This is a genomic window from Brotomerdimonas butyrica (assembly GCF_025567305.1).
Lineage (GTDB): Bacteria > Bacillota > Clostridia > Peptostreptococcales > Anaerovoracaceae > Lentihominibacter > Lentihominibacter butyricus.
The window spans coordinates 1-57,671 of the sequence record NZ_JAOQJP010000014.1 but is presented as its reverse complement, the minus strand read 5'-3'; the positions used below and the strand labels follow the sequence as shown (position 1 = coordinate 57,671).

Here is a 57,671-nt window from a genome sequence, read left to right as displayed (position 1 = left end):
CTGATCTCCAGCAATCTCGAAAGACTGCTCTATCACCTGGCAGGAAATGACGGCGCTGAGATCAGATCACTGATGGAAGCTCTCGATACGAAGAAAAAGTACGAAGTCAGCGAGACTATCAGAAACGGCATGAAGGACTTCTACGGCGGATGTGCGAATGTCGAGGAGACGAACGAGGCTGTAGGCAGGATGTATAGAGAAAACGGATATCTGATGGATACTCACACGGCTGTAGCATACAAGGTTTATGAGGATTATGTAAAGGAAACGGGCGACAGGACGCCTGCACTCATAGCTTCGACAGCCAGCGCGTACAAGTTCGCGGACAGTGTGGCACATTCCATCGGACTCGGCGACGAAGAAAACGGATTCGAATATGTCAGAGCTCTGGCAGAAAAGACGGGTGTCAGAGTGCCGGCAGGACTCAAGGATCTCGACAAGAAAGAGATCAGACACAGAGGTGTCATCAAGGTTTCAGAGATGCCTGAAGCTGTTGAGAACAGCGTGAAATAGTGAAATGGCATAAAGCAGTGTAAAGTGGCGTGCGACAAGCACACGACAGCGTTGAAATATTAAAACAGAAAACTGCAGAACGGCAGATCTGCAGGATATCAGGAGAAGAAAATCAGCTGCTGCATATCATTCATCGGTCCGCGATGGTGAGTGCAGCGGCTTTTGTTTTTCTGAAATCATCCCATCTTTTGAAGTGATCACGTCGTCGAGCTGCGCGCTGCGCCTGTATTCGAGCGGCGATACGTATTGCGATGCTTTTGCAGGCCTCATGAATGTTAAATCTGTGTAAGATAATCAGCAAAATCATGGTGTTTTACGGGCAACTGAGTATAATAAAAGTATAAAGTATAAGAAGATAAGTAACAGGAAAAGGAGGAATGTGTATGACGAAAGAAACTATGAAAAAGAAAAAGAACATCGCACTTGTGGCGCATGATCATCAGAAGGAGAGTCTTGTGACATGGTGCATACAGAACATGGAAAAGCTCAGGGAGCATACATTGTGCGGTACAGGAACGACAGCGACGCTTATCGCGAATGCTACAGGTCTGGATATAAAGGCGTACAAGAGCGGTCCGCTCGGAGGTGACCAGCAGATCGGTGCGAGAGTGGCAGAGGGTGAGATCGACATGCTGATATTTTTCTGGGATCCGCTTGAGGCGCTGCCGCATGATCCTGACGTGAGAGCACTGCTGAGGATCGCGGTCGTTTATGACATACCGGTCGCAACTAACAGAGCTACGGCAGATTTCATCATGACGTCAGAATATATAGATGCTGAATATGAGCATGATGTCCAGGAATTCACGCCGACAGTCGATGTCGAAAGCGAGACTGAGAGAATACTTGTTTCAGAAAGATAAAATGTCCGGAGTAAAATCGCAGGCAGGTGCGGTCTTATCCGGACGTTTTTATTTTTTGTTCTGTTTTCGTCTTGTCGAGACTGTTCTGATGATGCGGATGTCTTTACTGTTCGTCTGAACGGCGACGGCGCAGACGTGACTCCGCTCTCTCTGTTTTTTTGAGTTCTCGTTTTCTGATGCGCTCTTCCTTGCGGAAACGGCGACGCTTGATCGCGAACGGCCTGGCGACGGGCAGCAGCGCTTTGTGGTGCCTGAGCCTCCTGTAAGGGTAGATGATCTTTCCTATGCCTCTGTTGTATATCCTGAAACCCAGGATGCCGATCCAGTGTTCCTTTCTCTTGCCTTTTTTCGTTTCGCCGCGCTCTGTGCCGTAAGCCTTGATCGGTGTGCCGTTTTTCACAGCGGTGATCAGATCGTTGTTGCAGCGTATATCCGCGTCGATCTCAGTGCACGCCATCCCGATATATTCTGTGACATGGGCGTCCGAACCTGCGAACGTCGGCAGTCCGTATTCTTCGGCGAGGATCTCGGCTCTGCGGTTGGAGGTCCTGGATTCACATGTGTTGAAAGTTTCGATGAAGTCGAACTTCTTTATCAGCCGCATATCCATGTTCTTGAATCCCATCGCGCTCGAGCTTGCAACGCCAAACGGGTGTGCAGGACCAAGGATGCCGCCGAAAATATGAACGATCTTGATCAGCTTGCTGCAGCGCATGCCGCGTATCTTGAAAATCGGCAGGTATACGTCATCGGGCATGATGACGAGTATGTGACCTGCATCCTTTGTATCGTATTCGATCCCCCGGATAACGCAGAAGTCCCGGTAGCGGGGATCTTTCCTAATGGAATCCCAGGCTTTGCAGCCTTTATAGCTGTTGTGATCGGAGATCATGAAACCGTCGTATCCAAGCGCCATGAATTTGTAAACGAATTCACTTACGGGAACTCTCGAATCAAGAGAACCTTCTTTTGTGTGACAATGTAAATCAAATTTCATTATAGATCGCCTCGGTTCTTTTTATGAGTCAGACTGATCTGCGATCCTGAGAGAATATCGGAGGATCGCATGCAGCCTTCTGATAATATATTATTCCTAAAGATATAAAATTTCAATGACGTTAGAGTGAAAAAATCTTAAAGTTTTTTATAGCATAGAATTCCGGCGATTACCAAAATCAGAGCATGCCATCATAGTATTTGGCAAAATCATGGCAATATTGCATTATTCAAAGAGCTTGTTTACCAAGATGCTGGGTTCACCTGTGATTTTTTGGTAACTTTTTCATGAAAATCTCGGCATTTTCGCGTGAAAAATACCAAGAACAAGCATCGATTTTTTTATTCTTGGTATTCGCCATCGAAAAAACAGCCGGATAGCTGCCGTTTTTACCAATAAAAGCTAGTCGGCAAACGGATTTTGGTTTTCACATGAGTCAATGAGTACTGGCGCCTGAACTCTTGTCGTTCGAAGCTGCATGCAAAAGGCGGCAGAAGCAGGAGCGTACCGTTATACAGCCGCAAAAATCAATTTGAGGTTGACAGGCACGGGGGAATGAATCTATAATGATAGCTGTAAATAACATTTAAAAATCTGTTTCAGGGCGAGGCGAAATTCCTCACCGGCGGTGTTTGATCACAGCGATGTTTCCGAATCTATGGATTTTCGGGAGCGTGAGATCATGAGTCCGCGAACCTAGCGATAGGCCGAACAGGTGTGAATCCTGTACCGACGGTTAAAGTCCGGATGGAAGAAACGAAGATACTTTTTGTTTATATTTTAATGAGTATTTTTAGTCCTGGAATGAATGATATTCCGGGATTTTTGTTTGCAGATGAAATTACAGTCTGAGAAGAAAACCTGGCAGATCAAGTCAAATCAACACTAATTTTAAAGGAGGATTTCTGATGACTCAGAAAAATATCGAAAACAACACTTTGGGCGAGCACAAACTGACAAGCAGAGAAAAGACAGTGAGACTGGCAAAGATGGGTATGCTGGTCGCTATATCGATAGTGCTCGTATATTTCATACACTTTCCTATCTTCCCGGCTGTGCCGTTTCTGGAATATGATCCTGCAGACATTTCCATACTGATCGGAACGTTTGCGTTCGGACCGCTGGCGGGAATACTCCTGACAGTCGTGACCTCTGTGATACAGGGCGTGACAGTGAGTGCGGCGAGCGGACTTTACGGCATAATCATGCATGTGATATCCACAAGCGTGCTGGTCCTCGTTGCAGGACTCATATACAAGTACAACAAGACCAGAAAAGGTGCAGTTATCGCACTGCTGTGCGGAGTTGCGGCTATGACGCTCGTGATGATAGGTGCGAACATGATAATCACACCGCTTTTCATGGGAGTTCCAAGAAACATCGTATGGGATCTGATGCCGTTCATCGCAGGCTTCAATGCGATAAAAGCAGGGATCAACTCGGTAGTCACATTCCTGCTCTACAAGAGGATCTCAGGCTTCCTGCACAGGACAGCATAGCGCACAGCGGCATGAAAACGAGATGTGATATGTGCGTCTGCATGCGGCAGCTCCACCGTGCGCAGAGCTTTACATACTGATAACGTGAAAACGTGCATGGCACAGCGAACGATCTGTGCGCATGCGCGTTTTTGTTTGCGGAAAATTCGCGTGAACCTTTATATTATGCGGCTTGTGTGGTATACTACATAAGTTATGGAAGAGAAAAAAATCGTAATAAAAAACGAAGAAGAAACGAAAAAATTCGGTGAGAAGCTTTGCGAAAAGCTGACAGCCGGAAGCATAGTGGCGCTGACCGGAGATCTCGGGACAGGCAAGACGACGCTGACAAAAGCGATCGCCGCCGGACTCGGTGTGACTGATGTGATCACGAGTCCTACGTTCAACATCGTCAAGCAGTATGACAGCGGGAGACTGCCTCTGTACCATTTTGACGTGTACAGGATCGGAGATGTGGACGAAATGTACGAGATCGGGTACGAGGAGTACTTTTTCGGAGACGGCGTGTGCGTGATAGAATGGGCCGATCTGATAGAGGAGATCATACCTGACGATGCCGTACGGATAGAGATCGAGTACGGAGAAAAAGAAGGAGAGCGTATATACAGATGTATGTTTTAGGAATAGAAACGACAGGCGCATTCGCATCAGCGGCGCTCATAGATGATGATGCAGTGCTCGGATATGTAAAGGGCACGGACCGGTTTTCGCATCTGCAGAACCTGATGCCTCAGATCGGGAGCATAGTCCGTGAGAGCGGAGTGGCGCTGAAGGATATAGATGTGATAGCGGTTTCATGCGGACCGGGATCGTTCACGGGGATAAGGATAGGCGTATCTTCCGCGAGAGCGCTGTCACAGGTGCTGGGAACTCCGTGCGTCACAGTCTCGAGCCTTGAGGCGCTGGCGATGAACGCGGTATCTGAAGCCGGAGAGGCCGGAGAAAACGTGCTCGTGTGTCCTATGCTCGATGCGAGAAGGAGCCAGGTGTATGCCGGAGGGTACTTCCTCGAGGACGGCTGGCCCGTTGAAAAGATAAAAGCCGGGCCGTACATGCTCGACGAGTTTCTGCAGAAAGCGCAGTCGTACGACAGCATATTGCTGATGGGCGATGCGACGGATACATACGCAGAAAAGATAGCGGAGCTTCGACCGGAAGGAACAGAGACAGCCTCTGCGGACATAAAATATCAGGATGCGGTCACAGTTGCAAGACTGGGGGCGAAGATCTACGCCGAAAAAGGCGGACTAGCGTACAATCAGGTGGAACCGGACTATATGCGTATCGCTGAAGCGGAAAGAAAGCTTAGAGAAAAGCAGAGGAAAGGCTGATATTTTATGGCGGAAGTTATCATAAGACAGGCGGTGCCGGGGGATGCGGGCAGCATCTACGAGATCGAAAATCTGTGTTTTCCCGACCCGTGGAGCATGGATGCACTGACCTATGAGCTCGAAAGCAATCCCAGAGCCTTTTATATCGTGGCAGAGCTTGACGGCGAAGTCGTGGGATATGCAGGGCTCTGGATCATCGGCGACGAGGGTCATATAACGAATGTCGCGGTGAAACCGGGCTTCAGGAACAGGAAGATAGGCGAAGGCATAATCGGTGTGATGATAGATTTCACTTCGGGAGAAGGGATCGCGCATCATACGCTTGAAGTCAGAAAATCAAATGTTCCCGCGATAAATCTTTACGAAAAATTCGGTTTCCGCACAGAGGGCGTGCGAAAAAAATATTATCAGAACAATGGTGAGGATGCGCTCATCATGTGGAGACACGAGGAATAAAAATCATCGTTTCTGCGGATAATGAGTATAAGATGATTATTCGGGGAGGCGTGCCATGGACGAGTTTTCAGGCGAAAATATGAATGAGGTTTTTTATCCGTGCAGAAAGTTCTCGAGGCGACACGATTTCGATGTGTTCAGTATGAGCAGCTACATGTCATGTGAAAACTGCAGGCATCTGAACGGAGAGAACCAGTGCGAGAAAAAACTGGAAGAAGGACGAAACAATTTATGAAGAACGGAAAATTACTAACTCTTGCAATAGAATCTAGCTGTGACGAAACAGCGGCAGCTGTGATGCTGGAGGGACGTGAAGTCCTTTCAAATATCATTTCGTCGCAGATAGAGATACATAAGCAGTATGGCGGTGTCGTACCGGAGATCGCATCCAGGCACCATCTCGAAAATGTGAATACGGTTGTCGATCAGGCGCTGGAGGAAGCAGGCGTGACTATCGACGATGTGGATATGATAGGCGTGACATACGGCCCCGGTCTCGTGGGAGCGCTTCTGATAGGCCTGGCGACGGCAAAGGCATATGCGCTGGCGGCAGACAAGCCGCTGATAGGCGTTCATCACATACAGGGCCATATAAGTGCGAACTATATAGAGCACAAGGATCTTGAGCCTCCGTTCATGTCACTGATAATATCAGGCGGACATACGAATATCGTGGAGGTGACAGGATACAACCGGTGCAGGGTCCTCGGCGGAACGAGAGACGATGCTGCAGGCGAAGCGTACGACAAGGTGGCCAGGGTGCTGGGTCTGGGATATCCCGGAGGCCCTCTGATAGACAGACTGGCGAAACAGGGCGATCCGCACGCGGTGGAATTCAAGCGTGTGTTCCTGGAAAAGGGCAGCCTTGATTTCAGTTTCAGCGGCATCAAGACAGGCGTTCTGAACTACATAAATTCCGAGAAGCAGGCCGGCCGTGAGATAAATCAGGCAGATGTGGCCGCGAGCTTTCAGGCGGCTGTCCTCGACGTTATCGTGGCGAAGACGGTAAAAGCTGCAAAAGACATGGACAAGGACAAGATCGTCCTCGCAGGGGGAGTGGCCTCTAACAGCAGGCTCAGAGAGATGATGAGCGAGGAATGTGAAAAGAACGGCATAAAGCTTTATTATCCGTCACCGGTACTGTGTACGGACAATGCCGCGATGATAGGCTGCGCGGCGTATTACAAGTATATAGCCGGTGAACGCGACGAACTGACTCTGGATGCGATACCGAATCTGGAGCTGTAGACAGGCTTTTAATAAAAATATCATCAGAGCCGCCCGCCGGACGACCAATGGCGGGTCAGGCTCTGTTTTAAGGAAAGGAAAAGGTGCAGCGGTAAAAGTGCTGCAGGTTCATATATGATAGTAGTATCAGCAAAAGATCTTACAAAAGCATACGGAACGGATGTGATCCTGGACCGGGTCTCTTTCCATATAAACAAGGGAGAGCGCGTAGGCATAATCGGCGTGAACGGAGCGGGAAAGACCACACTTCTGAAGATACTCACAGGCGAGCTGCCGTGCGAGGAAGGAGACTTTTTCATTTCGTCGGATATCAACATAGGATATCTGAAGCAGGACGGGGCATTCGATTCCGAAAAGACAGTTATAGAAGAAGTTGAGAGCATATTTTCAGCCTTTCCGCAGATGGAAAAGGATATGGAAAAACTGCTGGCCCGCATAGAAGAGCTCGCGTCGGCAGGTCCTGAGGGAGAAGAGGAAAGCCACAGACTGCTCGAGCGCTACGACATGATGCAGGAAAAATTCAGAGATTCCGGCGGGTATACATATAAAAGCGAGATCACGGGCATACTTTCAAGTATGGCGTTCGGTGAGGACAGCTACGACAAGAAGATATCGTCGCTGAGCGGCGGAGAGAAGACGAGACTGTCGCTGGCGTGTCTGCTTCTGAGAAAGCCGGACATACTGTTCCTCGACGAGCCGACCAACCACCTGGATATAGGCACGCTGAAATGGCTCGAGCAGTACCTCAAGAGCTACAAGGGCACGATCGTGCTCGTCTCCCATGACAGATATTTTCTGGATGAGACAGTCACGAGGATATTCGAGGTCGAAAATCACAAGCTCAATATATATGAAGGAAACTATACGTTTTATGCCACTGAGCGCAAGAACAGGCGCGAGGCTGAGCTTAGAAAATATGAGAAGCAGCAGAAGGAGATCAGCCGTCAGGAGGATATGATCCGCAGGTTCAAGCAGCGCGGCACAGAGAAGCTTGCGAAACGTGCAGCTTCCAGAGAAAAGCGGCTCGCAGCTATGGATGTGATAGACAGACCTGAAGGAACGACAGGGAAGATGAAGCTGTCGTTCAAGGCGGACTTCCAGAGCGGAAGAGATGTGCTGTATGCCGAGGGACTTTCGAAGAGCTTCGGATACGGTTCGAGGAGAACTGAGTTGTTCCACGGAGTCGACCTCGATATAAAGCGCGGTGAGCGTGTGTGCATAGTCGGTGCGAACGGCATCGGCAAGACGACACTGCTCAAGATCCTGATGGGTGAGCTTTCCGCGAATACGGGACGCATAAAGATCGGCCATAACGTGCAGTTCGGCTACTACGACCAGGGACAGCAGCTGCTGAACGCGGCAAACACCGTGATGGGTGAAGTCAGAGACTCGTACGGCCTTTACACGGATACGGAGATAAGAAATATACTGGGAAGATTCCTGTTCAGGGGCGACGAAGTGTTCCTGACGGTTGGATCGCTGAGCGGCGGAGAAAAGGCGAGACTTTCGCTTCTCAAACTCATGCTTTCGGGGGCGAATGTGCTGATGCTTGACGAGCCGACCAACCATCTCGACATCGAGTCCAAAGAAGTGTTTGAAGAAGCACTCCTGGACTTTCCGGGAACATGTATCATAGTATCCCACGACAGATATTTCCTTAACAGGATACCGACGAGGATAATCGAGCTGACGTCCGAGGGCATAGACAACTACCTGGGAACATATGATTACTACGTCGAAAAGAAACAGCAGCAGATCAGATCCGGCAAGAAGTACCTGGAGGAGCTGTCTGCGGGAAAACGCGCAGACGCACCGGGAAACGGGGATGCTGCAGAGGGTGCTGTATCTGATGCAAAGGCGGCAGGCGGCGGTGAGCCGGAGCTGTCTTCTGCAGAACGCAGGCGCATCCAGAAGGAAAAAGAGGCCGAGGAGCGCAGGCTGAAGCGGCACAGAGAGAAGCTCGAAAAAGAGATACAGGAGCTTGAGGATTCCATAAAAGAGCTTGAAGAAGAGCTGTGCAGGGAAGATGTGGCAAAGGATCACGTAAAGCTTGCGGAGATCAGCAAGGCGCTGACAGAGAAGAAAGACGATCTCGATGAAAAATATGAGAGCTGGCTCCAGCTGCAGGAGTGACGCGCGCCGGGCATCTGATTTTTTTATCAAAACTATTGCAATAAAAGAGTGCATACTCTATAATGATTGGGAGTTGCCGCATATATTTTCAGCGGCATAATATAGTAACGAAAAATGATATTTTGATTATGGAGGTATATATCATGACATTAGACAAGATCAAGGGAATAATAGCAGAGCAGTTAGGTGTTGATGAAGAAGACGTGAAGATGGAAACACATCTCATGAAGGATCTCGAAGCTGATTCACTGGATGCAGTAGAGATCATCATGGCTATCGAAGACGAATTCGACATCGAAGTTCCTGACGAAGACGCTGAGAAATTCCAGACAGTAAGCGACATCGTAAACTACGTGGAATCAAGAGCATAAAAAACAAAAGGTTTTGAGATGAAAAGGCAAGCTAAGATTTCCAATGCTGTGATCAAGAGGCTGCCGCGTTACAGGAGATATCTGCGCGAACTTCAGAAGAAGGGCATAGACAAGATATCATCCAGCGAGTTCAGTAATCTGACCGGGTACACTGCGTCGCAGATAAGGCAGGATCTCAACAATTTCGGAGGATTCGGCCAGCAGGGATACGGTTACAGTGTGGACGGCCTTTACGATGAGATAAGCGCGATACTGGGCCTGGATAAGCAGTACAAGATGGTGATCGTCGGTGCGGGCAATCTGGGGCAGGCGCTGGCAAACCACACGTACTACTACAAGACCGGATTCATCGTCTGCGGTATCTTCGAGATAAATCCGCGGCTTATTGGAATGAAGATCAACGATATAGAGGTCATGGACTATGACAATATCGTTGAATTTGTTGAGGAAAACGATATAGATATAGGTATCATATGTACTACCAAGGACGCCGCCCAGGAAGTTGCAGACAAGCTGTGCTTCGCAGGGGTGAGGGGTCTCTGGAATTTTGCACCGATAGACATAGAAACACCTAATCATGTGGCGCTCGAGAATATGCATATAAGCGACAGCCTGCATTCTCTCGCATACCATATGAACAGAAATCAGAGTCAGGAATAGGCTCAGGGTGTATTACATAAGAATATTGGTAAATTAAATAACCGTTTCATTATGAAACGGTTATTAATTATCACATTGATATATGTTTTTTTGAACTACTCTTCAACTGGAGCATCCACAGGACATGCGCCTGCGCAAGCACCGCAATCAATGCAAGTGTCAGCATCTATAACATACATAGAATCGCCGGCTGAGATAGCATTTGTAGGACATTCGTCCATGCAAGCTCCGCAACTGATGCATGAGTCTTTGATTACATAAGCCATTGTAAGTACCTCCTTTAAAATTATCACTAAATGACAAACTGATTATAACAAACCTTAACGAGGAATTCAAGATTAAAGTTTACGTACTTACAGGGAAAAGCGGTCAGGAAAGAGCTTTAAGACCGCGGGATCCTGCAGATGGATCGATATGGATATCATATATATGAAAGAGAAAGGGACAGTGTAATGGCAAGAGAAGATAACGGAGTACTGATCGCCGAGGGGGTAAGAGATTTTGATCTCGACAATATCTTTGACTGCGGGCAGTGTTTCAGGTGGGAAAAGACAGCTGACGGGATGTATGCGGGGACCGCTCACGGCAGAGTGGCGGTCATGGAGTATGACAGTGACACCGGAGTGCTGAAGATACACGGCGCGGATGAAGACGATTACAGGAACATATGGCATCATTATCTGGATCTTGACAGAGATTACTCGGAGATAAAGAAACAGCTCTCATGCAAAGACGAGGTGATCGCAAAGGCCATCGAATACGGGCCGGGCATACGCATACTCAATCAGGACAAATGGGAGACCCTGATCTCATTTATAATATCTCAGAACAACAACATACCTCGTATAAAGAAATGCATAAACTCGCTGGCTGAGACGCTGGGCAGCAGAGCAGGGGCGCTCGCCGGAAAGGAATTCTATGATCTGCCGTCCCCGGAAGTGCTGGCGGGAGCTTCACTGGATGATCTCGCTCCATGCCGGCTCGGATACAGAGCGAAGTATCTGATCGATACGGCGAAAATGGTAGCGGAGGAAGGTATAGAGAGCCTGGAGAGGCTGGGAACGGATGAGGTGAGCTCGGACGAGGCTTTCGATCAGCTCAGGAGGTACACCGGTGTAGGACCGAAGGTGGCAAACTGCATCGCTCTGTTTTCGCTGGGAAAGATGGACCGGTTCCCGATAGACGTCTGGGTCAGGAAGGTCATGAACAGGCTGTACGGCATGGATGAGGGCGATATGAAGGCTATGGCGGACTTTGCGGCGGAACATTTCGGAGAGTACGGAGGAATAGCCCAGCAGTATCTTTTCTATTACATAACTCACAACAAAAATCTGTGATCCGCTGAGCGAAGAAAATCAAAAAAGGTGGTTGACAAATAGCGGAAATGGCTGTAAATTATAGTTAGCACTCGGAAATAATGAGTGCTAACAATCGCCGGGGCGTCGGCAGCATTGCAGAATTGCTGCATGACAGATGCAGCGACGGCCGCGGAGTGAGCTTTGCATAAAGCTCAGACAGAGGTGCATATAAAAAGGAAAGATCCTTTTTCAAATTATATAAGAAAAATGTAAAGGAGATGACATAATGAGTATTGGAATCAAACCTTTGGGTTCAAGAGTAGTTATCAAGAAAATAGAAGCGGAAGAAAAAACGGCGAGCGGTATCCTTCTTACGAGCTCGGCTAAGGAAAAACCGCAGGTTGCTGAGGTAGTTGCAGTCGGACCTGGAACAGAAGACGAGAAAATGGAGCTCAAGACAGGGGACAAGGTGATATTTGCTCAGTATGCCGGTACAGATGTCAAGTACGGCGGCGAAGAGTACTCGATCATGAACCAGAGAGACATTCTGGCGATAGTTGAATAATAAAGGGAGGTATTTTGATATGGCAAAGGAATTACATTACGGAGAAGATGCCAGAAGAAAACTTCAGGCAGGTGTAGATAAATTAGCAGATACAGTTAAGATCACGCTGGGACCTAAGGGCAGAAACGTGCTGATCGACAAGAAGTTCGGCTCACCGCTCATCACAAACGACGGTGTTACGATCGCAAGAGAGATCGAGCTCGAGGACTCAGTGGAAAACATGGGTGCGCAGGTAGTCAAGGAAGTCGCTTCAAAGACTAACGATGTGGCAGGAGACGGTACGACTACTGCTACTCTGCTGGCTCAGATCATAATCAAGGAAGGCTTCAAAAACGTTGCTGCAGGAGCTAACCCTATGGTACTCAAGAGAGGTATCCAGGGCGCTGTAGACGTTGCTGTAGATGAGATCAAGAGACTGGCTCAGACAGTGGACAACAAGGACAGCATCGCTCAGGTAGCAGCAGTATCAGCTGCAGACGAGAACATCGGACAGCTGATCGCGGAAGCTATGGAAAAAGTGGGAAAAGACGGAGTCATCACTGTCGAGGAATCAAAGACTATGGGAACTACTCTCGATGTAGTTGAAGGTATGCAGTTCGACAGAGGATACTTCTCACCATATATGGTAACAGATACAGAGAAGATGGAAGCGGTTCTCGAAAACCCTTACATCCTGATCACTGACAAGAAGATATCGAACATCCAGGAGATCCTGCCTGTACTCGAACAGGTAGTTCAGCAGGGAAGAAAGCTCCTCATCATCTGTGATGATCTGGAAGGCGAAGCTCTGGCAACTATCATCGTCAACAAGCTCAAGGGAACATTCGACTGCGTTGCAGTAAAAGCACCTGGATTCGGTGACAGAAGAAAGGCTATGCTCGAAGATATCGCTATCCTGACAGGCGGTACAGTTATTTCATCAGATCTCGGATATGAGCTCAAGGAAACTACTGCAGATATGCTGGGAAGCGCAGGCACTGTAAAGGTAGACAAGGAAAACACTGTTATCGTGAACGGTGCGGGAGATGCTGAGGAGATCAAGGCAAGAGTTGCTCAGATCAAGACTCAGATCGAGAACACTACTTCGGATTTCGACAGAGAAAAGACTCAGGAAAGACTTGCCAAGCTGGCTGGCGGCGTAGCTGTCATCAAGGTCGGCGCAGCAACAGAAACTGAGCTGAAGGAAAGAAAGCTGAGGATAGAAGACGCTCTGAACGCTACAAAGGCAGCAGTTCAGGAAGGTATCGTTTCAGGCGGCGGAGTGGCACTGGTAAATGCTATCCCTGCAGTTGCGAAGTATGTTGAAGGTCTTGACGGCGATGCTAAGACAGGCGGTACTATCATCGTGAGAGCTCTGGAAGAGCCGGTAAGGCAGATCGCAGAAAACGCAGGCTTCGAAGGCAGCGTAGTAGTTGCTCAGGTAAAGGGCAGCAAGGAAGGAACAGGCTTCAACGCAGCTACAGAAGAGTATGTCGACATGATCGGCGCAGGTATCGTAGACCCTGCAAAGGTTACGAGATCAGCACTCCAGAATGCTGCATCAGCTTCAGCAATGCTGCTGACAACTGAAGCGGGAATCACAGACGCACCGTCAGATGAACCTGCAATGCCAATGGGCGGCGGCATGGGAGGCGGAATGCCTGGAATGATGTAGTGCGGCAGTAACTGCATCACATCAGAAACCGTTCCGGTAAATAAACCTTAAAAGTGTGAGAAAAAGCTGTGCGGATGGATGAACCATTTGCACAGCTTTTATTGTATAAGGAAAACCCTGCGTTTAACGCAGGGATCATTTTTATGCGGTAAAAAGAAAAGACTGTTGGGCAGATGTTCTGAAAACATCGCCGGACAGTCTTTTACAGCATTTTGGTTTGACCGCGTACGGTCGTGTCTGATCGCCGTCCCGCGTGAAGGGCAGCAGAGACTTATCTGAACCTGAAGCACTTGCCGCATACTTCAGGCGACGGTATGTATTTGTCTATAGTCCTGCAGTGTTCCTGGCACTTTGCTCTGTCGATGCCGTTTGCGGAGATCGCATGTCCGGGACAGGCGTCGATCATTTCCTGTGAGCATGAAACTCCCGGAGCGCCCTCGTAGCGGCACTTTGCATGAAGCATATCGTAGACTTCATCGAGCTGCTGCTGCGTCATAGGTTCTGAAGGGTCCGCGTAATTTCCGTCGGTAGATACAGCACCGAGACGTCCGCCGTATTTTCCGTTTATGAGGAACGAACCGCCTGTGCCGAACTCACCCATTCCTGCGGCGTACGCTGCCATTTTGAAAGAGAACTCCTCGTGATGCAGATCATCCACCCAGTCTGTAGGAGTCGTGAGCGCCGAAGAAAGTCTGCCGATCATGTCGAGCGTACCTCTGATGACCCTGTTGAGTTCCATCGAGAGCCACAGCGATTCGACGAATGCTCTTTCCCACTGTGCTGACGGAGCATCGCCGCCCTCATTGCCTGCAGCGACTTCGTCTGCAAACGGAACATAGTGAAGGATCACTGTATTCCCGGGCTGGAAGATCGCCTTCGGGTGCTTGCAGAGCTCTCTCTCCCAGAACATGTCGAAGAGCGGATCTTTCGCATATACATATGCGAGAACCGGTTCTCCGAATTTTGTTGTGATGTCGTCTCTTTCCTGAAAATCGGCAACAGCCTTTTTTACATTATGTTCTATTTTTTCTTTGATATCAAATCCGGCCATAATTAACACACCTTTCTTGTTTTTATGGAAATATCCTGCGGGATATTTCGGGGTCTCAGTAGTTATCATATCTATATTATACCATATTGCAGGCTGAGCAATGTTGCGGCTGCAACGCTCGGTGGTCGGTGAGCGCCACATATCACATATAGAGTTTCATAGTGACGGCGCATATGGCTTTTGCACATGTACCTGTGCAGTATCCGTATGCGGCCGTCAGGCTAGTCGACTCTGTTGAGTCTGCCGCCGTGCAGCCAGTCCTGCAGATTGTCTGCCAGCACATCGATGATGATCTGGCGCATTTCCTGCGGCGACCATGCCATGTGCGGCGTGATGATGCAGTTGTCGAGTGTCGTCAGCGGGCTGTCGTGAGCCGGCGGTTCAGTTGCCAGCACGTCGAGTGCAGCGGCTCCGAGAAATCCGGACTTGAGTGCGTCGTAAAGCGAACGTTCGTCGACGAGTCCTCCGCGCGCCGTATTGATCAGGACAGCTCCCGGCTTCATGTTCACGATGAACTCAGTGTTCACCATGCCTTTGTTTTCTTCTGTGAGCGGGCAGTGGAGCGAGACGAAGTCAGATTTCATCGCACCCTCAGGATCTTCTCTGTAGATGTTGATCTTCATGCCGAGAGCCGAGGCGATGGCAGCCACTCTTTTTCCTATCGCACCGTAACCGATGATGCCGAGCGATTTTCCGGCGAGGAGCGTGACCGGCTTTTTCCAGTAGCAGAAATATTTGCAGTCGGCCCATTCGCCCTGGTGTACGGACTGGTTGTGCAGCCCCACGTTGTTAGCAAGCTCCATGATGAGCGCGATCGTGTGCTGAGCAACGGCATCCGTCGAGTATTTAGGCACGTTGGTCACCGCTATGCCGAAGTCTGCGGCTGCGGCGACGTCGACGTTGTTATATCCTGTCGCGGTGACGCCTATGTATTTGAGGTTCGGACACTGCTCCATGAATTCTCGCGTGATGAAGCACTTGCTGGTCATCAGGACCTCGGCGCTGCCTGCTCGCTCCAGTGCCATGTCCATCGGTGTCGAATCGTAGACAGTGAGCCTGTCACATAAATTTTCAAGCGGTTCCCAGCTCAAATCTCCGGGATTGATGGTATATCCATCGAGAATCACAATATCCATATACTGACCTCCAGAATCGTCAACGTTATTACTATACATAAAGAAATGATTTGTCCGTGAAGAAAACATGAACAAATCGACACTGCTATTTTACACTATAAGCGTTGGAAAGTCCAGGTCATGTGTGTTATAATCGTGTGTATGCTGTAGTGCTGTGATTCCCCATGTATTCGCATAGGCGGGTTTTCGCAGCGATGCGGATGAAAGGGGAAATGAATGGATCTTGCAGATATACTGCTGATCGGTGCAGGTCTTTCGATGGACGCCGCGGCAGTTTCCATGACTAACGGAATGGTTTATAAAAATCTGACCGGAGTCAGGTATGCGGCGATGCCCGCTTTTTTCGGAGCGTTCCAGATGCTGATGCCGATACTGGGATATTATGCCGGAGGACTGTTCGCGGACATAATGGCGAAATACTCGGGAATAGTAGTATTCGTTATTCTGGGCATCATAGGTGGTAAAATGATAAAAGAGGGTTTCGATGACATGAAGAAGCATGAAACCGCGCCATCGAGGGTGATGGATCTGAAAACGCTGCTTTTCCAGGCGGTGGCGACAAGCATAGATGCGTTTGCTGTCGGCATAGGTTTCAGCGCGCTGGGGATCGGCATCATCGAGCCGTCGGCCATAATAGGTGCGACCACTGCGGTGATCGTCGTGATCGCGATCCTGATCGGCCGCAAATTCGGCGATATGCTGGGAAGCAGAGCAGAGGTGCTCGGCGGAGCGATACTTGTGATCATCGGTATCAAGGCTATTCTCTGATATTTATTGTAAAAGAAAAGGTGATAATGTGGATAAGATTATAGTTGCGGCTACGCAGAACAAGCACAAGATCGTAGAAATAGAAGCGATAACGAAGGAATTCGGGATGTCTGTGATCTCGAGAAAAGATGCAGGTGTCCCTGATGTGGAGATAGTTGAAGACGGCAGCAGTTTTGAAGAAAATTCGTATAAGAAGGCTTATGAGATAATGAAGCTCTGCGGACAGGTGACTATTGCTGATGACTCCGGTCTGGAAGTCGACTGCCTTGACGGTGCGCCAGGGATATATTCGGCGCGTTTTGCGGGAGTCGACGGCGACGACGAGGCAAACAACAGGAAGCTGATAAGTCTGATAAAGGACGTGCCTTATGAAAAGCGCACAGCCAGGTTCGTCTCGGTGATAACGATGGTGTATCCGGACGGCAGGTCTGTAGTAGCCAGAGGCGAAGTGGAGGGGCACCTGCTGCTCGAACCTCACGGCGGCAACGGATTCGGATATGATCCGCTGTTCGTGCCTGTCGGATATGACGAGACTTTCGGCGTGATAGACCCGGAAGTCAAGAACCGCATAAGCCACAGAGCCAATGCGCTGAAAGTGCTGAGAGAAAAACTTATGTCAGAAGAGGGTAATCTTTAATGGCTGATTTCAAGAAGAGACTGGGAAAAATGCTCCTGCTCGGCTTCAAGCAGATGAAGGATCCGTATTATCAGGGCTTTGCGGCACAGGTGGCTTTTTATCTGCTGCTGTCGATAACGCCTATATTCCTTCTGATGACACAGATCCTCGGTGTTTTCGGTATTTCAGTGGAAAGCGCACTAAGACTGATAGAAGCCTATACCGGAAAGCAGATGTCGAGCATGCTGAATGCGCTGTTCAGATTCAAATCTGCGGGTGCGAGCTCTATCGTATTTGCGTTCATAGCTCTGTGGGCCGGCTCGAGAGCATCGTTTTCAATAATGCGTATAACGAACTATACTCTGACGGACGGCAGGAGTACCGGACGTAATTATTTCATCGAGCGTTTCAGAGCGGTGCGTACGATACTGGTGACGATCTTTACGATCGCGTTTTCGATAGTCATACTGGCATACGGAAAGCTGATCCTTGAGGTCATCGTGTCAGCGCTGGGGCTGCCGGCGGGGGAATATCTGGATAATGTATGGATGTTTCTCAGATGGGTGCTCGGATTTGCGCTGTACTTCATGATGGTGACATATAACTACTATCTGCTGCCTACCGAAAGGGTGAAGTTCAAAAGGATACTTCCGGGCAGTCTGTTCGCTTCTATCGGAATGTTGATAGTGACACTGTGTTATTCGAAATATGCGAACTCGCTGGCTGATTATGACATCCTGTACGGGGCGCTGTCATCGGTAGTAGCGATCATGTTCTGGTTTTTCCTGCTTGCCTGGGTGCTGTTCCTGGGAGTCCTGTTCATAAAGGTGTGGGACGAGAGTGCGGAAAAGCCGGTCAGCAAGCGGCACCGGCCGTGACGGATTGAGCTGATCGATATATTTCGTTATGAATATGGCACCGGCCGTGATAAGGTGCCGGATACGGTATGCATGTAGACTGAGCTGCCTGATGCAGTGCACGCTAAAGCAGGACCTGGCCATAAAAGCCGAAAAAAAGAGACCTGCAGGTCTTTACAAAAAACAAAAAAGAAAAAAATAAAACCACCGTTCAGCCCGGACGTCCGGAGCTGTATGCATCTGTGTGAGATGCGCGGTGGTTTTTGAGTACTTATGAGTAAACGTCCTGTGAGACTATTTGATGACTCTCACTCTGATAACGCCTTCGCCTGCGATCGATGACACGTCGATGTCGCCGTCTGTTTCAGCGAGTGTGTAAGCGTAGTCGCCTCTTACCTTGTTCACGACGTCGCCTTCGCATATCGCAGCGACTTTTTCGAGCACGCCTGCGTCAGCCTTTGAGATGACAGCGATACGTGTGCCTTTTTTAGGTCCCAGTGAGCATGCAGGCATGTTCACGGAATTCACGATGTTGCCGTTTTCGAGATAGTCCATGACCTGTTCGATCGCCATCACTGCGCAGTTGTCTTCTGCTTCCGAGGAGGATGCGCCGAGGTGCGGCAGTGCGATCACGCCTTTCTGGCCGATCACTGCGTCGTTAGGGAAGTCTGTGACGTATTTCTTGACTTTGCCGCTGTTGAGCGCTGCGATCAGATCCTGGTCGTTTACCAGCTTGTCTCTTGCAAAGTTCAGGAATATCACGCCGTCTTTCATCTGTTCGAATGCTTCTGCGTTGATCATTCCTTTTGTTGAATCCATTACAGGAACGTGGATCGTTATGTAGTCGCAAAGAGGCAGAACGTCCTTCAGCGCGTGAGTAACTGAAATGGTGTTCGAAAGCGAGTGAGCTGATTTCAGTGATATGAACGGGTCGTATCCGATAACGTTCATGCCGAGCTTCTCTGCTGCGTTTGCAACGAGTACACCGATTGCACCAAGACCGATGACACCGAGTGTCTTGCCTTTGATCTCAGTCCCTGCGAACTGGCCCTTGCCTTTTTCTACGGCTTTGCCGACTTCTTCAGTGCCTTCGAGCGTCTTTGCCCACTCGTAGCCTTCAGGAATGTTTCTTGCAGCCAGCAGCATTCCGGCCAGGCACAGTTCTTTTACTGCGTTGGCGTTAGCTCCCGGAGCATTGAATACTACGATGCCCTTTTCTGCGCATTTGTCGAGCGGGATATTGTTCACGCCTGCGCCGGCTCTGCCGACAGCGAGAAGTTCGTCAGAAAGCTCCATTTCATGCATGCTGTAGCTTCTGAGGATGATGCTGTTAGCTTCCTGGATCTCTTCTGTGATCGTGTAGTCATCGGTAAGACAGTCGAGACCTACCGGTGAGATTTTGTTTAATGTCGCGATTTTATACATAATATTACCTCACATTTAATTAATTTAGACTGTTTTGCTTTCGGGTAATGCGCTGTTGCTGCATTCTCGAATAATAGTCTAATTATAGCACTTCATGCGGATTCGGTAAAGGGCAATATGTATCCGGTAACATGAAGCGTGGGTATGGCTTTGGGTGGGGGGTAACAGCCCCGGAATCCGACAGCAGGGGAAGAAATAGCGGGTATATGGTCTGGCATGCTCGTAAGCTAATAGTCAGCAAAAAATCCCGGGAACAAATCTTGAAAATTGTTGTTTTGAACATATTTCATAGTGTATAATAACAATACATAAGATAATTCAGATATTACAGATTAATCTGAAGAAACAAGTCGAAAAAACGAGGGAGGGATTTATTATGGAAAAAATCAGAGTCGTTCAGTACGGATGCGGAAAGATGAGCAAGTACATCCTGCGATATCTTCATGAACATGGTATGCAGATCGTGGGAGCTATAGACGTGAATCCGGATGTAGTCGGACAGGACGTGGGTGACTTCGCAGAGCTGGGCCTCAAAACAGGGGTGATCATCTCCGATGATGCTGACAGGGTCCTCGACGAATGCGATGCAGACGTTGCCATCGTCACATTGTTCAGCTTTATCGACGATATCTACGATCATGTGGAAAAATGCGCAGTCCGCGGTATCAATGTGATCACGACATGCGAGGAGGCTATCTATCCGTGGACTACATCGGCAGCTCATATCAACCGTCTTGATGCCATCGCAAAGGAGACGGGGTGCACGATCACCGGAAGCGGTATGCAGGATATCTTCTGGATCAACATGGTGGCCCTGGTAGCAGGCGGCTGTCACAAGATCACGAAGATAAAGGGCGCATACAGCTACAATGTAGATGAATACGGTCTCGCGCTGGCAAACGCACACGGATGTGATCTGACGCCGGAAGAATTCGAGAAGAACATTGCTCACCCGGCAGAGTTCGAACCGTCCTATGCGTGGAATGCGAGTGAAGCCATCTGTAACAAGCTGGGTCTGACGATCAGGTCGATCACGCAGAAGCACGTGCCTGCAGTGATAGACAAGGATATATACTCGAGCACTCTCGGCAAGACTATCGAGGCAGGAAAATGCATCGGAATGTCGGCAGTAGTGACTATAGAGACGATGCAGGGAATCACGATCGAAGAAGAGACCATCGGCAAGGTTTACGGACCGGATGACGGCGACATGTGCGACTGGAAGATATCAGGCGAGCCTGATACTGAATTCCATGTCGTAAAGCCGGCAACTGTAGAGCATACATGCGCGACAGTAGTCAACAGAATCCCTGGACTCATCCTCGCGCAGCCTGGATATGTCACTGCGGATCAGCTGGAGCCTAATCAGTACCTGACTTATCCGGGAGAATTCTACTGCTAGGATGCTGTGGGATATATACGAAGCGTGAAGTCCGGGATGTACGGACGGATGACAGATGCGGAGATATATGAGGCGGTATGATATAATGTAGTAAAGTAATACAGAAGAATAATGTTTTCTGGAAACGGGGGGCGGTGCTGCATCGATATGTAAAGGTGGTGCGGCGCCGTTCTTTTTTATTTTGAAAATGCCCGGCGAAACGCTTGCTGAAATCCTTGGCAAATACATTTTCTTTTTTTCTTTACGCTAAAGTCGCAGAGTGATATAATAAATCTATTATAGAAGTTTTTTGTAATACTCAAATGGACAAGAATTAGTAAAAAAGGTGGAGGTGACCAAATTGAGTAAAGAAAGAGCATATAACTTTTCGGCAGGTCCGTCGATGCTGCCGCTTAGCGTGATCGAAGACGCAGCCGCAAATCTGGCAAACTACAAGGGCTGTGGAGAATCAGTAATGGAAATGAGTCACAGATCCGCTGAATTCAAAGCAATTCTGGAAGATGCAGAAAAAAATCTCAGAGATATCATGAACATTCCTGACAATTACAAGGTAATGTTCATACAGGGCGGAGGCACACTGCAGTTTGCGATGGTCCCTCTGAATCTCCTGAGAAAATCAGGCAAGGCTGATTATATCATCACAGGAACATGGGCGAAGAAGGCAGCGAAGGAAGCTCAGAAATTCGGAGACATCAAGATCGTTGCATCATCAGAAGAGTCGACTTTTTCATATATACCGAAAGTAAAGAAAGAAGATTTCAGACCTGATGCTGACTACGTGCATATCACGTTCAACAATACTATTTATGGAACTCACTATCCGTACATCCCGGATACGGGAGATATCCCTCTCGTTGCAGACATGTCATCGTGCATACTGTCAGAGGAGATCGATGTGAGCAAGTTCGGCCTCATCTATGCAGGCGTTCAGAAGAACATCGCACCGTCAGGCATCGCCATCGCGATCATGAGAGAAGACCTGATAGGCTTTGCAAAAGAGACAGTGCCTACTTACCTTGACTACAAGATCCACGCAGACAACGGATCGACATACAACACACCTAACTGCTTCGCGATCTATATCGCAGGCGAAGTGTTCAAACACATCAAGGAGATGGGCGGAGTAGCAGAGATGAACAGAAGAAACGTGAAGAAAGCACAGAAGCTTTACGATTTCATCGACAGCAGCGAGCTTTACAAGTGCCCTGTTGAAAAAGAAGACAGATCGCTGATGAATGTCGTATTCGTTACGGGCGATGCTGATCTCGACAAGAAATTCGTTGCAGAGGCAAAGGCTAACAACATGCACAACCTCAACGGACACAGATCCATAGGCGGCATGCGTGCGAGCATCTACAACGCAATGCCTGAAGAAGGCGTTGACGCTCTTATCGAATTCATGAAGAAATTCGAGGCAGAGAACAAATAGAAACGATACGAAGCAGTTTACGCAGATTCCCGATGATGTAAGAGATGAAGGAATATATGAAGACACACACTAATAAAAACAGAAGTATGTCTGTCAGAACTGTGGTTTGTATAATAATGATGATGGCGCTTATCCTGACAGGAGCAGCGCCGTCTTTTGCAGATGCGCAAAATACAGACAGCGGTTCGGGCAGTATAAAGTTAAAGGCGTCCACAGACATAAACTGGGACGACGCACCGGAGATATCCGGGACGTCGGCTATAATGATAGACGCAGGTAGCGGTGCGATACTTTACGAAAAGAACGCATACGAGCAGCGCGATCCGGCCAGCATAACGAAGATAATAACAGCGCTGATCGCACTGGAGAACCTCGACATGAACGAAGAGGTCACGGCGTATAACGAGCCGGATCCCGAGGGAACGAATATCGCGCTCAAGGTGGGCGAGACTCTGACTGCGGAGCAGATGATAAATGCGACACTTATAGCTTCTGCAAATGATGCAGCTGATGCGCTGGCGATGCACATGGGCGGATCCTGGGAAGGATTTGCTGAGATGATGAATGAAAGGGCTGCACAGTGCGGAGCGAAGGACACTGAATTTTCAAACCCGAGCGGTCTCACACCGGCGGGGCAGAGGCATGTGACGACTGCGTACGATATCGCGATGATCGCGCGTGAGGCTATGAAAAACGAGCAGTTCAGGGAGATCGTAGCTAAAAAGCAGTATACGATACCGGAGACTGACATGTCATCGGAAAGGAATATAAAGTCCACGAACATGTGCCTTGTCGGAGACAGCAAGACGGCGGAAGTGAACGGCAAAGAGCGCCCTCTGAAATACGAAGGTACTACAGGTGTAAAGACCGGGTTCACCGAGGATGCGGGGTACTGCTTCTGCGGAGCTGCAAAAAAGAAAGATACAGAGCTGATCGTCGTGACGCTGAATGCGGAAAAATCTGCGCAGCGCTTTACAGATACTATAGCGTTATGGGACTACGGGTTTTCTAAATACAAGACGTACAAGGCAGCTGAAGCCGGGCAGCAGGTCGATGAACTGCGTATATGGCAGGGCGCGAAGAGCCGTGTGCCTGCAGCAGTCGCAGAGGATATGGATATAACCCTTGATAAAGGAACAAAGACTGACACTGTGACGACAGAAGTGCTCAAAGCTGAGAAGAAGCTGAAGGCACCTGTGGAAAAAGGCGACAGTATCGGAACGCTCGTGGCATACAATGAAGACGGAGATGTGATCGCAGCGTCGGATCTGGTCGCGCTCGAGAGCGTGGAAAAGGGCGGGCCGCTTTCATACATAGGTATCGCGGACGAGCATAAAACGCTGTTCATCGTGATGCAGGTGATACTGCTGATCCTGATATTCGTACTCTTCGTTGCGGTGAAGAGAAGCCAGCGTAAAAAGAGGCAGCGTATGAAAGCGAAACGTGCAAGAGAGGCGCGACGCAGAGAATGGGAGCGCCAGAGAGACATGTTCAACAGATAGACAGGTAATATGTTTGATATACAGGAAAATCTAAAAAGACTTCCGGAATGTCCGGGAGTGTATATGCACAAGGACAAGCTTGGAAACATCATTTATGTGGGCAAGGCGATATCGCTGAGAAACCGCGTGCGCCAGTATTTCCAGTCCTCTAAGAACATGGCTCCGAAAGTGCGGAGCATGGTGAGCCAGATCGCGGAATTCGAATATATAACCGCGGGGAGCGAGATGGAGGCGCTGATACTGGAGTGCAACCTGATAAAGAAGTACAGACCCAAGTACAATATCCTGCTCAGAGATGACAAAACGTATCCTTATATAAAGATCACCAATGAGGATTATCCGAGGGTGATAAAGACAAGGATCGTCAAAAAAGACGGCGGAAAGTATTTCGGACCTTACAGCGATGCGGGCGCGGTGAACAAGATCGTGGACCTGCTGAACAGCAGCTTCGCACTGAAGCGGTGCTCGGCAGCATCGTTCCCTGAGGGATTCAGACCGTGCCTGAACTACCATATCAATCAGTGTCGGGGGATCTGCACGGGAGAAGTGGACAGGGCTGCATATGCCGAGAGCGTGGAAGGCGCGAGAGAATTCCTCAACGGCAGGAACCGTCCGATCATCGCAAGGCTGGAGAAGCTGATGGGAGAGGCGGCGGAGCGTCTGGAATACGAAGATGCAGCGATGTACCGCGACTATATCGAAGCCGCAAAGGCGCTGTCTGCGACACAGCGCGTGGTGATACAGCACAGCAAGGATATCGACATCGTGATCCCTGCCAGAGGAACCGAGGAGACGCACATGGTACTGTTTTTCGTGAGAGACGGCAAGCTCGTCGGCAGAGAGTCGTACGAGATGGAGGCGTCCTCGGAAGAAGACAGCAGAGAGCTGACTGCCGCTTTTATAAATCAGCACTACAGCAGACTGCCGAACTTTCCGAAAGAGATCCTGCTGACTCAGCTTCCTGCTGAAAAGGAGCTGCTGGAGGAGTATCTGTCGGAACTTGCGGGTCACAATGTGAAACTGACGAAACCTCAGAAGGGCGAGAAGAAAGCTCTTGTTGACATGGCGTACCGCGATGTGCTGGAAATGGTCAAGACGATAGACGAACGTGCCGCGAACGCCAGAGAGCGAAGGCGGAACCTGGGGGCGGAGATATTCAGCATACTGAAGGAAATGGGAAAAGTATCGGGCGAATACGATGGCAGAGAGTTCCGCACGGAGTCTTATGATATCTCGAATACCAACGGTGTCGACACCGTTGGCGCCATGGTAGTGTTCAACGGTCTGAAGCCGGACAAGAGCAGCTACAGGAAATTCAGGATCAGGACTGTGTACGGGCAGGACGATTACAAATCCATGCGTGAGGTGCTGACCAGGAGATTCAACAGGGTGTTTCAGGGCGATCAGGCGTTTGAAGTGCTGCCTGACATCATATTCATGGATGGCGGAAAAGGGCACGTGTCGACAGCGCTGGAGGTGATCGACGCGACAGGCTTTGATATACCGGTCGTAGGGATGGTCAAGGACGACAGGCATCGGACACGGGCACTGATCTACCGCAGAGAAGGCAGCGACGAGTACGATGAGATCCCGCTCAGGGGAAAACCTATGCTTTTCAGGTACATCGGCAGGATGCAGGAGGAAGTGCACAGATTTGCGATAGAATACCACAGAAGCCTCAGGAACAGGAGTGCTTCGAGATCGGTATTGGACGATATCCCGGGCATCGGCAAGACGCGTAAAGCCGCACTGCTGGAGCATTTCAAGAGTGTAGACGCGATAAAGTCGGTAGATGTCGATTCGCTGAAAGACGTGGAAGGTATGAATCTGCGGGCGGCCGAAGCCGTATGGCATTATTTCCATAAAAACGAACAGTAGATATATGTAAAAGAGCACAGCCGAAGCCGTGCTCTTTTGTTATGGTGTAATTATTCATCGAGATGCATCTCAGGAGGGAGTTCTCTGAAGAATTTCGTGGAAATGGCAAGTGCAACGAATCCGATAGCGAGCCATATGAATCCGAGGATCTTTGAGAGACCGTCGAGATTCAGCCACAGGATAGCGCAGATGATCGCTCCTATGATAGGGCAGATCAGGAACTTGATGATGCCGCTGCCGCTTCTGTTGTGTCCCTTGATGAAGTAATGGGAGATAACAGAGATGTTTACCATCACGAATCCGAGCAGTGCGCCGAAGTTTACGAGTGATGCGGCTGCTGAAAGATCCAGGATCAGAGCTGACATCGAGATGATACCGATGATAACTGCATTGATCGAAGGAACCTTTGTCTTCTTGTTTACATAGCCGAATATCTTCTTGGGGAGAAGTCCGTCTCTTCCCATTCCGTAGAGTATTCTTACAGCGGATGCAGATGATGCTACGGCTGAAGCTGTAGCTCCGATGATGAATATAGCACAGAATATCAGAGCGACAACGTTTCCGAGGACATGGCCCATGTATTCGTATGCACCTGAGTCGGCATCGTTGAATGAGAACCATGCTTCAGGCCATGCTGACTGCATGATGTATGATGTCAGGATGAATGTGCCGCCTGCAGCGAAACATACGATAAGCAGCGCTCTTCCGATAGTCTTTTCAGGTTCTATAGTTTCTTCTGCGATCGTCGTTACCGAGTCGAATCCGAGGAATGACATGCAGAGGATAGATGCTCCTGCGAATATGCCTGCCCAGCCCACTTCAGGTGAAGCGAATTCAACTGAATTGAAGAATGCTGTTGTGTCTGTCAGTGTGCCCAGACCTCCGCCTCCTGCGATATACTTTATCGAGAACAGGAGCATCGCTACTAGGAATATCAGCTGGATCACGATCAGTGTATTGTTGAATATCTTCGTGAAGTTCATTCCGAACAGGTTTACTATTGTTACAAGTATGATGAAGACAGCCATGAATGCAACGATAGGCACTTCCGGGATAAGTATGTGGATGTACACACCTATGGCAACATAGTTGAACATCGGAAGCAGTATGTAGTCGAGCAGTATTCCCCATCCGGCCATGAAACCGATATGAGGATTCAGGCTCTGCTGTGTGTAAGTATATACTGATCCTGCGATAGGGTATGCCTTTACCATGTGCCTGTAGCTCATCGCTGTGAACATCATAGCCAGCGTTGCCACGAGGTATGTGAATGAAAGCATACCGTGGGTCATGTTTGTTACCAGACCGTAAGTCGTGAAGATCGTGATCGGAGCCATGTAGGCGATACCGAAGAAGACTACCGAAGGCAGTTTGAGCACTCGGTTGAGCTCCTGCTTGTAATGAAGTTTTTCAAGACCTCCGCCGGAGTTTTCAACGTTTGTTGTTCTTTCTTTTTCTGACATGTTTTCTCTCCTTTTTAATAAAATCAGGTATGATTGCTTATGCGGATCTCGTCCGCGGTGGGGGTGATGTACGCGAGGCTGTACGCGCTTTGCGCGTATCAGGCCTCATATATGATATTGCCGTCCATGACGGTCATTATCACTTCTCTGTTTATGAGCTCGTCTTCCGGAATGCTGAAAAGGTCTTTGTCGATGACCGCTATATCAGCGAATTTTCCTTCGGAAAGCGTTCCCATTTCGTCTTCTCTCAGGCAGCCGTAGGCTGATCCGTACGTATAGAACCTGAGTACTTCACTGAGGGTCAGTTTTTCGGAAGGAGCCCATCCGCCTTCAGGCATGTGGTCGTTGTGTACTCTCGTCACTGCTCTGTATATCTCCAGGAAAGGATGGTTGTCCACTACCGGGCAGTCGCTGCCGATCGCGAGAACACCTGCAGCTTTGTAAAGGCTCCTGTACGGGAATGTCTTGTCTGCACGTTTTTTGCCGAGGACCTCCGGATAAGGATTCGCGGCAAAGGTCTGCGTCAGAGCCAGGTGTTCAGGCTGTACGGACGGGATCACGCCGAATTCTCTGATCCTGTCAAAGTCTGCATCGTCAACGAGCTCGAGATGTTCGATAGCGTGGCGGCATTCGTTTTTGCCGTACTTGTTTATCGCTGTTTCTATGTAGTCGAGCGCATATCTGGCCGATCTGTCTCCGCATGCGTGCAGCTTTACGGAAAGTCCGCGCTTATGTGCTTCCGGAACTGCCTTGCTGATGGAGTCGAGGTCGCAGAGCTCTTCGCCTTTGTTGCCCGGTTCGTCAGCGTAGTCGTCGAGGACGAGTGCTGTATGCGTAGTGATGACTCCGTCCAGGAACTGTTTTACATGGTCGATCCTGAGCTTTTCAGAAGAATATTTTTCGCGGCATTCAACTACTGCATCCAGGTCTCCTGTGAGATCAGGCGCAGCATGTATCCTGATGGTAAGCTCGTTATCAGTGTCCATCTGATGGTAGACTTCGATACTGCCCATATTGCCGTGGTAGTAAGGCTGTACATCGTTGATCGACGTTATACCCAGCTTCTTTGCAGCGTCCATGAACGAATGGATGACAGCCTTTTCTTCTTCAGGCGTGAAATCAAATGCGTATTTCGTTGCAAGGCCTGCAGCAGCTTCGAGCAGTACTCCTGTAGGATTGCCGTCCTCGTCGCGGATGATCAGGCCATTTTCCATGTCCGGAGTGTTTTTGTCGATCCCCATGATCTTCATTGCAGCGCTGTTGACCCATGCACCGTGGACCTCGGCATGTATCAGGCATACCGGACGGTCTGGAAAGTACTTGTCCAGCGATGCACATGTCGGCAGCTGCCTGTTGTCCCAGAACACGTGGTACCATGAGAATCCTCTGATCCAGCCCTCTTTTACAGGATCTTTATCGACTGCTTCTTTTACCATCAGAGCAGCTTCTTCTTCGCTTTTTGCTTTGGCGAGATTCACGTAAGTCTTGAAAAGCCCTCCCATGAGCAGGTGGGTGTGGCTGTCGTGAAATCCGGCCATTACTGTATTGTCTCCGAATTCTTTGATTATCGTATCATCTCCGGCATATTTTGAAAAGTCACTGCCTTTTTCCACAGCCATTATCCTGTTGCCTTTTACGGCTACGAATCCTTCGAACGGATCGTCGCTGATGCTGTCGAAGATGCAGTTGCTTTTTATTATCAGATTTGCTTTCATTGATCCACCTCACTTTTTGTAAATGCGCGATATCCCGGTGATCCACAGGGCCTGCTGACAGCGTCTGCGGTAAGAATATCCATGTCGTGTTGTAAGTAAAGCTTTACCGGTGCCCATATATAGAGCAAGCATCGTGCCAACTCAAAAACGTTGAAAAACAGCCGTTTTGAATTTTTGATAAACGAAAAACTGTAAGCGAGCGCTTACAGCTGCGAAAGAATTTTCAGAAAAAATCAGTGGTTTCAATGACTGGCGGCATGTGTAAGTAAAGACTTACAGTGTAAGCGTAAACTTACACAATGACGAAAAAAAGTGCAGTACAAGCCGTATTATCAGGTATGAGTGACATGGATGATGTGAGGGAATCCATTCTAGTTTTCATCTCAAAATGAGAAGGCGCTGACAGCGATGCATATATATGTACGCATTGTGTCAAAAAAGAAAAGTACAAAAGCTGCTGATGCATTTTTGTACTTTTATAAAAAATTTATTCATCTGATGTACGGCAAAGCCGGATATCTCTAGATCTGCTGATTTTTATCAGAAGGCGGAGACGATGCGATGCCGAGTCTTTTCATCTTCTGGTGGAGCAGCGGCCTGGATATGTTGAGGAAATTCGCGGCATGAGTCTTGTTATAGCCGAAATGCTGCAGCACGTTTTCGATCAGCTCCTTTTCCGCTTTGCGTTTGGTCTCTTCGATGATGTTGCCGTTTGAACTGTAATCAGGCAGCGATGTTTTCTTTGCGATCGTGAAGAATGTGAAATCGTCCAGCGTAAGCCTGTCGCCTGTAGCGAAATTCATCGCGCGTTCGATAACATTGCGGAGCTCTCTGATGTTGCCGGGCCAGCTGTACTGTTTCAGAGTCTCGAGCACTGCAGGCTCGACGCCGTTGATCTTGAAGCCAAGCTCGGTGTTCAGCTGAGTGATATAGTGATCGACGAGTTCATCTATGTCTTCAAGATGTTCGCGCAGCGGAGGGATCTCTATCCTTATTACGTTCAGACGGTAAAACAGGTCCTGTCTGAACCGGTTGTCCTTGACCATTTCAAGGATATCCTCGTTGCATGCCACTATGACGCGGACGTCGACAGGCACGGATTCGTTGCTGCCGATCGGTTCCACCTCGTGTTCCTGCAGTACGCGGAGAAATTTAGGCTGTATGCTCATAGGCATCTGCTGTATCTCATCTATGAAAAGAGTACCGTGGTTGGCGTACTCGAATTTACCTATTTTGCCTTCCTTGTTAGCTCCGGTGAAGGATCCTTTTTTATATCCGAAAAGCTCTGATTCGGCGAGGTTTTCGGGAAATGCCGATGCATTTATCTTTACCATCGGATTGAATTTTCTGTTGCTCAGATTGTGAATAGCATGAGCGACCAGCTCCTTGCCGGTCCCAGTCTCACCTGATATCAGAACCGTCGAGTTTGACTTCGCAACGGTGGCGATCTGCTGACGCAGCTTGTTCATCGGAGGTGATGAACCGATGATATTGTCTATGGTATATTTGTTCTGTTCCAGCTTGATGATCTTTTTCTGCAGCTGTTTCAGCTGGTCGTTGAGGAAAGCGTTGTAATCGTCGGTAAGCTCGAAGAAGACTTTTTCTTCGTTTACCAGATCGTATTCCATAAGACCTATTTTTTCGCCGTTGTAGATCAGCGGCACGTTCATGGATATGCCCATGCCGAAGTTTGATTTGTAAAAGACGATCTTCGGTTTGGTTATCTCAGGTGCGAGGTTCTCGAGCATATGTGTGTACGGGAAGACGTCTTCGACAGATCTGCCGAAGAGTTCCTTTGCCTGCTGGTATGTCGGATCAGTGTATCCGATGAGCTTCATACACTGTTTGTTCATGTAGCGGATCTTTCCAGACATATCGATGACGATGACACCGTATACTTCATTGATGTAAAAGTCCTGACTGTTTTCGAAGTCAAAGCTGCTGATATCTTTATGCATCTGTACACTCTCCCTTCCTGCATGTATTTCATATTGTCAGCAGACATGAATGATACGTAATATTTTCAGCTTCATATCGTCGCTTGTCAAGCATAATATTAACAGGGAAGAAAAATACTCTTGACAATTTTCGCAATATTGCTATAATGAGTACATCCGAAAGATGTTCACTTTATTTTAAAGGTGACGAGCTCCGTCAGTTGACTGTGCGGATATCAGGCCGCAGAGTTACACTTAGCGGTGTAGTCATGAGCATTGAGAAGGATAGAAAAATTCATATTTACCGCAGATCAGAACGGATGATGCCTGAAGCGACGCGAACGCTGCGCAGAAGGAACTGTTTTTATCGGTCGGTAACCATTAAATCTGTATGCTTATACGGAAACATGTATTGTTGGCTGTTTAAGACCATGGAAAGTTGTTTTTTCATGGTCTTTTTTATTTTTCTGCCGGTAAACAGCATCAGTGACACACCTGGCAGGGAATTATACAAATCATACTAAATCTATTTATATGAAAGGAGAGAAAGAGTGACAGAGAAATTACAAAATGAAGTTAGAAACTTCAATCCGATTCGCGCAATAATAGTAATCTTATTAGTTGTTGCAGTTTCTTATGCTATTGCGTTCACTTTGGTACCGGTAGAAAATCTGGAAAAAGACGGCGGCAACATAGGTATCTGGTCATGTGTACCTGCGGTGTTCCTGGTAGTGTACATCTTTGCGACAAAACGAGTTCTTGAGGGACTGATACTGGGCTCGATTGTCGGACTGATCCTTGCTGCTCCGACAGGCAACCTGATCGGAAACTTAAGCGAAACTGCAACTGGAGTTATGATGGATGAGGACACCGGATGGCTTATAATCGTCTGCGGACTCATGGGTTCCATCATCAAGCTTATCGAAGTAAGCGGAGGCGCACAGGCCTTTGGAGAATGGGCAGGAAAGAAAGCAAAATCAAGAGAGGCAGCATTGACATGGACGTATGTTCTGGGATGCGTGATATTTATCGACGACTATCTCAACTCCATGACTATCGGTTCATGCATGAAGAAACTGACTGACAAATACAAGGTGTCACGTGAAATGCTCAGTTATGTTACATCTTCAACAGCGGCACCTCTCTGTGCATTGATCCCTATAACCACATGGGCTATATTCGCAGGACGTATCATGGTCGGCAACGGTTACGGCACGGAAGGTCAGGAAATCCAGTCGTTTGTCACTACGATCCCATTCAGCTTCTACGCATGGGCTGCAGCAATACTCGTACCACTGGTGATCTGGCATATAGTTCCTGTATTCGGTCCTATGAAGAAGGCTGAGGAGAGAGCTCTGTCAGGCGGACCTCTGGCGCCTCCGGGATCAGAAAAGATCGACCTGGGAGCAGGAGAAGTTGAGATCAAGGGCAAGCCTAGACTGATCAATCTCGTTATCCCTGTTTTCAGCATGATTTTCTTCACGATATTATTCGACCTCGATATGCAGCACGGTGTAATTGCTACTATGGCTGTCTGCTTCGTTCTCTTCGTGGGACAGAAGCTGATAACTGCAGAGGAATTCTGGGACTACAGCGTTGAGGGACTCAAGAACATGATCCTTCCTCTCTGCCTGATGGTTCTGGCATATATCTTTGCGGCAGTAAACGATCAGATAGGATTCACTCGTTTCGTTATCGACGTTGCTGTTGCATATGCTTCACCGCAGATGCTTCCGGTTATCATATTCATACTTCTTGCAATAACAGAGTTCTTTACAGGAACTAACTGGGGAATGTACATAATCGCACTGCCGATAGTAATACCGATCTGCATGGGAACAGGAATACCTGTTGCTCTCGGATGCGGAGCTGTAGTTTCGGCGGGAGTACTGGGAAGCCACTGCTGCTTCTACTCCGATTGTACTGTAATAACTTCATCCGCTACAGGCTGCGACAACTTCGCGCATGCATGGACTCAGATGCCGTTAGGTCTCCTCGCAGGAGCCGTAGCAGCGATAGGATATCTTATCTGCGGATTTGTTATGGTATAGTATAAGAAAAAACTTGCAAACTTCATAAAGTGATTCATACATGAAAGGCCGGGACACAAGCTCCGGCTTTTCGTCTGTCAGGCGATAAAATTATCTGCCGATTTTCTGAATTATATGTAACACTGTTTCAGGCAGAATATTTTGTTGCTAAAAGCAGAGCTTGATGTTATAGTAATGCTATTGGACAGAAAAATTCTGAGTACGGAGGAAAGAAATGGCTGATAAAAAAGATTTATACGGATATGAAGAAGAGGATATCATCACACTGGAATACGATGATGAAACTGCGGAAGAATGCGGGATCCTCGGTGTTTTTGACGCACTGGGCAAAGAGTATATAGCTCTCAATCCTCTCGGATCTGAGGATGTCTATATCTACGGCTACAAGGAGCACGGAGAAGATTATGATCTGATAGACATCAAGGACGACGAGGAATTCGAAAAGGTCGTTGCAGAATTCGAAAAACTGGCAGTAGAAGAAGCCTAGCGATGACGTGTATATGACGATAGGCCGGCAAGCGGACCGTTTGAGACGCTTGCCGGTTTTTAGCGTGTGACGGAATAGCCTGCATTGTGAAGATACGATGATAAGAAAACAAAATATATAGCAATTTCGTGCTGTGTGGTATAAAATGAAAGCTGACTATGTTTGAAAACGGAGGATCTTATGAAAACTTATGACATTATTATAATAGGAGCTGGTGCAAGCGGAGTGTTCATGTCATATGAGCTGGCCAGACTCAATACTGATGCCAGGATACTGATGATAGATAAAGGTGCGGTTCTTGAAAAGCGCCAGTGTCCTATCAAGGCAGGCGCAAAGAACTGTCTGAAATGTTCTCCGTGCCACATAATGAACGGATACGGAGGGGCGGGTACTCTTTCGGACGGAAAATACAACATAACGACACAGTTCGGCGGAGATCTGCACAATTATGTAGGTGTGGACAAGGCTATGGAACTGATGGAATACGTGGACGAAGTGCTCTGCAGCATGGGCGGTGCAGACGCCAGACTTTACTCGACGGCAAGCTCCGAGCTCAAGACCATAGCGCTCAGAAACAACCTGCACCTTCTTGAAGCGAAGGTAAGACATCTGGGAACTGACAGGAATGTCAGAATCCTCGGCAAGATCTTCGATTACTGCAGCGAAAGGATAGAAACCGAATTTTATACGACGATCGAAAATGTCGACATAGAGGACGACGGCTCTTTCCTGCTTACGACGAACAAGGGCGAGCAGTACAGATGTAAAGATCTCGTGATGGCGACAGGCCGTTCCGGATCGAAATGGAGTGCGGAGATATGCGATAAATTCGGCATCAAACAGAAGAAAAACCGCGTGGACATAGGTGTCAGAGTCGAGCTGCCGGCAGAGATATTCAAGCACATAACAGACGATGTATACGAAAGCAAGATCGTGTACAAGACTGATAAATACAATGATATGGTAAGGACGTTCTGCATGAACCCGTACGGGGAAGTCGTTGCAGAGAACACTAACGGCATAGTGACGGTAAACGGTCACAGCTATGCGGATCCGGAGCTTCGTACGGAGAATACGAACTTCGCGCTTCTCGTATCGAACAAATTCACTGAGCCGTTTGAGGACAGCAACGAGTACGGTGAATCGATCGCAAGGCTTTCGAACATGCTGGGCGGCGGAGTGCTGCTGCAGAGATTCGGGGATCTCGTAAAGGGCAGACGAAGCAGTGCCAGAAGGATGGAGAAATGCTTTACAAGGCCTACACTCCAGGCTACACCGGGAGACCTCAGCCTGGTAATACCTAAGAGACAGCTGGACAATATAATAGAAATGATATATGCGCTTGACAAGATCGCACCGGGAACGGCAAACGAAGATACGCTGCTGTACGGTGTGGAAGTCAAGTTCTACAATTCAAAGATCGAAGTCGACGAACACCTGCAGACAGCGGTACCGGGACTTTATGCGCTGGGCGACGGATCGGGAGTTACACACTCTCTTTCACAGGCCTCGGCGAGCGGTGTGTATGTCGGCAGGATACTGGCTGAAAAATACGGCAGGAAGGAATAGAAAAATGGGAAAATTTGCAGAGAGAGCAGTTGCCAACCATAAGAAAAAGTACAACTGCGCACAGGCTGTCGCATGCGCGTTCTGTGAAGAACTCGGCAGAGACGAGAAGGAAGTTTTTGAAATGATGGAGGCATTCGGATTCGGCATGGGAACGATGGGAACATGCGGCGCCGTATCGGGAATGGCGGCAGTAGTCGGTATGATAGAATCTGACGGTGCGCTCGATGCTCCGAAATCAAAAAAGGAAAGCTACAAGGCGATGAAAGCACTGACAGAGCAGTTCAAGGCAAAGAACCAGTCTGTCATCTGCAGAGATATAAAAGGCGTTGATACCAAAAAGGTTTTGCGAAGCTGCGACGGATGTGTCCAGGATGCAGCAGAGATCCTGGAAGGATATCTGGCTCAGAAGCGAGGAGTGATAGGTATTGAATAGCAGAAAATACAAAGACACGTTGTACAGGATGAGATATATAAACGATCTCAGAGATATGATATATTCGAGTGCTGAAATGTACGGCAATGATCCGGCGTTTCTCGTAAAGGATGTGCCGGGCGGAGAATACAGGCCTATATCGTATATCCAGCTCAAGGAGGATATAGACTGTCTGGGAACGGCGCTTACAGATATGGGGCTCCGCGACAGCAAGATCGCAGTGATAGGCGAAAACAGCTACAAGTGGGTCGTTTCATATCTTGCGGTCACCAACGGTACAGGTGTGGTCGTGCCTCTCGACAAGGATCTTACGGAGATAGAGATCGGCAATCTGATAAAGCGGTCGGAAGTAGACGCTATAATTTTTTCCAAAAAGATGGAGAAAAAGACGATGGCGGCACTTGAAGACGCCGGCGGGTTCGTAAAAGTAAGGATAAACATGGATGCAGATGAAGACAGCGAAGGTGTTCTTAGCTGGGACAGGCTGATCAGGAAAGGTGCCGCTCTTATCGAAGACGGCGACAGGGAATTTCTTGATGCGGTGATAGACAGAGAAGCTATGTGCACGCTGCTGTTCACCTCGGGAACGACAGGAATGGCGAAGGGTGTGATGCTGTCACACAAAAATATCTCGGCAAACGTTTACAATATGTCGAAATACGTTAAAATAAGGCAGCCGGGAGGAGGGCTTTCGGTACTGCCTATGCATCACACGTATGAACTCACATGTCACGTGTTAACAGGACTGTATCAGGGAATGTTCGTCGCTATCTGCGAGGGTCTGAGATATATACAGCAGAATCTCAAAGAGTGCGGAGCGACGGTAATGCTGGGAGTTCCTATAGTATTTGAGAGCATGCACAAAAAAGTCTGGAAGCAGGCAGAAGCTTCCGGAGCTGCAGGAAAGATGAGAAAAATGATGCAGCTTGCGCAGAAGACAAGGCTGTTCAACAATCAGAAGGCTATGAGAAAAATATTCGCCCAGATACATACGAGTCTGGGAAACAGGATGGAACTTTTCATAGCCGGCGGGGCAGCGATAAATCCGCAGGTGATAAAAGACTATGAAGCGATGGGACTGCCTATGATACAGGGTTACGGTATGACGGAAAACGCCCCGATCATAGCGGTGAACAGAGACTATTACAGCAAGGCGGAGTCGGTCGGCAAGCCTATGCCGGGCACGGAGGTAAAGATAATAAATCAGGATGCGGACGGCGTCGGCGAGATCATATGCAAGGGGCCGTCAGTGATGATAGGGTATTACAACGATCCGGAGGCGACTGCGGAAGTGCTGCGCGACGGCTGGCTGTACACGGGCGATTACGGCAGATTCGATGATGAGGGATTCCTCTATATATGCGGAAGGAAAAAGAACGTCATCGTCACCAAGAACGGAAAGAATATCTTCCCGGAGGAGATCGAGTATCTGCTTCTGGAGCAGCCGTTCATCGAGGAAGTCATCGTATACGGCGCTGTCGACAGGAAGAACGACGATGTCGTGGTCAAAGCTGAGATATTCCCGTCATATGAGAACATAAAGAAGGAGCTGGGAGACGTTTCCGGCGATGAGCTCATGGCGGCAATAAAGAATTCAATAGAAGAAATAAACGATAAAATGCCTGCGTACAAGCGCGTGAAGCGGTTCAAGCTCAGGGACGAGGAATTTGAGAAGACCTCGACCAGGAAGATCCGCAGAACAGGAGCTGCTGTACGGGAAGAAGACTAGTGATACAAGACAAGGATGAAGGATGCAAGGAGGCTCGCAATGAATATGCACAGCAGATATCCGGAACTGATAATCGATTTGAACAAGCTCAGACAAAACGTGGCGCGTGTGGTGCAGAAATGCAGTGACTGCGGCGTTGAGGTCGCAGGTGTGATAAAAGGCTGCACGGGGCTTCCTGAATGTGCCGCGCAGTTTGAAAGAGCAGGCGTCAGGTTCATGGCGTCATCGAGGCTCGAACAGCTGGAACCGCTCAGGGCTTTTGATATGCAGACACCGCTGATGCTGATAAGGATACCGATGCTGAGCGAAGCTGCAGATGTGGTCAGGATAACGGATATAAGCCTTAACAGCGAGGTCGAGGTGCTCAGAGAGCTCGATCGTCAGGCGGGGATCCAGGACAGGATACATCAGGTGCTGCTGATGGTAGATCTTGGAGATCTGAGAGAAGGATTCTGGGATAAGGATGAACTTCTGGATGCTGCGCTGATGGTGGAAAATGATCTGCACAATCTTCATCTTGCGGGCGTAGGTACGAATCTGGGGTGCTACGGATCTGTTGCTGCGACGCCGGAAAAGCTGCAGGAGCTGATCGACTGTGCCGAAATGATAGAGGAAAAGATAGGCAGAGAGCTGGAGTTCATTTCCGGCGGTGCTACGAGCACACTGCCGAGGATAATGGACGGTGATCTGCCCGCGCGGATAAACATGCTGCGCGTAGGAGAGGGCATACTGCTTGCTAAAGACCTGGAAGACCTGTGGGGCTACGATATGAGCTTCATGAACAGGGACGTGTTCACGCTCAGAGCCGAGGTGATAGAGGTCAAGGACAAGCCGTCATATCCTGTTGGGGAGATCATGTTCGATTCGTTCGGCAACAAGCCTGAATACGAGGACAGAGGCACGAGAAAGCGCGCTCTGATAGCTCTCGGAAAAGTAGATTATGCGTTCCCTGAAAAGCTCGATCTGAAAGAGCCGGGTATAGAGGTGCTGGGGGCCTCGAGCGACCACACTATACTCGATATAGAAGACGCGGAGCGTGAGATAAAGGTCGGCGATATAGTCGAGTTTCTGCCGAGCTATGCGAATCTCGTGTATCTGACTAATTCTCCTAACATCGAGAAGGTGTACATATAATGTAATGCTGAGCCTGATGCGGAGCCGGCGGACAGGACCGGATGCCGGATCGGCAGACCGGGTCGTGTAAAAACGGCACCTGCAAATTCGGCACATGCTGCCTGACACCTGCGGGCGGCATGAAAAAGAATACGATATAGAATAAAAACGGCTGACGCCGGAGAGATATATCTCCTGTCAGCCGTTTTCTGCTGGTTTGAACGGTATTATGTGTCTGATGTCTGCAGCGTTCATGAATGTGATGCATGCTGCTGTGACAGCCTTTTACACTGCGGTCTGCAGCGCTTTGCAAAACATAACACTAGAGAAGTTCTTCGAAGCTCTCTATGAATCTGTCCGCAGCCTTCTGTATCTTGGCTCTGTTTTCCTTTTCGTTGTCGTCGGCGACAGCGATAACGTAGAATCCGGCTTCTTTTGCGCCTTTGACGGCGAGAAGTCCGTCCTCGAGGACGATAGTCTCTTCGGTCGGTGTGCCGATAACGCTCTGAGCGTACTTGAAGACTTCAGGATCGACCTTGCCGCAGCCTGCGTCTTTCCATGTTACGATGCTCGAGAAGTAATCGCGGATGCCGAGTCTTGCGAGTATCTCGTCTGCGATAGATTTGTCAGTGGAAGTAGCCACGCACATCGCTACGCCTTTCTGCTTGAATCTCTCAAGTATGATCGGGACGTACGCCTTTATATCGACGTCTGCAAGATAATCCTCGCGCAGTATCGTGTTGAAACCTTTGGCGATCTTCTCTTCAGTCGTCGCTATCGCGTATTCGCTCTTGAGATAGCTGCAGAGCTCGGGAAGAGTCATGTCCTTTGTCTTTTCTCCGAGATCCGGTTCAGGTGTTTTTCTGAGTGATGTTATATATCTGCCGGCAGCGCCTCTCCACATTTCGGTGGAGTCCAGGAGCGTGCCGTCCATATCAAAAATAGCTCCGCTTATTTTCATAATTGCTGACCTCCTGTATATACTACTATAAGCACCTCTACAATACCACTGCAACTGTGTATTGTCAATGATTTCAGCGCATTGCCGCGATTGACAAGCACGTGCATTTACAGTATAATAATTTGATACGACAACAGGTCGAAAGGAGATTTGCCAACATGACAGAGAACATGAATGAGGAGATTGTATTAACGAAAGAAGGATATGACAAGATAGTTGCCGAACATGAGGAACTCGTATCCGTAAAAAGAGCCGAAGTCGCAGAACGAATAAAAGAAGCGATTTCTTATGGAGATATATCGGAAAACGCAGAGTATGATTCTGCCAAGAACGAACAGGCTGAGCTCGAAGAACGTATCCACAAGCTGGAAACGATGATCAGAAAAGCAAGGATCGTTCAGGATGAAGATGTAAAGGGCGATATCGTGAATGTAGGTCTCAAAGTTCTTGTAAAAGATCTCGATCTCGGAATAGAAGAGGAATTCTCGATAGTGGGAGCTACAGAAGCAGATCCGTTTGAAGGGAAGATCTCTAATGAATCATCAGTAGGACATGCGCTGATCGGCCACAAGAAGGGCGACAAGGTAGCGGTAGAAGTTCCTGACGGAATCATAAACTATGAAGTAGTAGATATAATAAAGGCATAGTGTGCAGTAAGTTTTGAAGAGAGGTGTTTTGATTGCATTGGGCGGAAAAAATAGCAGACAGGATAATTAAGAGGAATCCGGACAAGGAAGAGTACGTATGCGCGGCAGGCATCAGCCCGTCAGGCTCCATCCACATCGGAAATTTCAGAGATATAGCAACGAGTTTGTTTGTTGCCAAGGCTTTGCAGAAAAAAGGAAAGAAGGCGCGCCTTCTGTTCTCATGGGACGAGTATGACAGATTCAGAAAGGTGCCTGTGAATGTAAAGGCCGTGGATCCTGATAATGAGTTCGAGAAGTATATAGGGCTTCCGTACACGTCGGTGCCTAATCCGTTCGATACAGAACATGCAAATTACGCAAAGTATTTTGAAGCTGAGTTCATGGAGTCGATCAAGAAGTTCGGCATCGAGATGGATTACAGATATCAGACTGACATGTACACATCGGGAAAGTACAAGGATGATATCATCGAGGCTGTGAAGAAGAGAAAAGAGATATTCGATATCCTCGACAGCTTCCGTACACAGGATGCACAGGAAGGGGAAAGAGATGCGTATTTCCCTGTAAGCATATTCTGTCCTGAATGCGGCAGAGACACTACCAAGATATTATCGGTTTCCGACGACTGCACTACGGCTGAGTACGAATGCGAGTGCGGACACAGGGGAACGTTTGACTTTACAAAAGACTTCAACTGCAAGCTCGCATGGAAGATAGACTGGCCGATGCGCTGGAGATATGAAGGTGTCGACTTCGAACCGGGCGGCAAGGATCACGCAAGTCCGGGCGGAAGCTACGAGACGAGCAGCGTGATCAGCAGGAAGATCTTCGGATGGGAACCGCCGATGTTCCAGGGCTATGAATTCATAGGCATCAAGGGATCGACAGGCAAGATGTCGGGCTCATCGGGTCTGAATCTGACGCCGGAGACACTGCTGAAGATATATGAACCGGAGATCATACTGTGGCTCTACTCGAAGACAGAGCCGAAGAAGGCATTTGACTTCTGCTTTGACGAGGGTATACTCCGTCAGTATTTCGAATTCGACAAGATGTACAACGAGTACATCGAAGGCAAGGCGAACGAGCATAATGCATCTGTCATAGAATACAGCCTGGTAGAAGGCAGAAAGATCAAGACAGTGCCGATGAATCTGCTTGTACAGCTCGGATCGATCGTCGACTTCAACGTGCCGATGATGGAAACGGTATTCGAAAAGATCGGGACACCGTACAAGTATGAGGATTTCGATACGAGACTGGAGCTGGCCAAGTACTGGCTGTACCAGTGCGCGCCTGAAACTGCGAACAAGCTGCGCGGCTGGAGAGACTGGGATCTTTACAATACACTCACGGATGACGAGAAGAAAGAGATCGCCCTCCTTTACGACTTCATAAAGGCAGGCGGATACACGCTGGATTCCCTGAACACGAAGCTTTACGACATACCGAAGGAAGTTTACGGTGCGGACATAGAGAATCTGAAGAAGATCCAGGGACAGTTCTTCAAGATCGTCTACAAGCTGCTGATAAGCAAGGAGAGAGGACCTAGACTTTACCTGTTCCTCTATGCGATAGACAGAGAAAGATTCATGCATCTGCTCGACTTCAGCTTCCCTAAGACTGAAGAAGAGGAGGCTCTTGAAAAGGCTGCGCTCGAGGCGGAGAAAGAACCGGAGAAGGAAGAAAAGGTTTATGGCGAACCGGATGAGGTGAAGCCGATCGTTGAACCTGAGATCACAGTTGACCAGTTCTTTGCAATGGACCTCAGAGTCTGCAGGATAGTGAAGTGTCAGGAGATCAGAAAGGCGCACAGCAACTACAAGCTGACGCTGTTCGACGGTCTGAAGGAGAGAGTCATCGTTTCGAGCATCAAGAACGATTACACTCCGGAAGAGCTGGAAGGAAAGAAGATCATCGTTGTTGCAAATCTGCAGCCTGCGAGACTGACAGGCGTAACGAGCGAGGGTATGCTTCTTGCCGGTACGAACAATGCGTGCGGATGCCAGGTGATATTCGTTGACGATATCGTTCCTGAAGGAACAAGGATCTGCTAACTGCAAATACTAAGGAATCGATGATGGCAGCCAGGCATCTCTTGACGGGATGCCCGGCATGCCATTAATTTTGTAAGATCACGATACTATTTGACCAATGGGAGAAAATATATGAAAGACGTTGAAATAAAAAGCCTGTACAGAGAGAGTCTGCTGCATGCGGACAGCGAGATAACCGTGCGCGGCTGGGTGAGAACGAACAGAGGCTCGAACAAATTCGGATTCATAGAACTGAATGATGGAACTTTTTTCAAGTCGGTGCAGGTCGTTTACGAGGCTGAGTTCCTCGACAATTTTGAAGAGATAGCAAAGGCGCCGATCGCGGCAGCTCTGAAGGTAACGGGCACTTTCGTGCTCACGCCGGATGCAAAGCAGCCGTTTGAGATCAAGGCGAGAGAGATAGTTATAGAGGCGGGTTCGGATGCGGACTATCCGCTGCAGAAGAAGCGTCACAGCATGGAGTTCCTGAGAGAGATCGCGCATCTCAGACCGAGGAGCAATACTTTCTCGGCGGTCTTCAGGGTGAGATCGATGGTGGCGTATGCCATCCACAAGTTCTTCCAGGATAAGAACTTCGTATATGTGCACACTCCTATAATCACTGCCAGCGACTGTGAGGGCGCAGGCGAGATGTTCAAGGTGACTACGCTCGATCTGAATGATTTGCCGAAGGATGCAGAAGGCAAGGTCGACTACAGCGAGGACTTCTTCGGAAAAGAGGCAGGCCTGACTGTAAGCGGACAGCTTGAGGCTGAAACTTTCGCACTGGCATTCAGGAACGTATATACTTTCGGACCTACATTCAGAGCGGAAAACTCGAACACTGCAAGACATGCTTCTGAGTTCTGGATGATAGAGCCTGAAATGGCGTTTGCCGACCTCAACGACAATATGGATACGGCAGAGGCGATGATAAAGTACATCATAAACTACGTGATGGAAAATGCTCCGGAAGAGATGGAATTCTTCAGCAAGTTCATAGATAAAGGGCTGATAGAGAGACTGAACAACATCGTGAACTCGGATTTCGCGAGGATTACTTACACTGAGGCAGTAGAGCTGCTGAAGAAATCGGGTGAGAAATTCCAGTACCCTGTAGAGTGGGGCATCGACCTGCAGACAGAGCACGAGAGATACATCACTGAGAAGATATACAAAAAGCCGGTATTCGTTACTGACTATCCGAAGGAGATCAAGGCATTCTACATGCGTCTGAACGATGACGACAAGACAGTTGCGGCATGCGACCTGCTCGTTCCGGGCGTAGGTGAGATCATCGGCGGAAGCCAGAGAGAAGAACGCTACGACGTGCTGAAGGCAAGAATAGAAGAGACGGGAATGACCGAGGAAGATTACTGGTGGTACATGGATCTCCGCAAATACGGCGGCGTGAAACACTCAGGCTACGGCCTCGGCTTCGAACGGATCATCATGTATATAACAGGAATGAGCAACATCAGAGACGTGCTCCCATTCCCAAGAACCCCAAAGACTGCAGAGTTTTAGGGAGACCTGCGGATTTTCCCCGGCTTCAGCCGGAGTGGAAAATGCGATAGCAGGGAGCGAAGCGATTCGGAGCGACGAAGGAGCGTTAACCCGACGAGGGAAGCGAGTCGCTGGTAGGTCCCCCGCCAGAGGCACAGCGCTTCAGCGCGTGGTGCCTTACGGCGCACGGCTTGTCCCTGCGAATCGAAGATGAGCAGCGGAATGCCCCTCGTCAGGATTGCCCGAAGCGGAGCGAGGAGCGCAATCCACGGCGTAGAGACGGGGATACTCGAGCGGGAGTCCGAACGAATAAATCAGGAGCTGGTGCTCCGGCATGAAGCCGGAGCACCGGCTCCTTTTTTGATGGCGCGCCCGATGGTAATGATCAGCAAATGCTGTGCGCAGCGATTTCAGCCATAAATCATAGTTATCATATGTCACATGGCTGAAAACTGGCAATTATATCTTGTACTACAGGCTGAGTGATGATGATTTTCCGAGAAGTTGTATAGCCAGCACGACAATTTCAGCCGCAATACCTTGTGATAGCATGCGAGGTAGCTGAAAACTGGAAATAGATACTAAATATCGGTTGTGAGTGACACAGATAAAAGCCATATAGCGGATCGATGAAGCCTGCGATTTACATATTTCAGCCATGACAGCCGGTGAAACGCACCTTTACGGCTGAAATAGCTGCGCGTAATGCTTCCTGCAGAAATCTTCGGCATCATATCTCCTTGCAGAATTTTCAGCAGAAATCCGCAGTATAACATGATATAATAAAAGACAGATATTAAAGATACGAGGTAAAACAGAATGAAAGATATATATATTGCAGATTTGAAAACGGGTCAGGATTTCATGTCATACTTCATCGTGAAGACCGTGGCAGTGAAGGTCGGTTCGAATAAAAAGGCATACCTTGATCTGCTGCTGGCAGACAAGACAGGCGAGATTTCCGCGAAGAAGTGGGATATCGCAGATGAAGAAATGCCGGGACTGCAGAAAATCAAAGAGGGCAGTGTGATCAAAGTGAAAGCGCTGGTCACTGAATGGAACGGAATGAAGCAGCTGAGAGTCAGCCGCATAAGACAGACGTCGGCAGAAGACGGCATCGTGATGATGGACTACATAAAGGCGGCGCCGGAAGACGCGGCAGAGATGTACGACTATATATACAGCAGAGCTGCAGCCTTTGAAGACAAAGACCTCAGGAACATATGTGTGAAGCAGCTTACTGACAACAAAGAAAAACTCATGTACTATCCGGCAGCGCAGAAAAACCATCATGCGGAGATGGCGGGACTGCTCTATCACGTCAAGAGGATGCTGATGATGGCAGAGCGCGCGTGTGAGGTTTACACTAATCTGAACCGCGAACTCGTGATGACAGGCGTGATCCTGCACGACATGGAGAAGATAAACGAGATCGATTCCAATGAACTCGGCATATCGACAGGATATTCTTTTGAAGGAAAGATGCTGGGACATCTGGTGCAGGGCGTGAGGACCATCGACAGGCTGGCGGCAGAGCTTGATATCCCGAGGGAAAAGGCTGTGATGCTGGAGCACATGATACTGTCACATCATTACGAGCCGGAATTCGGAAGCCCTAAGAAGCCGCTTTTCCCTGAAGCGGAAATGCTGCACTATCTCGACATGGTGGACGCCAAGATGTTCGACATGCAGGAAGCGGTTGAGAAGACTGAGCCGGGCTGCTTCAGCGACAGAGTGTGGACGCTGGACAACAGGAACGTGTACAGAGCGACGTGGTAGGAACTGGCTGGGCATATGTTGGAAGAAAAGCAGGGAACGATAGCTGAAATAATTTTTCATAACAGCGAGAACGGATATACAGTCGCGATATTCGAAACCGAAACCGATGCTTTCACGGCAGTCGGGAACCTGCCTGCGGTAACTGCGGGCAGGAGCTACATCCTGCAGGGAGAGTTCACTACACACCCTGTATACGGCGAGCAGTTTTCGATAAAAAGCTTTGAGGAAGTGATGCCGTCGACTGAAGACGGTATCAGAGAATTCCTGGCATCGGAGGCGATGAAAGGCATAGGCCGAAAGACTGCGGCAGCGATAGTTTCGGTTTTCGGCACCGATACGCTCAGGGTGATCGAGGAAGAGCCGCATCGCCTGACGGATGTCCCGGGGGTAGGGAAAAAGACGGCGGAGCGTATTTCGCTGGCATTCGGAAAGCACAGGGAATTCGCGAGCATAGTGCTGTATCTGCAGCAGTTCGGCATAAACGCTGAGTACGCGATGAAATTGTACCGCGTTTACGGGTCGGGGACGATCGAAGCGGTCAAGGAAAATCCATACAGACTGGTCGAGGATATTTTCGGCGTCGGATTCAAAAAAGCGGACAAGATCGCAGACCGGATGGGCGTGGCAAGAGACGATGAGTTCAGGATAAAGAGCGGTGTGAAATTCACACTGTCATACTTTGCAGGCGAGGGCAATACATTCCTGCCGCAGGACATGCTGTGTGAAAAGGCGGGACAGCTCCTGGATCTGCCGATCGAGCTGATCGGGGAACAGCTTATAGACATGGCGTTCGAAGGCGATATATATATCGAGAAGCTCGACGGGCGCAATGCAGTCTTTCTGGCGGCGTACTATCTGGCTGAACAGAACGTGTGCAAGTGCCTTTCGGCAATAAACGATGCGCAGCTGAAACCGGTCGCAGGCGGCATAGACAGCCTGATAAGCAGGACCGAGAACGCGACAGGGATATACCTGTCGGAAAATCAGAAGCATGCGGTGAAGACATCGCTGCAGATGGGAGTTTCGATCATCACAGGCGGACCGGGAACAGGAAAGACGACGATAATAAACACGATAATAAATATACTCGAGGAAAGCGGCCTTAAGACTGCGATCGCGGCGCCTACGGGCAGAGCGGCAAAACGCATAACCGAGACCTCGGGACATTATGCGTCGACGATACATCGTCTGCTCGAATACTACTTTTCGGAAAGTGAAAACATGATGCGTTTCGGTAAGACGAAGGAGGATCCGCTGGATTACGATGCTGTGATAGTCGACGAAGCGTCGATGATAGATCTGATACTGATGAACGGTCTGGTCAGCGCGATAAGGCCGGGTACAAGACTCGTGATAGTGGGCGATGCGGATCAGCTGCCGTCGGTCGGCGCAGGCAACGTGCTGCGCGACATGATAAGCAGCGAATACATATACAGCACGAAGCTTACAGAGATCTTCAGGCAGGCTAAGGAGAGCATGATAGTCGTCAATGCGCACAGGATAAACCACGGCGAGTATCCGGACTGTAATGCAAAGGGCAAGGATTTCTTTCTGCTGAGGCGTTCGGCGGAGAAAGAAATGCTGGAGACGATAAAAACTCTCTGCCTGAAGCGGCTGCCGGATTATTACAGCGACATATCGCCTACCGCCGATATACAGGTGCTGACGCCGGTAAGGAAAGGGCTGCTGGGAAGCATCAATCTGAATCGGGAGTTGCAGGACGTTCTCAATCCGCCTTGCGCGGAGCTGGAGGAAAAGCAGTTCGGAGACCGCATATTCCGTGAAGGCGACAAGGTCATGCAGATAAAGAACAATTACCAGATGACGTGGAAGAACCTTGAGGACTTTACAGAAGGAGAAGGCGTATTCAACGGTGACGTCGGCGTGATCCACCACGTGGACAGGGAATTCAATGAGGTCACAGTCGTCTACGACGAAGTCAGATACGTGACGTATAATTTCAATCAGCTCGATGAGCTCGAGCTCGCATATGCCATCACGGTGCACAAGAGCCAGGGCAGTGAATTCCCGATCGTGATAATGCCGGTGAGCTGGTTCCCGCCGGTGCTTGCGACGAGAAATCTGCTTTATACCGGCGTGACGAGGGGAAAGCGCGCGGTAGTGCTCGTAGGCTCAGAGAACAAGCTCGATGCGATGGTCGATAATGACAGGATAAATGAGCGGTTTTCAGGACTGGGGGTACGCCTGAGCCGTATCATGGAAATGGAGTAGAGATTTGAAAAAGGGGATAAAGGGAGAACTGGAGAAAATAAAAAACGAAGTGATGGAGGCTGTGTTTCCGTCGAATATATACTGCATATGCTGCGGCAGTCTGATAGACAGCACGAGACCGTATTCTCTGTGCGACAAGTGTGTCCGTAAGATACACTGGATCGGCAGCCGCACATGTGAAAAGTGCGGCAAGGCGCTGCCGGAAACGTACCGGGGAGACCTGTGCTATGACTGCATGACGTATGCGCATGATTTTCATAAAGGATACAGCTGCTTTACATACGGCCTGCACGAACGCGAGCTGCTGTTCGATTTCAAATACAACAACAGACGATATCTTGCCGGAAAATTCGGCGACATACTTTATGACAGAATTTCTTGTGAAAATATACATCCGGATGTTATAATACCGGTACCGGTAAGCCGCAGCCGTATGAAAAAGCGCGGCTACAATCAGTCGGCACTGCTGGCGAAACGTCTTTCGGAGCGGTGGGGAGTGCTTGCTGATGACGGTATCCTTATAAGAAAAAAGGATACACCGCCCCTGAGAGGGCTGACGCCGGCAGAACGCGAGGCGAAGCTCGCGGATGCGTTTGCGGTGGCTGACGGGAAAACGTCGAAAATAGCAGGAAAAAGAGTATTGCTGATAGACGATATATATACGACCGGCATCACGGCAGACTCCTGCAGCAGGGCTCTTGCAGCCGCCGGAGCTTCGGAAATATCGCTGCTCACTCTGGCTTCCGGAGGCAACAGAAAACCTTCGCTTTCATGATATGTGCGGCTTTGCATATCATAAATCATGGCATACCGGCATGCGGCATCGCGATGCGGATCTGCCGGGGAGTATCGGCATCATATGCAAAGCGACAGAAAACAACTTAATAAGAATGAAAACAGCAGTGCATATACATGGCTCAGGTCTGTGGTTGAAAGGCCAGGCCAGCTACGGGCGAAAGGTCCCACGTAAGCTGATCCGCAAGGCGGCAGTGATCATGGCGTAGTTTAGAAGTAAGTCCTCTGAGAAACTCAGGTAAAGGCAGGTGTGGGGGCAAAGACCAGGTCAGCTGAGCCATCTATGTGCACTGTTTTTATATGCATTTTATATTCTTCTGAGAATGTGAAGAGTTTCAGATTTTTCTGTGAACGATGCAAAAAAACTGTTCCACTATTCAGCAGATGTGCTATAATCAAGAAAAGCATCAGAGTGACAGCTGAAAAAGGAGGTTGCTATTATGAAGACAGTTATAAACGGTAAAAATTACACACCAAGTGACAAGCTCAAGGAAACTGTAGAGAAGAAATTTGAGAAACTCAACAAGTATTTTTCAAATGAAATCACCGGCAATATAATGATCATAAAAGAAAAGGGCGATTATAAAGTCGAAGCTACCATAAATGCAAAGGGAACTATTTTCAGAGCTGAAGTAAAAGCCAACGACCCTTATGATGCTGTGGATCGCGTGATCGACAAGCTTTCAAGCCAGATGTCGAGATTCAAGGGCAAGCTGCAGAAAAAGTACAAGGGTCATAAGGAACTCACTTTTGCGGAACTTCCGGATATCGAAGAACCTGAAGAATTCCATGTTGTGAAGAAAAAGAAGTTCGAGCTGACGCCGATGACGGTCGATGAGGCTGTCGTGCAGATGGAACTGCTGGCTCACAATTTCTTCGTATTCGTCAATATAGAGACTGACACAGTGAATGTCGTATACAGAAGAAACGACAATGATTACGGAGTTCTGGAGACTGTATACTGATCATAAACGGGCAGATGATCACTGTCTTTGATATATAAGATCGCAGGAGCTGCTGCTTCGCTCGTGCATGCCGCGATAAAGGCTGTGCAGGGCGGGCGGCAGCTCCGTTTTTTGTGCAAAAATGCAGCGCGCGTGATGTATGTGAGATATATGTGAAGTCTTAGTGTTTTATGGGCATTTCTATTGAAATGCTCTACTATATTTTGTAAAATAGAGGTGGTCGTTTAGACGGGAAAAGGGAGCAGGATAATGCAGAAATTTTTTGAGAACGTTTTTTACGGGGTCGGAATAAACGATGTCATAGACATCCTTATAGTGGCCTTCGTCATATATAAATTACTGGGTCTGATAAAGCAGACCAGAGCGGAGCAGCTCATGAAGGGTGTAGTAGTGCTGGTCGTGGCGACATTCCTTTCGGGACTGCTGAATTTACATACGATAAACTGGCTCCTCAAAGGAACTGTGGCGCTGGGAGCAGTTGCGATACTGGTGGTTTTCCAGCCGGAACTCAGACGTGCACTGGAGTACATGGGCAGGAGCAAAATAGTTAAAGCACCTCTTCGTGAAATGGATAAAGAGCGTGGCAAGCAGATAACTTCACATATCGTGAAGGCTGTCGAGACCTTTTCCAGAGACAGAGTAGGTGCGCTTATTGTCTTTGAAAAAGAAACGTCGCTTTCAGATATAATGGAGAGCGGGACTATAGTCGATGCAGAGATCTCTGAGCAGCTTCTCGGCAATATTTTTTACGAGGGAGCGCCTATGCACGACGGAGCAGTGATAATCCGCGACGGGCGTGTATATGCGGCCGGATGTGTGCTGCCGCTTACAAGGAACAATACGATAAGCAAGGAGCTGGGGACGAGACACCGTGCAGGTATCGGCATCACAGAGAACTCTGATGCACTGACGATCATAGTGTCGGAGGAGACCGGGATAATTTCGATGGCAAGTGAAGGGCAGCTTTCGAGGTTCCTCGATATCAAGACTGTCGAGAAAACACTGCTCAACATGTATCTCAATACTGGTGAGATAACAGGCACGATGGCTGTGATACCTAAGTTTTTCAACAAGATCAGGGGGAAGAACAATGCTAAATAACAAAACCTTTCTGAGAATATTCTCCCTTGTGGCCGCAGTCCTGCTGTGGATGTACGTGATGGGAGAAGTGGATCCGGCCAAGACATCTGTTGTAAGCAATATCACTGTCAGCTTTATGAATTCCGACATGCTGGCGGAGGAAGGACTCGCTCCGATCGAAAATGAAAATATGCAGATCTCTGCCAAGATAAAAGGTAAACGTTCACTCGTAAACGATGTCAAGAGAAACGGGATGTCGGCATACGTGGACGTATCGTCATGCAAGGAAGGAAAGAATACCGTGGAAGTGAAAATAAATACTCCGGACGGTATAAGCGTAGAAAGCACGTCGGACGAATATCTGACGTTTGAGGTGGAGGCGATAGAAGAGGCGGAGAAGCCTGTTTCCATAAGCTTTGAAGGCAAGAGCGGCAGCAAGTCAAAGGTGCCGTGGGTGCTTTCGTTCATGCCTGAAACAGTGACTGTGTCAGGTGCATCAAGCCTTATAGACAAGGTTTCGGAAGTCAGAGGAACTGTTTCAGTGGCTGATATGTCGGAAGATCACAGCAGCTGGGAATATGCGACGGTCACAGCTGTCGATGAAAAGGGCAATGCTGTTGCGGGAGTATCGGTCCAGGACGGCAGCGTGACAGCGGAAGTGAGGATCCTTACTGTCAAGACCGTGACCCTTGAGGTCTCAGCAGAAAATATGGAAGATGGATATGAGGCGGACAGCATCAGCGCTGACAGCCAGATAAAGATAGTCGCACCTGCAGAAGTGCTGGATCATGTAGACAGCATAAAAGGCACAGCTGACATGACAGGAGTGAGCGATACTGAAACTCATAAGATCAAACTGAATTTTGACCTGCCGGAAGGCGTATATTTATATAACAGTAATGAACCTGTGACAGCGAAGATCAGGCTCAAAGCGAGCTCGGACTGAGCAGGTAAACTGAAGTGAAATGAGGAGAAGAACATGGGAAGATTGTTTGGAACGGATGGAGTCAGAGGAGTTGCCAACTCAGAGCTGACTCCGGAACTGGCATTTAAGCTCGGCAAAGCAGGGGCACATGTGCTCAGCAGGGACAAGGAACGTCCTGTAGTGATAATCGGAAAAGACACGAGACTTTCAGGCGATATGCTCGAGGATGCACTCAGTGCGGGTATCCTGGCAGTAGGCGGGAACGTGATAAAGGTCGGAGTACTTCCGACTCCGGCGATCGCACACCTGGTAAAAGTCTATCAGGCCGATGCGGGAGTCGTGATCTCGGCTTCGCACAATCCTTTTGAGTACAACGGGATCAAGTTTTTCAACGGGGACGGCTTCAAGCTCGATGACAGCATAGAGAATGAGATCGAGGATATAATCCTGCGCGATATCGACGTGAACAGCCATATCACAGGAGATATGCTGGGAAGATGTCTTGAAGCTGACGATGATGCTGAAGAAAAATATGCAGAATTCCTCAAGTCGACGATAGACGTCGACATAAAGGGTATAAAGCTTGTACTGGACTGTGCAAACGGCGCGGCATACAGCGTTGCGGAAAAGGTATATTCGGAGCTCGGCGCTGATATAACGGTGATAGGAAATGAACCGAACGGTGTGAATATCAACGACGGTTATGGCTCCACACATCCTGAGAAGCTTCAGGAGAAAGTCGTAAAGCAGGGCGCGTTTATGGGGCTTGCATATGACGGAGATGCGGACAGACTGATAGCTGTCGACGAAAAGGGCAGGATCATAGACGGTGACAAGCTCATATGCATATGTGCAAAGATGATGAAGGATAGAAAACAGCTGGCGGGCGATATCGTGACGGCAACTGTTATGAGCAATATAGGATTCCATAAATACATAAACGGCATGGGATGCAGTGTTGAAGTCACAGGAGTAGGCGACCGCTACGTTCTGGAAAGCATGCTGAAGACAGGCAGCAGGATCGGCGGAGAACAGTCAGGACATATAATTTTCCTGAACCATACGACGACGGGAGACGGAATACTTTCGTCACTGCAGCTGCTGCAGGCAGTACTGCTGTCGGGCAGAAAACCTTCTGAGCTTTCAGATGAGATAGAGATATTCCCTCAGGTGCTCAGGAATGCCAGAGTTAAAAATGAAAACAAGTCGATATTCATGGATGACAGCGAGATAAAAGACGCTGTAGCAAAAGTCGAAAAAGAAATAGAAGGATCCGGGAGACTGCTGATCAGACCTTCCGGGACAGAGCCGCTTGTAAGAGTCATGCTTGAAGGTCAGGACGTGGCACACATCACGCAGCTGGCTGAGGGCCTGGCTGACATACTTACGAAGAGGTTCGGATAGGAGGAGAAGGAATAAATGTGCGGAATAGTTGGTTACGTGGGAACAGACCACGCAAAGGAGAAGATAATAGACGGTCTTAAAAGACTTGAATACAGAGGATACGATTCAGCAGGCATAGCGCTTCCGATAAACGGGAAGATAGAGATAAGAAAGCATGTAGGCGAGATAAAGAACCTCGAGAAAATAATAGGCGATCCGGAGTTTGACAGCTCAATGGGTATAGGTCATACTAGATGGGCGACGCACGGAGTGCCGTCTGATCTCAATGCGCATCCTCACGGCAATGAGGACAACAGCATCGCGATAGTGCATAACGGTATAATCGAGAATTATCAGGAACTCAAGGAATGGCTCGCTAATGAAAAAGGAGTCCACTTCAAATCGGAGACCGATTCGGAAGTGATCGCGCACCTGATAGGCGTGTTCTACGAAGGTGATCTTCATGAAGCTGTGAACAAGGCTGTTGCAGAGATGAGAGGCGCATATGCGATCTGTGCGATCGCTGCGGCAGAGCCTGATAAGATCGTTGCAGTAAGAAAAGATGCACCGCTCGTAGCAGGAATAGGCAAAGGATTCAACTTCATCGCATCGGATATCCCTGCTCTCCTGAAGTACGTAAGAGAAGTATATCTGATCGAGAACAACGAGACTGTGGTCCTGACGAAGGATGATATCGCTATCTACAATGATAAGGGACAGAAGGTCAAGAGAGATGTTTTCCATGTCACATGGGATGCAGATGCGGCAGAGAAGGAAGGATACGAGCATTTCATGCTCAAGGAGATCCACGAACAGCCTAAGGGCATATTCGAAACGCTCAACAGAAGACTGAACGATGACGGCAGCATCAATCTCGACGGGATCTCGATGACTAAAGAGGATATAGAGAATTTCAACAAGGTATATATCGTGGCATGCGGTACAGCGTACCATGCAGGTCTTGTCGGAAAGATGGTAATAGAGAAGATGGCAAGGGTGCCTGTTGAAGTCGATGTGGCATCCGAGTTCAGATACAGAGATCCGTTCGTTGATGAAAACACACTGTTCATCGCTATAAGCCAGTCGGGTGAGACGCTCGATACGCTCGCAGCGCTCAGAGAAGCCAAGAGAAAAGGCGCAAGGGTGCTTTCTGTAGTAAATGTAGTCGGCAGCTCGGTAGCGAGAGAATCCGACGATGTATTCTATACATGGGCAGGTCCGGAGATCGCGGTAGCTTCTACAAAGGCATATACGACACAGCTCATCTGCATGTACCTGATAGGACTTTATATGGGAAGCACGAAGGGCACTATCGAAAAGGACTACTACGACAAGGTACTCGGAGAGCTAAAGCTGCTGCCGGACAAGGTAGAAGCTCTGCTCGGACAGGAAGACGCGATAGCGGCACTGGCAAAGAAATATTACAGCAAGGAGCAGGTCTTCTTCATCGGAAGAGGTCTCGATTCGGGCGTGTCATATGAAGGATCGCTCAAGCTCAAGGAGATATCATACATAAATTCGTTCGCGATAGCAGCAGGAGAGCTCAAGCACGGAACGATCGCGCTGATGGAGGCTGACACGCTGGTATTCGCACTTGCGACACAGGACTTCCTGTATGAAAAGATGGTATCGAATGTAGAAGAGATCAAGGCCAGAGGTGCAAGAGTCATCGGAGTTGCAAAGGAAGGCAGAAAAGAGATAGAATCAGTCGCTGATGAAGTCATATATGTGCCGTACTGCATAGATGAGGTCTCACCGGTGCTGGCAGTCATACCGCTTCAGATCTTCGCTTATTATGTTGCAAAGGAAAGAGAATGCAATATCGACAAGCCTAAGAATCTGGCAAAATCCGTAACAGTTGAATAAGCGACGGACAATAAGCTGGAGAACAAATAACAGATGATACGCGCAGGCGGCGTTCAGGCGCCGCCCGCGCTCATAAAATAAAAGGAAATAAATTTTTTTCGAGAGGAGTTAGTAATGAATAACTATGATGTAAGGGATATTTCCCTGGCACCGTCAGGACACAGAAAGATAGAATGGGTAAAGAACAACATGCCGCTGCTTTCTGCACTGGAAGAGGATTTTAAGAGAGACAGACCGTTCGAGGGCCTGAAGATAAGCCTTTCAGTGCATCTGGAAGCGAAGACTGCGTATCTCTGCCTGGTACTTGCTGCAGGAGGAGCACAGATGTCTGTGACTGGAAGCAACAGCTTGTCGACTCAGGATGACGTTGCCGCGGCGCTTGCAGACAGGGGACTGCAGGTCTTTGCATATCACGGAGCGACAGACGAGGAATACATGAAGCACATAGAGATGTGCCTGGAGCACAAGCCTAATATAATAATCGATGACGGCGGTGATCTGGTGGAGATGCTGCACAACAAGAGACCGGATCTGATGGAAGAAGTCTATGGCGGCTGCGAAGAGACGACGACAGGCGTTATCAGGCTCAAGGCTATGGAAAGGGAAGGCGTTCTCAAGTTCCCTATGGTAGCGGTGAACGATGCAAAATGCAAGCATCTGTTTGACAACAGATATGGTACGGGTCAGTCCGTATGGGACAGTATCATGAGGAACACGAACCTGATCGTAGCGTCAAAGACAGTTGTCGTGGTAGGCTACGGATGGTGCAGCAGAGGTATAGCGATGAGAGCTGCGGCGCTCGGTGCAAAGGTCATAGTTACTGAGATCGATCCGGTAAAGGCTATGGAGGCAAAGATGGACGGTTATGACGTGATGACGATGGACAAGGCTGCGCCGCTGGGAGACATCTTCGTGACGGCAACAGGCTGCAAGCACACGATCACGGTACCGCATATGATGAAGATGAAAGACAGAGCCATCCTGACGAACGCAGGCCATTTCAATGTCGAGATCGACATGGCAGGCCTTGAGGCGGCAGCTGTGAAGTCAGAGGAGATGAGAAACAACATCATCGGATATACTCTCGAAAACGGAAAGATCATCAACGTCATAGGCGAAGGAAAGCTCGTGAATATCGCGGCGGCAGACGGACATCCTGCAGAGATCATGGATCTGAGCTTTGCAGTACAGGCGATGTCAGCGATGTACATAAAGGATAACTACAAGCAGCTCGGAAACAAAGTCATCGACGTATCAGACGAGATCGACGATGTGATCGCAAGAAAGCGCCTCGAAGCGTGGGGAATAGAGATAGACAGTCTCACAGACGAGCAGAAAGAGTATCTCGACAGCTGGCAGCTGTAGGCGCTGCAGTACAGATCTGAAAACGTAGCCTGATATAATAAAAGCATTAAAAAACTTCACCATGAGAATCATTGATTGCATTCTCACAGGTGAAGTTTTGTTTTAGGGTTATTTTATCAGCATCCCGATCCTCTCTCTTGTCCTGTCTTCACCGAGGATCTGCTGGATCTCCCAGATGTCAGGCGACTGGCTCCTGCCCATGACAGCGATCCTGATGACTGTGCTGACATGGCCTACGTGACCCTTGTACTGGTCCGGATTTTTCTTGAAATCCTTAGGTTTCGCAGCATAGCCCAGTTCTTCGCCGATCGCACGGATCTTGTCGAACCACTGGCTCTGATCGTCGCTGTGATCGTAAGTCTCGAGGTACTTTCTCAGTATCTCGGCAGCGTCTTCGTCACTTACTTCGGCAGGTATGCTGTCTTCGATGACGAAGTGATCGTCGAAGAAGTAGCTGATGAATTCGAATATCTGTTTTGCACAGATGAAATCCTTTCTAGGCTTCTTGCCGTCACGGCCCAGATCGAGTATCTTCTCTATATATTCTTCATGGCCTTCCAGGAGCGGCAGGATCTCAGGTCTGAATTCCTTTGCCCATCCGATGAGGAAAGCACAGAGGTCCTTTGCAGGGATCTTCACGAGCACGTCCTTTGAGATGTCATTGAGCTTGTTCAGGTCGAACAGTGCGCCGCCGCTGCTCATCTTTTCTGTCGTGAAGTGGAAGTCCTCTGCAGGTGCGTCAGGATTTGCGATGCGCCATTCTTCGAAGTTTGAATTCAGTATGGTCAGCAGGTATTCCTTTACAGCCTGAGGGTGATATCCTTCCTGTCTGTAGTAGTCGAGCGACAGCTCAGGGTCTTTTCTCTTGCTGAGCTTTCTCTTGTTGCCGTTGTCAAGCTTCAGGAGCTGTGCGGTGTGGCAGTATACCGGCATTTCAAAGCCGAGCTTTTCAAAGAGCTCAACGTGTATAGGCAGCGACATCAGCCATTCTTCGCCTCTGACAACATGAGTAGTCCTCATGAAATGGTCATCGATGACATGTGCGAAGTGGTAAGTAGGGATGCCTGTAGCCTTGAGGATGACGATATCCTGGTCGTTTTCCGGCATGGAAAGTGTGCCCCTGATGGCGTCCTCGACTTTTATGTGTCTGATCTCCTCTGACGGCAGATCGTGGTTGCCGGATGATTTGAGTCTTACTACGTAAGGCTTGCCGGCTTTTATATTCGCTTCGATCTCCTCATAAGAGAGGTTTCTGCTCTTTTCGGCATATTTTCCATAGATGCCTGTCGTCTCCTTGGCTGCCTCCTGAGCGCTCCTGATCTCGGCGAGCTCGTCCTCTGTCAGGAAGCACGGGTAAGCAAGGCCTCTTTTTACGAGGTCCTTGACGAAGCACTGATATATCTCGCCTCTCTTGCTCTGGAAATAAGGACCGTAGATGCCTTTTTCGCCGTCGAGGAGAGCGCCTTCGTCAAAGTTTATATCGAAAAAGCGCAGCGAGTTGATGATCGTTTCGACAGCGCCTTCGACGTATCTCTTGTCGTCAGTGTCCTCTATACGGAGGTAGAAAACGCCGTTTGACTGGTGTGCCAGCCTTTCGTCGACGAAAGCTCCGTAAAGGTTTCCCAGGTGGATGAAGCCTGTCGGACTTGGTCCGAGTCGTGTCACCATGGCGCCTTCTGGAAGGTCTCTTTTCGGAAATATCGTTTCATAGTCTTCGGGAGTCTTGTCTATAGCAGGGAACAAAAGCTCCGCAAGTTTATTATTATCCATATCGATTCTGCGGCAGTGCAGCGAGTTCTGTGATCTGCAGTCTGCTGCGGCCGCGTCTCCTTTCATTTGCATACTTATTTATTTTATCAGTTATCACGGCAGGTTGCAATAGAAGAAAAGCGGCAGGACAGTGTCAAGTTTCTGTAGGTTAAAAGATCGGAGACTGCCTCCCAGTATCCCATACTCTCAATAACCCGTATTTCCATATATCA

At 48.8% G+C, this 57,671-nt stretch carries 49 protein-coding genes and 1 riboswitch (1 of these 50 running past the window's edge); of the genes, 39 read left to right on the top strand and 10 right to left on the bottom strand.

The window, feature by feature from the left end; translation table 11 throughout:
• Window positions 1–513 carry the 3' end of a threonine synthase gene (thrC, locus tag OCV59_RS10330; protein ID WP_449495053.1) on the top strand. It extends 963 nt beyond the left edge of the window, so the window shows 513 of its 1,476 coding nt (coding positions 964–1,476); the start codon falls outside the window, past its left edge; the stop codon is at window positions 511–513.
• A gap of 383 nt (window positions 514–896) precedes the next feature.
• Window positions 897–1,376 carry a methylglyoxal synthase gene (locus OCV59_RS10325; protein WP_147594399.1) on the top strand — a complete coding sequence of 160 codons (480 nt, stop codon included), beginning with the start codon at window positions 897–899 and terminating at the stop codon, window positions 1,374–1,376.
• A gap of 103 nt (window positions 1,377–1,479) precedes the next feature.
• Here the strand turns inward: OCV59_RS10325 and OCV59_RS10320 are convergent, their stop codons facing one another.
• Window positions 1,480–2,373, bottom strand: a complete 894-nt coding sequence (locus tag OCV59_RS10320; RefSeq protein ID WP_147594398.1) for a PHP domain-containing protein — start codon at window positions 2,371–2,373, stop codon at window positions 1,480–1,482.
• Between the two features lie 591 nt (window positions 2,374–2,964).
• Window positions 2,965–3,136, top strand: a riboswitch (FMN riboswitch).
• 145 nt (window positions 3,137–3,281) lie between these two features.
• On the opposite strand from OCV59_RS10320, the gene OCV59_RS10315 reads away from it, so the two are divergent.
• From OCV59_RS10315 to OCV59_RS10275, 9 genes are all read left to right on the top strand, one after another.
• Complete coding sequence (locus OCV59_RS10315; RefSeq protein WP_147594397.1) at window positions 3,282–3,872, top strand: ECF transporter S component; 591 nt, start codon at window positions 3,282–3,284, stop codon at window positions 3,870–3,872.
• 195 nt (window positions 3,873–4,067) lie between these two features.
• The gene (gene tsaE, locus OCV59_RS10310; protein WP_147594396.1) at window positions 4,068–4,493 is read left to right on the top strand and encodes a tRNA (adenosine(37)-N6)-threonylcarbamoyltransferase complex ATPase subunit type 1 TsaE; all 426 of its coding nucleotides are present in this window, start codon (window positions 4,068–4,070) and stop codon (window positions 4,491–4,493) included.
• On the top strand, window positions 4,481–5,203 hold the full coding sequence (gene tsaB / locus OCV59_RS10305; protein ID WP_147594395.1) for a tRNA (adenosine(37)-N6)-threonylcarbamoyltransferase complex dimerization subunit type 1 TsaB: 723 nt from the start codon (window positions 4,481–4,483) through the stop codon (window positions 5,201–5,203). The genes tsaE and tsaB overlap by 13 nt, the downstream gene beginning before the upstream one ends.
• Before the next feature lie 6 nt (window positions 5,204–5,209).
• Window positions 5,210–5,659 carry a ribosomal protein S18-alanine N-acetyltransferase gene (gene rimI / locus OCV59_RS10300; protein ID WP_147594394.1) on the top strand — a complete coding sequence of 150 codons (450 nt, stop codon included), beginning with the start codon at window positions 5,210–5,212 and terminating at the stop codon, window positions 5,657–5,659.
• Window positions 5,660–5,714: 55 nt separating this feature from the next.
• Entirely contained in the window at window positions 5,715–5,894 is a 180-nt protein-coding gene (locus OCV59_RS10295; protein ID WP_147594393.1) for a hypothetical protein, read from the top strand.
• The gene (tsaD, locus tag OCV59_RS10290; RefSeq protein ID WP_147594392.1) at window positions 5,891–6,907 is read left to right on the top strand and encodes a tRNA (adenosine(37)-N6)-threonylcarbamoyltransferase complex transferase subunit TsaD; all 1,017 of its coding nucleotides are present in this window, start codon (window positions 5,891–5,893) and stop codon (window positions 6,905–6,907) included. Before OCV59_RS10295 ends, tsaD begins: the two co-directional genes overlap by 4 nt.
• Window positions 6,908–7,021: 114 nt before the next feature.
• Window positions 7,022–9,040 carry a ribosomal protection-like ABC-F family protein gene (abc-f, locus tag OCV59_RS10285; RefSeq protein ID WP_147594391.1) on the top strand — a complete coding sequence of 673 codons (2,019 nt, stop codon included), beginning with the start codon at window positions 7,022–7,024 and terminating at the stop codon, window positions 9,038–9,040.
• Between the two features lie 143 nt (window positions 9,041–9,183).
• The gene (acpP, locus tag OCV59_RS10280; RefSeq protein WP_147594390.1) at window positions 9,184–9,411 is read left to right on the top strand and encodes an acyl carrier protein; all 228 of its coding nucleotides are present in this window, start codon (window positions 9,184–9,186) and stop codon (window positions 9,409–9,411) included.
• Window positions 9,412–9,429: 18 nt separating this feature from the next.
• Window positions 9,430–10,071, top strand: coding sequence for a redox-sensing transcriptional repressor Rex (locus OCV59_RS10275; RefSeq protein ID WP_147594389.1), 642 nt, complete (start codon window positions 9,430–9,432; stop codon window positions 10,069–10,071).
• Between the two features lie 95 nt (window positions 10,072–10,166).
• On the opposite strand, the gene OCV59_RS10270 is transcribed toward OCV59_RS10275, so the two are convergent.
• Window positions 10,167–10,337: a DUF362 domain-containing protein gene (locus OCV59_RS10270; RefSeq protein ID WP_147594388.1), complete on the bottom strand. Its 171-nt coding sequence runs from the start codon at window positions 10,335–10,337 to the stop codon at window positions 10,167–10,169.
• A 186-nt stretch (window positions 10,338–10,523) separates the two neighbouring features.
• Between OCV59_RS10270 and OCV59_RS10265 the strand changes: the two genes are divergently transcribed.
• From OCV59_RS10265 to groL, 3 genes are all read left to right on the top strand, one after another.
• On the top strand, window positions 10,524–11,408 hold the full coding sequence (locus tag OCV59_RS10265; protein WP_262584332.1) for a DNA-3-methyladenine glycosylase family protein: 885 nt from the start codon (window positions 10,524–10,526) through the stop codon (window positions 11,406–11,408).
• A 253-nt stretch (window positions 11,409–11,661) separates the two neighbouring features.
• Window positions 11,662–11,934 (top strand): co-chaperone GroES, encoded by a 273-nt coding sequence (locus tag OCV59_RS10260; protein ID WP_147594421.1) that lies wholly within the window; start codon window positions 11,662–11,664, stop codon window positions 11,932–11,934.
• Between the two features lie 19 nt (window positions 11,935–11,953).
• The gene (gene groL / locus OCV59_RS10255) at window positions 11,954–13,588 is read left to right on the top strand and encodes a chaperonin GroEL (protein ID WP_147594386.1); all 1,635 of its coding nucleotides are present in this window, start codon (window positions 11,954–11,956) and stop codon (window positions 13,586–13,588) included.
• 271 nt (window positions 13,589–13,859) lie between these two features.
• On the opposite strand, the gene OCV59_RS10250 is transcribed toward groL, so the two are convergent.
• Entirely contained in the window at window positions 13,860–14,639 is a 780-nt protein-coding gene (locus OCV59_RS10250) for a hypothetical protein (RefSeq protein ID WP_147594385.1), read from the bottom strand.
• A 221-nt stretch (window positions 14,640–14,860) separates the two neighbouring features.
• A complete protein-coding gene (locus OCV59_RS10245) occupies window positions 14,861–15,775 on the bottom strand; it encodes a D-2-hydroxyacid dehydrogenase (protein WP_147594384.1) in 915 nt (304 codons plus the stop codon).
• Between the two features lie 216 nt (window positions 15,776–15,991).
• Here OCV59_RS10245 and OCV59_RS10240 point away from each other — a divergent pair, with 216 nt between their 5' ends.
• The 3 genes from OCV59_RS10240 to OCV59_RS10230 are packed head-to-tail and all read left to right on the top strand — an operon-like array spanning window position 15,992 to window position 18,037.
• Window positions 15,992–16,543, top strand: a complete 552-nt coding sequence (locus OCV59_RS10240) for a manganese efflux pump MntP (protein ID WP_147594383.1) — start codon at window positions 15,992–15,994, stop codon at window positions 16,541–16,543.
• Window positions 16,544–16,571: 28 nt separating this feature from the next.
• Entirely contained in the window at window positions 16,572–17,180 is a 609-nt protein-coding gene (gene rdgB, locus OCV59_RS10235; protein ID WP_147594382.1) for an RdgB/HAM1 family non-canonical purine NTP pyrophosphatase, read from the top strand.
• Window positions 17,180–18,037, top strand: a complete 858-nt coding sequence (locus OCV59_RS10230; protein WP_147594381.1) for a YihY/virulence factor BrkB family protein — start codon at window positions 17,180–17,182, stop codon at window positions 18,035–18,037. The genes rdgB and OCV59_RS10230 overlap by 1 nt, the downstream gene beginning before the upstream one ends.
• 273 nt (window positions 18,038–18,310) lie before the next feature.
• Here OCV59_RS10230 and OCV59_RS10225 read toward each other — a convergent pair whose 3' ends face one another.
• Window positions 18,311–19,441 (bottom strand): 3-phosphoglycerate dehydrogenase family protein, encoded by a 1,131-nt coding sequence (locus tag OCV59_RS10225; protein ID WP_147594380.1) that lies wholly within the window; start codon window positions 19,439–19,441, stop codon window positions 18,311–18,313.
• Window positions 19,442–19,817: 376 nt separating this feature from the next.
• On the opposite strand from OCV59_RS10225, the gene OCV59_RS10220 reads away from it, so the two are divergent.
• The 4 genes from OCV59_RS10220 to uvrC all read left to right on the top strand — a co-directional run bounded on the left by OCV59_RS10220 (window position 19,818) and on the right by uvrC (window position 25,652).
• On the top strand, window positions 19,818–20,843 hold the full coding sequence (locus tag OCV59_RS10220) for an NAD(P)H-dependent amine dehydrogenase family protein (RefSeq protein WP_147594379.1): 1,026 nt from the start codon (window positions 19,818–19,820) through the stop codon (window positions 20,841–20,843).
• A gap of 340 nt (window positions 20,844–21,183) precedes the next feature.
• Window positions 21,184–22,272 carry a 3-phosphoserine/phosphohydroxythreonine transaminase gene (gene serC, locus OCV59_RS10215; protein WP_147594378.1) on the top strand — a complete coding sequence of 363 codons (1,089 nt, stop codon included), beginning with the start codon at window positions 21,184–21,186 and terminating at the stop codon, window positions 22,270–22,272.
• A 56-nt stretch (window positions 22,273–22,328) separates the two neighbouring features.
• On the top strand, window positions 22,329–23,774 hold the full coding sequence (locus OCV59_RS10210; protein WP_262584330.1) for a D-alanyl-D-alanine carboxypeptidase family protein: 1,446 nt from the start codon (window positions 22,329–22,331) through the stop codon (window positions 23,772–23,774).
• Between the two features lie 9 nt (window positions 23,775–23,783).
• Window positions 23,784–25,652: an excinuclease ABC subunit UvrC gene (gene uvrC, locus OCV59_RS10205; RefSeq protein ID WP_147594376.1), complete on the top strand. Its 1,869-nt coding sequence runs from the start codon at window positions 23,784–23,786 to the stop codon at window positions 25,650–25,652.
• A 50-nt stretch (window positions 25,653–25,702) separates the two neighbouring features.
• On the opposite strand, the gene OCV59_RS10200 is transcribed toward uvrC, so the two are convergent.
• From OCV59_RS10200 to OCV59_RS10190, 3 genes are all read right to left on the bottom strand, one after another.
• Window positions 25,703–27,115: an APC family permease gene (locus OCV59_RS10200; RefSeq protein WP_147594375.1), complete on the bottom strand. Its 1,413-nt coding sequence runs from the start codon at window positions 27,113–27,115 to the stop codon at window positions 25,703–25,705.
• A 98-nt stretch (window positions 27,116–27,213) separates the two neighbouring features.
• The gene (locus tag OCV59_RS10195; protein ID WP_147594374.1) at window positions 27,214–28,830 is read right to left on the bottom strand and encodes an amidohydrolase; all 1,617 of its coding nucleotides are present in this window, start codon (window positions 28,828–28,830) and stop codon (window positions 27,214–27,216) included.
• Window positions 28,831–29,351: 521 nt separating this feature from the next.
• A complete protein-coding gene (locus OCV59_RS10190; RefSeq protein ID WP_147594373.1) occupies window positions 29,352–30,788 on the bottom strand; it encodes a sigma-54 interaction domain-containing protein in 1,437 nt (478 codons plus the stop codon).
• 530 nt (window positions 30,789–31,318) lie between these two features.
• On the opposite strand from OCV59_RS10190, the gene OCV59_RS10185 reads away from it, so the two are divergent.
• The 6 genes from OCV59_RS10185 (at window position 31,319) to OCV59_RS10160 (ending at window position 38,170) form a co-directional block, all read left to right on the top strand.
• Window positions 31,319–32,818, top strand: a complete 1,500-nt coding sequence (locus OCV59_RS10185; protein ID WP_147594372.1) for a Na+/H+ antiporter NhaC family protein — start codon at window positions 31,319–31,321, stop codon at window positions 32,816–32,818.
• Between the two features lie 214 nt (window positions 32,819–33,032).
• Window positions 33,033–33,305, top strand: a complete 273-nt coding sequence (locus OCV59_RS10180; protein WP_147594371.1) for a DUF1292 domain-containing protein — start codon at window positions 33,033–33,035, stop codon at window positions 33,303–33,305.
• A gap of 180 nt (window positions 33,306–33,485) precedes the next feature.
• Window positions 33,486–34,874: an NAD(P)/FAD-dependent oxidoreductase gene (locus OCV59_RS10175; RefSeq protein WP_147594370.1), complete on the top strand. Its 1,389-nt coding sequence runs from the start codon at window positions 33,486–33,488 to the stop codon at window positions 34,872–34,874.
• A 4-nt stretch (window positions 34,875–34,878) separates the two neighbouring features.
• The gene (locus OCV59_RS10170; protein WP_147594369.1) at window positions 34,879–35,307 is read left to right on the top strand and encodes a C-GCAxxG-C-C family protein; all 429 of its coding nucleotides are present in this window, start codon (window positions 34,879–34,881) and stop codon (window positions 35,305–35,307) included.
• Entirely contained in the window at window positions 35,300–37,036 is a 1,737-nt protein-coding gene (locus tag OCV59_RS10165; protein WP_262584329.1) for an AMP-dependent synthetase/ligase, read from the top strand. The genes OCV59_RS10170 and OCV59_RS10165 overlap by 8 nt, the downstream gene beginning before the upstream one ends.
• Before the next feature lie 39 nt (window positions 37,037–37,075).
• Window positions 37,076–38,170, top strand: a complete 1,095-nt coding sequence (locus OCV59_RS10160; protein WP_147594368.1) for an alanine/ornithine racemase family PLP-dependent enzyme — start codon at window positions 37,076–37,078, stop codon at window positions 38,168–38,170.
• A gap of 301 nt (window positions 38,171–38,471) precedes the next feature.
• Here the strand turns inward: OCV59_RS10160 and OCV59_RS10155 are convergent, their stop codons facing one another.
• Window positions 38,472–39,110: an HAD family hydrolase gene (locus tag OCV59_RS10155; protein ID WP_147594367.1), complete on the bottom strand. Its 639-nt coding sequence runs from the start codon at window positions 39,108–39,110 to the stop codon at window positions 38,472–38,474.
• Window positions 39,111–39,268: 158 nt separating this feature from the next.
• Here OCV59_RS10155 and greA point away from each other — a divergent pair, with 158 nt between their 5' ends.
• From greA to OCV59_RS10095, 12 genes are all read left to right on the top strand, one after another.
• Window positions 39,269–39,757, top strand: a complete 489-nt coding sequence (gene greA, locus OCV59_RS10150) for a transcription elongation factor GreA (protein ID WP_262584328.1) — start codon at window positions 39,269–39,271, stop codon at window positions 39,755–39,757.
• 32 nt (window positions 39,758–39,789) lie between these two features.
• Entirely contained in the window at window positions 39,790–41,814 is a 2,025-nt protein-coding gene (gene lysS / locus OCV59_RS10145) for a lysine--tRNA ligase (RefSeq protein ID WP_147594366.1), read from the top strand.
• A 111-nt stretch (window positions 41,815–41,925) separates the two neighbouring features.
• Window positions 41,926–43,320, top strand: a complete 1,395-nt coding sequence (gene asnS, locus OCV59_RS10140; RefSeq protein ID WP_147594365.1) for an asparagine--tRNA ligase — start codon at window positions 41,926–41,928, stop codon at window positions 43,318–43,320.
• 798 nt (window positions 43,321–44,118) lie between these two features.
• Window positions 44,119–45,078 (top strand): 3'-5' exoribonuclease YhaM family protein, encoded by a 960-nt coding sequence (locus tag OCV59_RS10135; protein ID WP_147594364.1) that lies wholly within the window; start codon window positions 44,119–44,121, stop codon window positions 45,076–45,078.
• Between the two features lie 15 nt (window positions 45,079–45,093).
• Entirely contained in the window at window positions 45,094–47,310 is a 2,217-nt protein-coding gene (gene recD2 / locus OCV59_RS10130) for an SF1B family DNA helicase RecD2 (protein ID WP_147594363.1), read from the top strand.
• 4 nt (window positions 47,311–47,314) lie between these two features.
• Entirely contained in the window at window positions 47,315–48,085 is a 771-nt protein-coding gene (locus tag OCV59_RS10125) for a ComF family protein (protein ID WP_147594362.1), read from the top strand.
• 460 nt (window positions 48,086–48,545) lie between these two features.
• Window positions 48,546–49,070, top strand: a complete 525-nt coding sequence (gene hpf, locus OCV59_RS10120; protein WP_147594361.1) for a ribosome hibernation-promoting factor, HPF/YfiA family — start codon at window positions 48,546–48,548, stop codon at window positions 49,068–49,070.
• Between the two features lie 249 nt (window positions 49,071–49,319).
• On the top strand, window positions 49,320–50,171 hold the full coding sequence (gene cdaA / locus OCV59_RS10115; protein WP_262584327.1) for a diadenylate cyclase CdaA: 852 nt from the start codon (window positions 49,320–49,322) through the stop codon (window positions 50,169–50,171).
• Window positions 50,161–51,096, top strand: coding sequence for a CdaR family protein (locus OCV59_RS10110; RefSeq protein WP_147594359.1), 936 nt, complete (start codon window positions 50,161–50,163; stop codon window positions 51,094–51,096). Before cdaA ends, OCV59_RS10110 begins: the two co-directional genes overlap by 11 nt.
• Before the next feature lie 33 nt (window positions 51,097–51,129).
• Window positions 51,130–52,479: a phosphoglucosamine mutase gene (gene glmM, locus OCV59_RS10105; RefSeq protein ID WP_147594358.1), complete on the top strand. Its 1,350-nt coding sequence runs from the start codon at window positions 51,130–51,132 to the stop codon at window positions 52,477–52,479.
• A 15-nt stretch (window positions 52,480–52,494) separates the two neighbouring features.
• A complete protein-coding gene (gene glmS / locus OCV59_RS10100) occupies window positions 52,495–54,324 on the top strand; it encodes a glutamine--fructose-6-phosphate transaminase (isomerizing) (RefSeq protein ID WP_147594357.1) in 1,830 nt (609 codons plus the stop codon).
• Between the two features lie 114 nt (window positions 54,325–54,438).
• The gene (locus OCV59_RS10095) at window positions 54,439–55,689 is read left to right on the top strand and encodes an adenosylhomocysteinase (protein WP_147594356.1); all 1,251 of its coding nucleotides are present in this window, start codon (window positions 54,439–54,441) and stop codon (window positions 55,687–55,689) included.
• A gap of 108 nt (window positions 55,690–55,797) precedes the next feature.
• Here the strand turns inward: OCV59_RS10095 and gltX are convergent, their stop codons facing one another.
• Window positions 55,798–57,459 (bottom strand): glutamate--tRNA ligase, encoded by a 1,662-nt coding sequence (gltX, locus tag OCV59_RS10090; protein ID WP_147594355.1) that lies wholly within the window; start codon window positions 57,457–57,459, stop codon window positions 55,798–55,800.
• Window positions 57,460–57,671 lie beyond the last annotated feature (212 nt).

What these genes read in the sequence shown, in the direction of transcription:
- OCV59_RS10325 (WP_147594399.1), top strand. Translation starts at nt 897, where the DNA reads ATGACGAAAGAAACTATGAAAAAGAAAAAGAACATCGCACTTGTGGCG.
- OCV59_RS10320 (WP_147594398.1), bottom strand. Translation starts at nt 2,373, where the DNA reads ATGAAATTTGATTTACATTGTCACACAAAAGAAGGTTCTCTTGATTCG.
- OCV59_RS10315 (WP_147594397.1), top strand. Translation starts at nt 3,282, where the DNA reads ATGACTCAGAAAAATATCGAAAACAACACTTTGGGCGAGCACAAACTG.
- tsaE (WP_147594396.1), top strand. Translation starts at nt 4,068, where the DNA reads ATGGAAGAGAAAAAAATCGTAATAAAAAACGAAGAAGAAACGAAAAAA.
- tsaB (WP_147594395.1), top strand. Translation starts at nt 4,481, where the DNA reads ATGTATGTTTTAGGAATAGAAACGACAGGCGCATTCGCATCAGCGGCG.
- rimI (WP_147594394.1), top strand. Translation starts at nt 5,210, where the DNA reads ATGGCGGAAGTTATCATAAGACAGGCGGTGCCGGGGGATGCGGGCAGC.
- OCV59_RS10295 (WP_147594393.1), top strand. Translation starts at nt 5,715, where the DNA reads ATGGACGAGTTTTCAGGCGAAAATATGAATGAGGTTTTTTATCCGTGC.
- tsaD (WP_147594392.1), top strand. Translation starts at nt 5,891, where the DNA reads ATGAAGAACGGAAAATTACTAACTCTTGCAATAGAATCTAGCTGTGAC.
- abc-f (WP_147594391.1), top strand. Translation starts at nt 7,022, where the DNA reads ATGATAGTAGTATCAGCAAAAGATCTTACAAAAGCATACGGAACGGAT.
- acpP (WP_147594390.1), top strand. Translation starts at nt 9,184, where the DNA reads ATGACATTAGACAAGATCAAGGGAATAATAGCAGAGCAGTTAGGTGTT.
- OCV59_RS10275 (WP_147594389.1), top strand. Translation starts at nt 9,430, where the DNA reads ATGAAAAGGCAAGCTAAGATTTCCAATGCTGTGATCAAGAGGCTGCCG.
- OCV59_RS10270 (WP_147594388.1), bottom strand. Translation starts at nt 10,337, where the DNA reads ATGGCTTATGTAATCAAAGACTCATGCATCAGTTGCGGAGCTTGCATG.
- OCV59_RS10265 (WP_262584332.1), top strand. Translation starts at nt 10,524, where the DNA reads ATGGCAAGAGAAGATAACGGAGTACTGATCGCCGAGGGGGTAAGAGAT.
- groL (WP_147594386.1), top strand. Translation starts at nt 11,954, where the DNA reads ATGGCAAAGGAATTACATTACGGAGAAGATGCCAGAAGAAAACTTCAG.
- OCV59_RS10250 (WP_147594385.1), bottom strand. Translation starts at nt 14,639, where the DNA reads ATGGCCGGATTTGATATCAAAGAAAAAATAGAACATAATGTAAAAAAG.
- OCV59_RS10245 (WP_147594384.1), bottom strand. Translation starts at nt 15,775, where the DNA reads ATGGATATTGTGATTCTCGATGGATATACCATCAATCCCGGAGATTTG.
- OCV59_RS10240 (WP_147594383.1), top strand. Translation starts at nt 15,992, where the DNA reads ATGGATCTTGCAGATATACTGCTGATCGGTGCAGGTCTTTCGATGGAC.
- OCV59_RS10230 (WP_147594381.1), top strand. Translation starts at nt 17,180, where the DNA reads ATGGCTGATTTCAAGAAGAGACTGGGAAAAATGCTCCTGCTCGGCTTC.
- OCV59_RS10225 (WP_147594380.1), bottom strand. Translation starts at nt 19,441, where the DNA reads ATGTATAAAATCGCGACATTAAACAAAATCTCACCGGTAGGTCTCGAC.
- OCV59_RS10220 (WP_147594379.1), top strand. Translation starts at nt 19,818, where the DNA reads ATGGAAAAAATCAGAGTCGTTCAGTACGGATGCGGAAAGATGAGCAAG.
- OCV59_RS10210 (WP_262584330.1), top strand. Translation starts at nt 22,329, where the DNA reads ATGAAGACACACACTAATAAAAACAGAAGTATGTCTGTCAGAACTGTG.
- uvrC (WP_147594376.1), top strand. Translation starts at nt 23,784, where the DNA reads ATGTTTGATATACAGGAAAATCTAAAAAGACTTCCGGAATGTCCGGGA.
- OCV59_RS10200 (WP_147594375.1), bottom strand. Translation starts at nt 27,115, where the DNA reads ATGTCAGAAAAAGAAAGAACAACAAACGTTGAAAACTCCGGCGGAGGT.
- OCV59_RS10195 (WP_147594374.1), bottom strand. Translation starts at nt 28,830, where the DNA reads ATGAAAGCAAATCTGATAATAAAAAGCAACTGCATCTTCGACAGCATC.
- OCV59_RS10190 (WP_147594373.1), bottom strand. Translation starts at nt 30,788, where the DNA reads ATGCATAAAGATATCAGCAGCTTTGACTTCGAAAACAGTCAGGACTTT.
- OCV59_RS10180 (WP_147594371.1), top strand. Translation starts at nt 33,033, where the DNA reads ATGGCTGATAAAAAAGATTTATACGGATATGAAGAAGAGGATATCATC.
- OCV59_RS10175 (WP_147594370.1), top strand. Translation starts at nt 33,486, where the DNA reads ATGAAAACTTATGACATTATTATAATAGGAGCTGGTGCAAGCGGAGTG.
- OCV59_RS10170 (WP_147594369.1), top strand. Translation starts at nt 34,879, where the DNA reads ATGGGAAAATTTGCAGAGAGAGCAGTTGCCAACCATAAGAAAAAGTAC.
- OCV59_RS10160 (WP_147594368.1), top strand. Translation starts at nt 37,076, where the DNA reads ATGAATATGCACAGCAGATATCCGGAACTGATAATCGATTTGAACAAG.
- OCV59_RS10155 (WP_147594367.1), bottom strand. Translation starts at nt 39,110, where the DNA reads ATGAAAATAAGCGGAGCTATTTTTGATATGGACGGCACGCTCCTGGAC.
- greA (WP_262584328.1), top strand. Translation starts at nt 39,269, where the DNA reads ATGACAGAGAACATGAATGAGGAGATTGTATTAACGAAAGAAGGATAT.
- asnS (WP_147594365.1), top strand. Translation starts at nt 41,926, where the DNA reads ATGAAAGACGTTGAAATAAAAAGCCTGTACAGAGAGAGTCTGCTGCAT.
- OCV59_RS10135 (WP_147594364.1), top strand. Translation starts at nt 44,119, where the DNA reads ATGAAAGATATATATATTGCAGATTTGAAAACGGGTCAGGATTTCATG.
- recD2 (WP_147594363.1), top strand. Translation starts at nt 45,094, where the DNA reads ATGTTGGAAGAAAAGCAGGGAACGATAGCTGAAATAATTTTTCATAAC.
- hpf (WP_147594361.1), top strand. Translation starts at nt 48,546, where the DNA reads ATGAAGACAGTTATAAACGGTAAAAATTACACACCAAGTGACAAGCTC.
- cdaA (WP_262584327.1), top strand. Translation starts at nt 49,320, where the DNA reads ATGCAGAAATTTTTTGAGAACGTTTTTTACGGGGTCGGAATAAACGAT.
- OCV59_RS10110 (WP_147594359.1), top strand. Translation starts at nt 50,161, where the DNA reads ATGCTAAATAACAAAACCTTTCTGAGAATATTCTCCCTTGTGGCCGCA.
- glmM (WP_147594358.1), top strand. Translation starts at nt 51,130, where the DNA reads ATGGGAAGATTGTTTGGAACGGATGGAGTCAGAGGAGTTGCCAACTCA.
- glmS (WP_147594357.1), top strand. Translation starts at nt 52,495, where the DNA reads ATGTGCGGAATAGTTGGTTACGTGGGAACAGACCACGCAAAGGAGAAG.
- OCV59_RS10095 (WP_147594356.1), top strand. Translation starts at nt 54,439, where the DNA reads ATGAATAACTATGATGTAAGGGATATTTCCCTGGCACCGTCAGGACAC.
- gltX (WP_147594355.1), bottom strand. Translation starts at nt 57,459, where the DNA reads ATGGATAATAATAAACTTGCGGAGCTTTTGTTCCCTGCTATAGACAAG.